49 protein-coding genes and 1 tRNA gene (2 of these 50 cut by a window edge) are annotated in these 56,511 nt (G+C 67.3%); 28 read left to right on the forward strand and 22 right to left on the reverse strand.

The window, feature by feature from the left end; genetic code table 11:
* From GWI72_RS17275 to dnaK, 6 genes are all read right to left on the reverse strand, one after another.
* Nucleotides 1-12 carry the 5' portion of a hypothetical protein gene (locus tag GWI72_RS17275; protein ID WP_161709476.1) on the reverse strand. 1,080 nt of this gene lie to the left of the window's left edge, so 12 of the gene's 1,092 nt are visible here — the first part of the coding sequence; its start codon is at nucleotides 10-12; the stop codon falls past the left edge of the window.
* Nucleotides 13-39: 27 nt separating this feature from the next.
* Complete coding sequence (gene hslV, locus GWI72_RS17280) at nucleotides 40-600, reverse strand: ATP-dependent protease subunit HslV (RefSeq protein WP_280116373.1); 561 nt, start codon at nucleotides 598-600, stop codon at nucleotides 40-42.
* A 144-nt stretch (nucleotides 601-744) separates the two neighbouring features.
* Complete coding sequence (locus tag GWI72_RS17285) at nucleotides 745-1,326, reverse strand: NADPH-dependent FMN reductase (protein ID WP_161709477.1); 582 nt, start codon at nucleotides 1,324-1,326, stop codon at nucleotides 745-747.
* A gap of 213 nt (nucleotides 1,327-1,539) precedes the next feature.
* A complete protein-coding gene (locus tag GWI72_RS17290) occupies nucleotides 1,540-2,154 on the reverse strand; it encodes a class I SAM-dependent methyltransferase (RefSeq protein WP_161709478.1) in 615 nt (204 codons plus the stop codon).
* A 91-nt stretch (nucleotides 2,155-2,245) separates the two neighbouring features.
* Nucleotides 2,246-3,382, reverse strand: coding sequence for a molecular chaperone DnaJ (gene dnaJ, locus GWI72_RS17295; protein WP_161677715.1), 1,137 nt, complete (start codon nucleotides 3,380-3,382; stop codon nucleotides 2,246-2,248).
* Nucleotides 3,383-3,564: 182 nt separating this feature from the next.
* Nucleotides 3,565-5,469, reverse strand: coding sequence for a molecular chaperone DnaK (gene dnaK, locus GWI72_RS17300; protein WP_161677714.1), 1,905 nt, complete (start codon nucleotides 5,467-5,469; stop codon nucleotides 3,565-3,567).
* Nucleotides 5,470-5,840: 371 nt separating this feature from the next.
* Here dnaK and GWI72_RS17305 point away from each other — a divergent pair, with 371 nt between their 5' ends.
* Nucleotides 5,841-6,593 carry an alpha-ketoglutarate-dependent dioxygenase AlkB family protein gene (locus GWI72_RS17305; RefSeq protein ID WP_161709479.1) on the forward strand — a complete coding sequence of 251 codons (753 nt, stop codon included), beginning with the start codon at nucleotides 5,841-5,843 and terminating at the stop codon, nucleotides 6,591-6,593.
* 3 nt (nucleotides 6,594-6,596) lie between these two features.
* Here the strand turns inward: GWI72_RS17305 and ubiB are convergent, their stop codons facing one another.
* Both ubiB and ubiE read right to left on the reverse strand, forming a co-directional pair.
* A complete protein-coding gene (gene ubiB / locus GWI72_RS17310; RefSeq protein ID WP_161677712.1) occupies nucleotides 6,597-8,180 on the reverse strand; it encodes a 2-polyprenylphenol 6-hydroxylase in 1,584 nt (527 codons plus the stop codon).
* A 4-nt stretch (nucleotides 8,181-8,184) separates the two neighbouring features.
* Complete coding sequence (ubiE, locus tag GWI72_RS17315) at nucleotides 8,185-8,934, reverse strand: bifunctional demethylmenaquinone methyltransferase/2-methoxy-6-polyprenyl-1,4-benzoquinol methylase UbiE (protein ID WP_179956235.1); 750 nt, start codon at nucleotides 8,932-8,934, stop codon at nucleotides 8,185-8,187.
* A 269-nt stretch (nucleotides 8,935-9,203) separates the two neighbouring features.
* Between ubiE and mutM the strand changes: the two genes are divergently transcribed.
* The 10 genes from mutM (at nucleotide 9,204) to GWI72_RS17365 (ending at nucleotide 21,311) form a co-directional block, all read left to right on the forward strand.
* Nucleotides 9,204-10,109 (forward strand): bifunctional DNA-formamidopyrimidine glycosylase/DNA-(apurinic or apyrimidinic site) lyase, encoded by a 906-nt coding sequence (gene mutM, locus GWI72_RS17320; protein WP_161709480.1) that lies wholly within the window; start codon nucleotides 9,204-9,206, stop codon nucleotides 10,107-10,109.
* A 290-nt stretch (nucleotides 10,110-10,399) separates the two neighbouring features.
* Entirely contained in the window at nucleotides 10,400-11,173 is a 774-nt protein-coding gene (locus GWI72_RS17325; RefSeq protein ID WP_161677709.1) for an enoyl-CoA hydratase, read from the forward strand.
* Nucleotides 11,174-11,352: 179 nt separating this feature from the next.
* Entirely contained in the window at nucleotides 11,353-11,619 is a 267-nt protein-coding gene (gene rpsT / locus GWI72_RS17330) for a 30S ribosomal protein S20 (protein ID WP_161677708.1), read from the forward strand.
* A gap of 695 nt (nucleotides 11,620-12,314) precedes the next feature.
* Nucleotides 12,315-12,698: a rhodanese-like domain-containing protein gene (locus GWI72_RS17335; RefSeq protein WP_348272712.1), complete on the forward strand. Its 384-nt coding sequence runs from the start codon at nucleotides 12,315-12,317 to the stop codon at nucleotides 12,696-12,698.
* A gap of 197 nt (nucleotides 12,699-12,895) precedes the next feature.
* Entirely contained in the window at nucleotides 12,896-14,377 is a 1,482-nt protein-coding gene (gene dnaA, locus GWI72_RS17340; protein ID WP_161677706.1) for a chromosomal replication initiator protein DnaA, read from the forward strand.
* A 164-nt stretch (nucleotides 14,378-14,541) separates the two neighbouring features.
* Nucleotides 14,542-15,660, forward strand: coding sequence for a DNA polymerase III subunit beta (dnaN, locus tag GWI72_RS17345; RefSeq protein ID WP_161677705.1), 1,119 nt, complete (start codon nucleotides 14,542-14,544; stop codon nucleotides 15,658-15,660).
* Nucleotides 15,661-15,707: 47 nt separating this feature from the next.
* The gene (gene recF / locus GWI72_RS17350) at nucleotides 15,708-16,823 is read left to right on the forward strand and encodes a DNA replication/repair protein RecF (protein ID WP_161677704.1); all 1,116 of its coding nucleotides are present in this window, start codon (nucleotides 15,708-15,710) and stop codon (nucleotides 16,821-16,823) included.
* A gap of 152 nt (nucleotides 16,824-16,975) precedes the next feature.
* Nucleotides 16,976-19,408, forward strand: coding sequence for a DNA topoisomerase (ATP-hydrolyzing) subunit B (gene gyrB / locus GWI72_RS17355; RefSeq protein ID WP_161677703.1), 2,433 nt, complete (start codon nucleotides 16,976-16,978; stop codon nucleotides 19,406-19,408).
* Between the two features lie 167 nt (nucleotides 19,409-19,575).
* Nucleotides 19,576-20,052 carry a PadR family transcriptional regulator gene (locus GWI72_RS17360; RefSeq protein ID WP_244314401.1) on the forward strand — a complete coding sequence of 159 codons (477 nt, stop codon included), beginning with the start codon at nucleotides 19,576-19,578 and terminating at the stop codon, nucleotides 20,050-20,052.
* A complete protein-coding gene (locus GWI72_RS17365; protein WP_161709481.1) occupies nucleotides 20,049-21,311 on the forward strand; it encodes an MFS transporter in 1,263 nt (420 codons plus the stop codon). Before GWI72_RS17360 ends, GWI72_RS17365 begins: the two co-directional genes overlap by 4 nt.
* A gap of 4 nt (nucleotides 21,312-21,315) precedes the next feature.
* Here the strand turns inward: GWI72_RS17365 and GWI72_RS17370 are convergent, their stop codons facing one another.
* Nucleotides 21,316-23,364 (reverse strand): putative bifunctional diguanylate cyclase/phosphodiesterase, encoded by a 2,049-nt coding sequence (locus tag GWI72_RS17370; protein WP_161709482.1) that lies wholly within the window; start codon nucleotides 23,362-23,364, stop codon nucleotides 21,316-21,318.
* Between the two features lie 480 nt (nucleotides 23,365-23,844).
* Here GWI72_RS17370 and GWI72_RS17375 point away from each other — a divergent pair, with 480 nt between their 5' ends.
* The gene (locus tag GWI72_RS17375; protein ID WP_161677700.1) at nucleotides 23,845-24,240 is read left to right on the forward strand and encodes a septal ring lytic transglycosylase RlpA family protein; all 396 of its coding nucleotides are present in this window, start codon (nucleotides 23,845-23,847) and stop codon (nucleotides 24,238-24,240) included.
* A 200-nt stretch (nucleotides 24,241-24,440) separates the two neighbouring features.
* Here the strand turns inward: GWI72_RS17375 and GWI72_RS17380 are convergent, their stop codons facing one another.
* Entirely contained in the window at nucleotides 24,441-26,072 is a 1,632-nt protein-coding gene (locus GWI72_RS17380) for a cryptochrome/photolyase family protein (RefSeq protein WP_161709483.1), read from the reverse strand.
* Nucleotides 26,073-26,398: 326 nt separating this feature from the next.
* Here GWI72_RS17380 and GWI72_RS17385 point away from each other — a divergent pair.
* The 5 genes from GWI72_RS17385 to GWI72_RS17405 all read left to right on the forward strand — a co-directional run bounded on the left by GWI72_RS17385 (nucleotide 26,399) and on the right by GWI72_RS17405 (nucleotide 30,582).
* Nucleotides 26,399-26,475: transfer RNA gene (locus GWI72_RS17385), tRNA-Arg, on the forward strand.
* Between the two features lie 242 nt (nucleotides 26,476-26,717).
* The gene (locus tag GWI72_RS17390) at nucleotides 26,718-27,734 is read left to right on the forward strand and encodes a sulfate ABC transporter substrate-binding protein (RefSeq protein ID WP_161709484.1); all 1,017 of its coding nucleotides are present in this window, start codon (nucleotides 26,718-26,720) and stop codon (nucleotides 27,732-27,734) included.
* A 103-nt stretch (nucleotides 27,735-27,837) separates the two neighbouring features.
* On the forward strand, nucleotides 27,838-28,662 hold the full coding sequence (cysT, locus tag GWI72_RS17395) for a sulfate ABC transporter permease subunit CysT (protein WP_161709485.1): 825 nt from the start codon (nucleotides 27,838-27,840) through the stop codon (nucleotides 28,660-28,662).
* Nucleotides 28,663-28,666: 4 nt separating this feature from the next.
* Nucleotides 28,667-29,560 (forward strand): sulfate ABC transporter permease subunit CysW, encoded by an 894-nt coding sequence (gene cysW / locus GWI72_RS17400; protein ID WP_161677696.1) that lies wholly within the window; start codon nucleotides 28,667-28,669, stop codon nucleotides 29,558-29,560.
* On the forward strand, nucleotides 29,557-30,582 hold the full coding sequence (locus GWI72_RS17405) for a sulfate/molybdate ABC transporter ATP-binding protein (protein ID WP_161677695.1): 1,026 nt from the start codon (nucleotides 29,557-29,559) through the stop codon (nucleotides 30,580-30,582). The genes cysW and GWI72_RS17405 overlap by 4 nt, the downstream gene beginning before the upstream one ends.
* 36 nt (nucleotides 30,583-30,618) lie before the next feature.
* On the opposite strand, the gene GWI72_RS17410 is transcribed toward GWI72_RS17405, so the two are convergent.
* The 5 genes from GWI72_RS17410 to GWI72_RS17430 form a co-directional block, all read right to left on the reverse strand.
* Nucleotides 30,619-31,131 (reverse strand): TIGR00645 family protein, encoded by a 513-nt coding sequence (locus tag GWI72_RS17410; protein ID WP_161677694.1) that lies wholly within the window; start codon nucleotides 31,129-31,131, stop codon nucleotides 30,619-30,621.
* Nucleotides 31,132-31,399: 268 nt separating this feature from the next.
* Entirely contained in the window at nucleotides 31,400-32,068 is a 669-nt protein-coding gene (locus GWI72_RS17415; RefSeq protein ID WP_161677693.1) for a helix-turn-helix domain-containing protein, read from the reverse strand.
* Between the two features lie 84 nt (nucleotides 32,069-32,152).
* Nucleotides 32,153-32,500: a hypothetical protein gene (locus tag GWI72_RS17420; RefSeq protein ID WP_161677692.1), complete on the reverse strand. Its 348-nt coding sequence runs from the start codon at nucleotides 32,498-32,500 to the stop codon at nucleotides 32,153-32,155.
* A gap of 136 nt (nucleotides 32,501-32,636) precedes the next feature.
* Nucleotides 32,637-33,881 (reverse strand): AGE family epimerase/isomerase, encoded by a 1,245-nt coding sequence (locus tag GWI72_RS17425; RefSeq protein ID WP_161709486.1) that lies wholly within the window; start codon nucleotides 33,879-33,881, stop codon nucleotides 32,637-32,639.
* A 60-nt stretch (nucleotides 33,882-33,941) separates the two neighbouring features.
* The gene (locus tag GWI72_RS17430) at nucleotides 33,942-34,979 is read right to left on the reverse strand and encodes a LacI family transcriptional regulator (RefSeq protein ID WP_161709487.1); all 1,038 of its coding nucleotides are present in this window, start codon (nucleotides 34,977-34,979) and stop codon (nucleotides 33,942-33,944) included.
* Between the two features lie 232 nt (nucleotides 34,980-35,211).
* Between GWI72_RS17430 and GWI72_RS17435 the strand changes: the two genes are divergently transcribed.
* The 7 genes from GWI72_RS17435 (at nucleotide 35,212) to GWI72_RS17465 (ending at nucleotide 41,443) form a co-directional block, all read left to right on the forward strand.
* Nucleotides 35,212-36,456: an ABC transporter substrate-binding protein gene (locus GWI72_RS17435; protein WP_390806971.1), complete on the forward strand. Its 1,245-nt coding sequence runs from the start codon at nucleotides 35,212-35,214 to the stop codon at nucleotides 36,454-36,456.
* 107 nt (nucleotides 36,457-36,563) lie between these two features.
* Nucleotides 36,564-37,487 (forward strand): carbohydrate ABC transporter permease, encoded by a 924-nt coding sequence (locus tag GWI72_RS17440; protein ID WP_179956227.1) that lies wholly within the window; start codon nucleotides 36,564-36,566, stop codon nucleotides 37,485-37,487.
* Entirely contained in the window at nucleotides 37,484-38,365 is an 882-nt protein-coding gene (locus GWI72_RS17445) for a carbohydrate ABC transporter permease (RefSeq protein ID WP_179956228.1), read from the forward strand. The genes GWI72_RS17440 and GWI72_RS17445 overlap by 4 nt, the downstream gene beginning before the upstream one ends.
* Before the next feature lie 3 nt (nucleotides 38,366-38,368).
* Complete coding sequence (locus tag GWI72_RS17450; RefSeq protein WP_161709488.1) at nucleotides 38,369-39,457, forward strand: ABC transporter ATP-binding protein; 1,089 nt, start codon at nucleotides 38,369-38,371, stop codon at nucleotides 39,455-39,457.
* Between the two features lie 371 nt (nucleotides 39,458-39,828).
* Nucleotides 39,829-40,584: a PRC-barrel domain-containing protein gene (locus tag GWI72_RS17455; RefSeq protein ID WP_161709489.1), complete on the forward strand. Its 756-nt coding sequence runs from the start codon at nucleotides 39,829-39,831 to the stop codon at nucleotides 40,582-40,584.
* 116 nt (nucleotides 40,585-40,700) lie between these two features.
* The gene (locus tag GWI72_RS17460; protein WP_161709490.1) at nucleotides 40,701-41,000 is read left to right on the forward strand and encodes a DUF883 domain-containing protein; all 300 of its coding nucleotides are present in this window, start codon (nucleotides 40,701-40,703) and stop codon (nucleotides 40,998-41,000) included.
* Nucleotides 41,001-41,002: 2 nt separating this feature from the next.
* Nucleotides 41,003-41,443, forward strand: a complete 441-nt coding sequence (locus GWI72_RS17465; protein ID WP_161709491.1) for a hypothetical protein — start codon at nucleotides 41,003-41,005, stop codon at nucleotides 41,441-41,443.
* 190 nt (nucleotides 41,444-41,633) lie between these two features.
* Here GWI72_RS17465 and GWI72_RS17470 read toward each other — a convergent pair whose 3' ends face one another.
* A complete protein-coding gene (locus GWI72_RS17470; protein WP_161709492.1) occupies nucleotides 41,634-42,575 on the reverse strand; it encodes a diacylglycerol/lipid kinase family protein in 942 nt (313 codons plus the stop codon).
* Nucleotides 42,576-43,238: 663 nt separating this feature from the next.
* Between GWI72_RS17470 and GWI72_RS17475 the strand changes: the two genes are divergently transcribed.
* Nucleotides 43,239-43,550, forward strand: coding sequence for a DUF1330 domain-containing protein (locus tag GWI72_RS17475; protein WP_161677683.1), 312 nt, complete (start codon nucleotides 43,239-43,241; stop codon nucleotides 43,548-43,550).
* Nucleotides 43,551-43,961: 411 nt separating this feature from the next.
* On the opposite strand, the gene GWI72_RS17480 is transcribed toward GWI72_RS17475, so the two are convergent.
* The 3 genes from GWI72_RS17480 to GWI72_RS17490 all read right to left on the reverse strand — a co-directional run bounded on the left by GWI72_RS17480 (nucleotide 43,962) and on the right by GWI72_RS17490 (nucleotide 49,755).
* The gene (locus GWI72_RS17480; RefSeq protein ID WP_244314402.1) at nucleotides 43,962-44,837 is read right to left on the reverse strand and encodes a GNAT family N-acetyltransferase; all 876 of its coding nucleotides are present in this window, start codon (nucleotides 44,835-44,837) and stop codon (nucleotides 43,962-43,964) included.
* A 380-nt stretch (nucleotides 44,838-45,217) separates the two neighbouring features.
* Nucleotides 45,218-47,536 carry an ATP-binding protein gene (locus GWI72_RS17485; protein WP_209000169.1) on the reverse strand — a complete coding sequence of 773 codons (2,319 nt, stop codon included), beginning with the start codon at nucleotides 47,534-47,536 and terminating at the stop codon, nucleotides 45,218-45,220.
* A gap of 692 nt (nucleotides 47,537-48,228) precedes the next feature.
* Nucleotides 48,229-49,755, reverse strand: coding sequence for a YifB family Mg chelatase-like AAA ATPase (locus tag GWI72_RS17490; protein ID WP_161709495.1), 1,527 nt, complete (start codon nucleotides 49,753-49,755; stop codon nucleotides 48,229-48,231).
* Nucleotides 49,756-50,052: 297 nt separating this feature from the next.
* Between GWI72_RS17490 and GWI72_RS17495 the strand changes: the two genes are divergently transcribed.
* Nucleotides 50,053-50,874: a cyclase family protein gene (locus GWI72_RS17495; RefSeq protein WP_161709496.1), complete on the forward strand. Its 822-nt coding sequence runs from the start codon at nucleotides 50,053-50,055 to the stop codon at nucleotides 50,872-50,874.
* 69 nt (nucleotides 50,875-50,943) lie between these two features.
* Here the strand turns inward: GWI72_RS17495 and gshB are convergent, their stop codons facing one another.
* The 3 genes from gshB to rsmI all read right to left on the reverse strand — a co-directional run bounded on the left by gshB (nucleotide 50,944) and on the right by rsmI (nucleotide 54,242).
* A complete protein-coding gene (gene gshB, locus GWI72_RS17500) occupies nucleotides 50,944-51,888 on the reverse strand; it encodes a glutathione synthase (RefSeq protein ID WP_161709497.1) in 945 nt (314 codons plus the stop codon).
* 984 nt (nucleotides 51,889-52,872) lie between these two features.
* Nucleotides 52,873-53,295 (reverse strand): YraN family protein, encoded by a 423-nt coding sequence (locus GWI72_RS17505; protein WP_348272713.1) that lies wholly within the window; start codon nucleotides 53,293-53,295, stop codon nucleotides 52,873-52,875.
* Entirely contained in the window at nucleotides 53,292-54,242 is a 951-nt protein-coding gene (gene rsmI, locus GWI72_RS17510; protein ID WP_161677677.1) for a 16S rRNA (cytidine(1402)-2'-O)-methyltransferase, read from the reverse strand. The genes GWI72_RS17505 and rsmI overlap by 4 nt, the downstream gene beginning before the upstream one ends.
* Nucleotides 54,243-54,418: 176 nt before the next feature.
* Between rsmI and GWI72_RS17515 the strand changes: the two genes are divergently transcribed.
* Nucleotides 54,419-55,699, forward strand: a complete 1,281-nt coding sequence (locus tag GWI72_RS17515; protein WP_348272714.1) for a penicillin-binding protein activator — start codon at nucleotides 54,419-54,421, stop codon at nucleotides 55,697-55,699.
* Between the two features lie 14 nt (nucleotides 55,700-55,713).
* Nucleotides 55,714-56,511, forward strand: partial view of a bifunctional phosphopantothenoylcysteine decarboxylase/phosphopantothenate--cysteine ligase CoaBC gene (gene coaBC / locus GWI72_RS17520; protein WP_161709498.1) — the 5' portion only. It continues 408 nt past the right edge of the window; the window shows 798 of its 1,206 coding nt (coding positions 1-798); the start codon lies at nucleotides 55,714-55,716; its stop codon lies off the right edge, out of view.

Genomic DNA, 56,511 nt, shown 5'->3' on the forward strand with positions numbered 1-56,511 from the left:
CTCGTTCGTCATCCATGCGCACCCGGTGAAGGGCCAGGATCAGCGGCTGCTGTCCAGGCTTTCGATGGTCAGGTTGCCGTTCGTGTAGACGCATATGTCGGCGGCGATGCCCATCGCCTTGCGCGCGATGGCCTCGGCATCCAGATCGGTGTCGACAAGGGCACGGGCCGCCGCGAGGGCAAAGTTGCCGCCCGAACCGATGCCCATCACCCCGCCTTCCGGCTCCAGCACGTCGCCGGTGCCGGTGAGGACCAGCGAGACATCCCTGTCAGCGACCAGCATCATCGCCTCGAGACGCCGCAGGTACCGGTCGGTGCGCCAGTCCTTGGCCAGCTCGACGCAGGCCCGCATCAGTTGGCCGGGATACTGTTCCAGCTTGGCTTCCAGCCGCTCGAACAGGGTGAAGGCATCCGCCGTTGCGCCCGCGAAGCCGCCGATCACGGCCCCCTTGGCCAGCGGGCGAACCTTGCGGGCGGTGTTCTTGATCACCGTCGGCCCGAGCGAGACCTGCCCGTCGCCGGCAATGACGACGCGTCCCCCCTTGCGCACCATCAGGATTGTGGTGCCGTGCCAGGTGCCCATTCCGTGGTCTGAATTCATCTTGAACTGTCCGTTTCTGCTGCCCCGGCAATCCTGCCAAAGGCAAGCGGCGGCCACCCGGGCCGCCGCGTCGTTGCTCACAATCTAGGGATCCATCCCGCCCGCGCCAAGACACCGTTTGAGGACGCAGGGCCGCGGGGCTGCTTACCCCCGGCCGCGGGTCTCGGCCAGCAGGCGCTTGACCATGGCTTCAAGCGCGCCGGCGCTGCGCTCGTTCTTCAGGTCGCCCTTGGCGTCGAAGGCATCGCCTGCGCCCGGCACGGAGACCATTTCCGGCAGCACCAGGGCCCCGAGACCGACTTCCAGGATCGTGCGCATGCCGATGAGACCGCGGATGCCCCCCAGCGCCCCCGTGGAGGCCGCACCGATGGCGAAGACGCGGTTCTTGAAGGCCGCCGCCGGCGGTTCGCCCGGATCGTTGAGCCGGCTCAGCCAGTCCAGCGTGTTCTTCAGCAGGGGCGTGATCGCGGTGTTGTATTCGGGACAGGCGATGAAGACGCCCTGATGTTCCTGCATCAGGCGCTTCAGCTTGTGCGCGTGTTCCGGAACACCCTTCTCCTGCTCCAGATCGCCGTCATAGATCGGCATCGGATAGTCGGCGAGCGAGATCCGGGTCACATCCGCGTCGCCGAGGGCCAGATGCTTGGCGACCAGCGCGGCCAGCTGGGTGTTGAAGGAACCGCTCCGGCTGGAGCCGGAAAAGACGAGAATTCTGGGATGGCGCATGGGAACTCCCCGAGGTGGGACCGCAGACCGGGCGGCACAGGAGCCAAACTGGGGCGATATCGATGAAAGTTCAATGACCCGGCCCGCGCCGGCAGCGGGCGCCCAGGCGCGGCATCCCCGCCGCGCGGGGCGTGTGCCGGCGCGGGCAAGACCGCAAGGTCAGGGCAGACCGCCGTTGCGCAGGGCCGTGGCAGACCGTTCTCGCCCTGCGCGTCAGGCCGGGCGACGGTACACCCAGACGCGGGCCGGCGGCAGGTTGGCCCAGATCCAGTCGGTGCGGGCCAGGTCGAACAGGCCGGCTTCCGGCTTCACCGGCGGCACGAGGGCGTAGGAGAACTGGATGAACGGCGCGCCGGGCTCCAGCAGGTCCAGCGCCTCGAGGATCAGCGCACGCCGCTGCGCCACCGGCTTGGTGAAGAGCGGCAGGCCGGAGACGATGGCGGCCAGGCTGCCGGTGCGGATCTCGCTGTCGGGACCAAGGGTCTCGCGCAGCGAATAGGCATCGCCCTGGACGGTGGTCATGCCGGGGTAACGCTGGCGCAGGAGATGGCAGAAGTCCGGGCTGTACTCGATGGCGGTCAGGTCCCGCTGCGCGACACCACGCTCGAAGATGGCCTTGGTGACCACACCGGTGCCCGGTCCAAGCTCCAGATAGCGCCCGCCGGCGCGGACGGGAACGAAGGAGGCGATGCGTCGGGCCAGCTCCGGGCCGGACGGACTGACCGCGCCCATGGTGAGCGGACTGTCGATCCAGCTGCGGAAGAACCGGAATTCGTCCTTCACCTTGTCCAGCAGGCTCTTGTGATCGAGTACCTTGTGAGCAGCCATCGGTTCCGTCCTTTTTACGATGGTTTCCATCTAGGAAACCAAGCGTGGCCATTTCAAGACCAGACTTGCATCACGCTTGCGTCACCGCGCGCTAACTGCCGAGATTGTCGAGGAAATCCCTTACCCGGGCAAAGAACCCCGTCGATTCGGGATTGTTCTCGCCGGAGCTTTCCTTCTCGAACTCTGCCAGAAGCTCGCGCTGGCGCTTGGTGAGATTCGTCGGCGTTTCGACCGTCACCTGGATGTACATGTCGCCGTGCTGGCTGGAGCGCATGACCGGCATGCCCTTGCCCTTCAGGCGGAACTGCTTTCCGGTCTGGGTGCTCTCGGGAACCTTCACCCGCGTGGTGCCGCCGTCGACCGTCGGCACGTCGAACTGGCCCCCGAGTGCCGCCGTGGTCATCGAGATCGGCACGCGACAATAGAGATCGGCGCCGTCGCGCTGGAAGAACTCGTGCGGCTTGATCGACAGGAAGATGTAGAGATCGCCACTCGGCCCGCCGCGCAGGCCCGCCTCGCCTTCGCCGGCGACGCGGACACGGGTGCCGTCCTCGATGCCGGCGGGAATGTTGACGGAGAGCGTGCGCTCCTGCGTGACGCGCCCGACGCCACCGCAGTTGGTGCAGGGATCGGTGACGACCTGGCCACGGCCCTGGCAGCTCGGGCAGGTCCGCTCCAGCGTGAAGAAGCCCTGGGCCGCGCGCACCCTGCCCGAGCCGCCGCAGGTGCGGCAGGTGGTCGGGCTGGAGCCGGGCTTGGCTCCGGAGCCTCCGCAGGGCTGGCAGGTGATCGAGGTCGGCACCTCGATCTCGACCGTCTTGCCGGCGAAGGCCTCTTCCAGGGTGATCTCGAGATTGTAGCGCAGGTCGGCGCCGCGTTCACGGCCGCCGGAACGGCGGCCGCCGCCACCCCCCATGCCGAAGAATTCCTCGAAGATGTCGGACATGGTGGAGGCGAAGTCGTGCGAATGCGCGCCGAAACCGCCACCGCCGCCGCCACCGTTCTCGAAGGCGGCATGGCCGAAGCGGTCGTAGGCCGCACGCTTCTGTCCGTCCTTCAGGACGTCATAGGCTTCGTTGACTTCCTTGAACAGGTCCTCGGCCGAGGCGTCGCCCGGATTGCGGTCCGGGTGGTATTGCATCGCGAGCTTGCGATAGGCGCTCTTCAGCGTCTTTTCATCCGCGCTGCGCGCAACGCCCAGGACTTCGTAGTAATCGCGCTTTGCCATATCAGGGTACTCGCTGGATGCTCACGGGCACCCGGGGCGGCCACCTGTCAGCCACCATGCCCGCAGGGCCTCGCCTTGCGCCCAAGCGGCGCGACTGCCCGTCCGCTCTTTGCTGCAAATCCGTTCACATGCAATCGAAAACCGTCCGGCGCGGCCCGCATCGGACCGCGCCGGAGCGTGTCTTACTTCTTGTCGTCGTCCTTGACTTCCTCGAAGTCCGCATCGACGACATCGTCCTTGGCCGCGCCGGCCGACCCGGCAGAGCCGCCTTCGGCCTCGGCCTGCGATGCCTTGTACATGGCCTCGCCCAGCTTCATCGACGCCTCGGCCAGAGCCTGCGTCTTGGACTGGATGTCCGCCACGTCCTCGCTGGCGAGCGCGGTCTTCAGCGCGGCCAGCGCGCTTTCGATCGCGCCCTTGTCGGCGGCAGAGACCTTGTCGCCGTAGTCCTTGAGGGACTTCTCGGTGGAATGCAGCAGGGACTCACCCTGGTTGCGGGCTTCCACCAGCTCGCGGCGCTTCTTGTCCTCGTCGGCGTGGGCTTCCGCGTCCTTGACCATCTTCTCGATGTCGGCGTCGGAGAGACCGCCGGAGGCCTGGATGCGGATCTGCTGCTCCTTGCCGGTGCCCTTGTCCTTCGCCGACACGTTGACGATGCCGTTGGCGTCGATGTCGAAGGTCACCTCGATCTGCGGCACGCCACGCGGGGCGGGCGGCAGGCCCATGAGGTCGAACTGGCCGAGCATCTTGTTGTCCGCGGCCATCTCGCGCTCACCCTGGAACACCCGGATCGTCACGGCGCTCTGGTTGTCCTCGGCGGTCGAGAAGGTCTGGCTCTTCTTGGTCGGGATCGTGGTGTTGCGGTCGATCAGACGGGTGAACACGCCACCCAGCGTCTCGATGCCGAGCGACAGCGGGGTCACGTCGAGCAGCAGCACGTCCTTGACGTCACCCTGCAGCACGCCGGCCTGGATGGCAGCACCCATGGCCACCACCTCGTCCGGGTTCACGCCCTTGTGCGGCTCCTTGCCGAAGAAGGTCTTCACGACTTCCTGGATCTTCGGCATGCGGGTCATGCCGCCGACGAGAACCACTTCGTCGATCTGCCCGGCCACGAGACCGGCGTCCTTCAGCGCAGCCTTGCAGGGCTCGATCGTGCGCTGGACGAGGTCCTCCACGAGGCTCTCGAACTTGGCGCGCGTCAGCTTCATGGTCAGGTGCTTCGGACCGGAGGCATCGGCGGTGATGAAGGGCAGGTTGATCTCGGTCTGCGACGAGGACGACAGCTCGATCTTGGCCTTTTCCGCAGCTTCCTTGAGGCGCTGCAGGGCGAGCTTGTCGTTCTTCAGGTCGATGCCCTGATCCTTCTTGAACTCGGACGCCAGGTAGTCGACCAGACGCATGTCGAAGTCTTCACCGCCGAGGAACGTGTCGCCGTTGGTGGACTTCACCTCGAACACGCCGTCGCCGATCTCCAGCACGGAGACGTCGAAGGTACCGCCGCCAAGGTCATAGACCGCGATGGTCTTGCCGTCGTTCTTGTCGAGACCATAGGCCAGCGCGGCAGCCGTCGGCTCGTTGATGATGCGCAGGACCTCGAGACCGGCGATCTTGCCCGCGTCCTTGGTGGCCTGACGCTGGGCGTCGTTGAAATAGGCCGGGACGGTGATGACCGCCTGGGTCACGGTCTCGCCGAGATAGCTCTCGGCGGTTTCCTTCATCTTCTGCAGGATGAAGGCCGAAATCTGCGACGGGGAATACTTGTTGCCGTTGGCCGAGACCCAGGCGTCGCCATTGTCCGCCTTGACGATGTCATAGGGGACGAGGCCCTTGTCCTTGGCCACGGTCGGGTCGTCGTAGCGGCGGCCGATGAGGCGCTTCACGGCGAACAGCGTGTTGGTGGGGTTGGTGACAGCCTGACGCTTGGCCGGCTGACCGACAAGACGCTCACCGTCGTCGGTGAAGGCGACCATCGAAGGCGTGGTGCGTGCGCCTTCCGAATTCTCGATCACCTTCGCATCCTTGCCGTCCATGACGGCGACGCACGAGTTGGTCGTGCCGAGGTCGATACCAATGACCTTTGCCATTTCATCCTCTCTTTCCAGCAAACCGGAAGGACCCGAGACGGCGTCGATCCGGCCCCTATTCACGATGAGCCGCCAGCCTCCGGGCTGACATCGCGCTGCCTGCGCCGTTGCTGTCCGGGAGCTGCACCAGCTTTGGAGCATCTCCGGCACCGAAGGCCTGAAAGCGCGGGGCTTGACCGCTATATAGGTTGACGCGCGTTGGCCCGCAAGGCACTCGCCAATGGAGTTTCGCCGCTCCAGCAGTGGCGGGGAAACCTTCGCAAAGGGTTACCGAGGCGGCGGAAACAGCCGTTGCCCCCCGGCGGCGTGCCGGCCAGGTCAGGTCCGGGCAAGCCTCGCGCGGGGGCCACCAGTCAGAATGGGGAGACAGCATGGCCGCAGAGAACCGGGGAGACGGCGGGGCCGACGCCAATGCCAGAAACGGGGACGGTAACGGGGACGGTAACGGGGACCTTCACGGGCACCACGCCGGTCCGGCGCAGGGTCCGGCCACGCCGGGCGGCCGTCGACGCGCCAGCCTTCCGTCCGGGTTCCGCCATCTGCCCGGGCACTTCGACCGCCCGGCACAGGAAGCGCTGGTGGCCGAGCTGCGGCAGGTCATTACCGAGGCGCCGCTGTTCACACCGGTGATGCCGCGCACCGGCAAGCCCTTTTCGGTGCGCATGAGCAACTGCGGCCCGCTGGGCTGGGTGTCGGACCTGCGCGGCTACCGGTACCAGCCACTGCATCCGGTGACAGGTCGCCCCTGGCCGGCCATGCCGGCCGTGCTGACCGCGCTCTGGACCGAGCTGGCGCCGGACGCTCCGCCACCGGAAGCCTGCCTGATCAACTTCTATACGGGGGATGCGCGCATGGGGCTGCATCAGGACCGGGACGAGGACACGTTCGACGCACCGGTGGTCTCCGTCTCGCTGGGCGACAGCGCCCTGTTCCGCATCGGCGGACAGAAGCGCAACGATCCGACCCTGTCGGTGCGGCTGGCCTCCGGAGACGTGGCCCTGCTGGGCGGCGCGGCACGTCTGGCCTTTCATGGCATCGACCGGCTCTATCCGGGCACCTCGACCCTGCTGCGGGACGGCGGACGGATCAACCTGACACTGAGACGGGTGACACGCGCCGCCTGAGCGTCAGACCCAGGCCCGGAGAGCCAGCGCCGCCAGCGCGATCGCGATCACCCACAGCGCCAGACGGCCCGAGCGGCTGTGGCGCGCCTCCGCCCGGCCGATGGCGTCGGCCGTGTCCGGATCGAAGCGCAGGCCCTTCTCGACCATCCGCTCCATCTCCTGCGACAGCCGGCCGATGCGGTCGGCGAAGATCGGCAGGTCCGAGGCGATCCGGCCCAGCGCCGTCAGCCCGGAGCCGATGTCGCGCAGCCGTCCGACCGGGCCGAGGTTGCCGGCAATCCAGCCGGAGACGACGGGCTCGGCCGTGCGCCACATGTCGAGGCGCGGATTGAGCGTTCGCGCCACGCCCTCGACCACCACCATGGTCTTCTGCAGCATGATCAGCTGCGGCTGCGTGCTCATCTGGAACAGTTCGGTGACCTCGAACAGCTGCGTCAGCAGGCGGGCCATGGAGATCTCGGAGGCGTCGTGGCCGTGGATCGGCTCGCCAATGGCACGGATGGCCTGGGCAAAGACATCGACATCCTGGTCGGCGGGGACGTAGCCTGCCTCGAAATGGACCTCCGCGACCCGGCGATAGTCGCGGGTGATGAAGCCGTAGAGGATCTCCGCGAGGAAGCGCCGCTCGGCCTTGCCGAGGCGACCGGTGATGCCGAAGTCGACCGCCACCAGTGTCCCGTCCGGCTCGACGAACAGATTGCCCTGATGCATGTCGGCGTGAAAGAAGCCGTCGCGCAGCGTGTGGCGCAGGAAACTCTGGATCACGCTGGCGCCCAGCGCCTCCAGATCCATGCCGTCGGCGGTGATCCCGGCCACGTCCGAGAGCTTGCGGCCCTCGATCCACTCCATCGTCAGCACCCCCTTGGCGCTGCGGGTCCAGTCGACGGCGGGCACGCGGAAGCCGGGGTCTCCGGCGGTGTTCTCGGCCATTTCCGACAGGGCGGCGGCTTCCAGACGGAAATCCATCTCCAGCGCCACGGAACGGGCGAGCGTGTCGACCACGGCGACCGGGCGCAGACGCCGGGCAGCCGGCACGAAGCGCTCCGCCAGTCGGGCGACGAGATAGAAGCTCTCGAGATCGTTCTGGAACCTGCGGGCCACGCCGGGACGCAGCACCTTGACCGCCATCTTGCGCAGCGATCCGTCCGGCTGGCGCACCAGCGCCGGATGCACCTGCGCGATCGAGGCCGCCGCGACCGGATCGCCGAACTCGACGAACAGCTCGTCGACCGGCCGCATCAACTGCTCGGCCACCTGGGCACGGGCCTCGGCCGCCGGAAACGCGGGCAGACGATCCTGCAGATGCGACAGCTCCGCTGCGGCTTCCTTGCCGACCACATCGGCGCGGGTGGCGAGGAACTGGCCAAGCTTCACGTAGGACGGGCCGAGACGGTTCATCGCGTCCGACAGGCGCAACCGCGCGCTCTTGTCCCGCACCGAGCGGCGCTCGACCAGTCGGGCGAGACGCAGGGCGAGGCGCGGGCCGGCCGGAAGGTCAGGCAGGTTGGCGAGCCCGAACACGCCTTCACGCGCCAGGACGTAGCCGGCCTGCACCAGCCGCAGGAAGGGACGGATCATCAGCGCCATGGGCTCAGAGCTTCCATCCCGAATGCAGCGCGGCGATGCCACCGGTGTAGTTGCGGAAGGTGACCTTCTCGAACCCGGCCTCCCGGATCATTTCGGCAAAGCGGTCCTGGTTCGGGAACTTGCGAATGGATTCAACGAGGTACTTGTAGGGATCGCCGTCCCCGGTCACCGCCTTGCCGATGGCCGGAATGGCGTGGAAGGAGAAGGCGTCATAGACCTTGTCGAGGACCGGCATCTCGACCTCGGAGAATTCGAGGCAGAGGAAGCGGCCGCCGCGCCTGAGCACGCGATGGGCCTCGCGCAAGGCCTTGGGAATGTCGGGCACGTTGCGGATGCCGAAGGCGATCGTGTAGGCGTCGAAGGTCCGGTCCGGGAAGGGCAGCACTTCGGCATTGCCCTGGGTGAAGGTGATCGAGCCGGCAAGGCCGGCCTTGTCGGCCCGGTCCTGTCCCACCGCCAGCATGGACCCGTTGATGTCGAGCACGACCGCCTCGACCTGGCGATCGGAGCGCTCGACGATGCGGGTGGCGATGTCGCCGGTTCCGCCCGCCACATCGAGCACGCGCCAGCCGCGGCCCGGCTGGCGCGGAGGCGCCAGGACGGAGACCATCGCATCCTTCCAGAGCCGGTGCATGCCGCCCGACATCAGGTCGTTCATGATGTCGTAGCGGGTCGCCACCTTGTGAAAGACATCGTTGACCAGGCCCTGCTTCTCGCCCTCGCGCACGGTCCGGAAGCCGAAGCTCGTCGGCATCTCGCGCGGATCACGGGTGCCGGGATAGGCGGCGCCGGCCGCAGCGGTCTCGTCAGTCATGCGGGTCTCTCCTCGGCTGCCGGGGATGGCGGCAGCCCGGGTTCGGTCGGGCCAACGGCGGATCCAGCCCCTGTTTCAGTCTATGATCCAGTCCATGATCCACCTGCGCACCGGCGCCATTGTTGCTCCGGCGCGCCAACTCGTGTCATGCGTGTCATATAGGCGGCCCCCCTTGCCCGCCTAGTGATTTTTGAGGGAACCCTCCGTCCATGCCCGAGTTGCCGGAAGTCGAGACCGTTCGCCGTGGCCTTGCGCCCAGTTTCGAGGGGGCCCGCATCCTGCGGCTGGAGTGCCACCGGCCTGATCTGCGCTTCCCCTTCCCGGACCGCTTTGCCGAGCGCGTCGAGGGACGACGTGTCGCAGCCCTGTCGCGGCGGGCGAAGTATCTGCTCGCGGATCTCGACGACGGCGAGGTGGTGGTCATGCATCTGGGCATGTCCGGCTCGTTCCGGGTCGAGGCGGCGGGCGAGAGCCACCTCCCTGGTGAGTTCACCCATGCCCGGTCGCGTGACGAGAAGCATGACCATGTCGTGTTTCACCTCTCGGCGCCCGGAGCGGACGGCGACACGGCCGTGACCCGGATCGTCTACAACGACCCGCGCCGCTTCGGGTTCATGCAGATGGTCCGGCGGGCGGACCTTGCGGGCCATCCCCTCTTTGCCCGGATGGGTCTGGAGCCGCTCGGCAACCGGCTCGACGGGGAGGTGCTCGACGGTCTGTTCCGGGACAAGCGCACCCCGCTGAAGGCGGCACTGCTCGACCAGCGGCTGATTGCCGGGCTTGGCAACATCTATGTCTGCGAGGCACTGTGGCGCTCCGGCCTGTCGCCCGAACGGGCAGCCGGCGAGATCTGCGGCCCGCAGCGCAGCCGCAGGGCCCTGCGCGAGACTTTGGCCCGATCCATCCGGGAGGTGCTCGAGGAGGCGATCCTCGCCGGCGGATCCACGCTGCGCGACCATGCCCAGACCGACGGCACGCTCGGTTACTTCCAGCACAGTTTCGCCGTCTATGGCCGCGAGGGCGAACCCTGCCGCACGCCCGGCTGCCGGGGCACCGTCGCGCGGCTCGTCCAGGCCGGCCGCTCGACGTTTCACTGCCCGTCCTGCCAGCGCTGAGACTGCCCCGCGCGGCACACGGTCGGCGCCGACCGGCCCTTTGGCTCCCTTGCCAGCCGTCAGGGGCTCCGTTACCCCTTGTGCCACGCGGCGGCAGGCCGATATCCAGCCTGCGCCCAGACGGCATCGCGCAGCCCTGACGGGACCGCCCCGCGCGCAGCCGGGACCCGCCGGACCCAGCCCGGGCGGCGGGACGGGGCACCGGGATGGCCGCCCGCCGGCCGGCACCGGTGGCGGGCAGACGTCAGGCAGCGGACCAGCGCGGATCGCGCATCAAGCGGAGGACATCCATGGCATACGAGAACATCCTGACCGAAAAGCGCGGCAAGGTCGGCATCATCACGCTGAACCGGCCGAAGGCCCTGAACGCGCTGAGCGCGGCCCTGATGGCGGAAGTTGCCGCCGCCCTGGATGCCTACGAGGCTGACGAGCGCGTCGGCTGCGTCATCATTACGGGCTCGCAGAAGGCCTTCGCCGCCGGCGCCGACATCAAGGAGATGCAGCCCTTCGACTTCGCCAAGGCCTACATGGGCGATCTCATCACGCCCTGGGACCGGGTGGCGCGGAACCGCAAGCCGGTCATCGCCGCGGTCGCCGGCTATGCGCTCGGCGGCGGCTGCGAGCTGGCGATGATGTGCGACTTCATCATCTGTGCCGACAATGCCAAGTTCGGCCAGCCCGAGATCACCCTCGGCGTCCTGCCGGGTGCCGGCGGCACCCAGCGCCTGACCCGGTTCGTCGGCAAGTCCAAGGCGATGGAAATGTGCCTGACCGGGCGCATGATGGATGCGGCCGAGGCCGAACGCTCCGGTCTCGTCTCCCGTGTCGTGCCGCTCGATGACCTGATGGAGGAGGTCCTCAAGGTGGCGGAAAAGATCGCCGACTTCTCGCTCCCGGTGGTGATGATGACGAAGGAGAGCGTCAATCGCGCCTATGAGACCTCGCTGGCGGAAGGCATCCGCTTCGAGCGGCGGATGTTCCATGCCGCCTTCGCGACGGATGACCAGAGCGAGGGCATGGCCGCCTTCATCGAGAAGCGCGCGCCGCAGTTCCGCAACAAATAACGCGCCGTCGGGCGGGTTTGGCATTGACGACTTTCGCCCGCCCGACTATAAGCCACGCCCAATCGGTGGCGTCCAGCGCGCCGCCGAATTCGTTTGACGCGGAGCATGATCGACCGTAAGGGTTTGCGCTCCGATGTTGATCGGGTTTTTAGTTTCACACTCGGACCAGGATTGAGCCAATGGCCAACACTCCCTCGGCCAAGAAGGCGGCCCGCAAGATTGCCCGCCGGACGGCCGTTAACAAGGCACGTCGCAGCCGCGTGCGCACCTTCCTGCGCAAGGTCGAGGAGGCGATCGCTTCCGGCGATCACGCCGCGGCCACTGCAGCTCTTCAGGCCGCACAGCCGGAGCTGATGCGCGCTGCATCGAAGGGCGTCGTTCACGCCAACACCGCCTCGCGCAAGGTGTCGCGTCTGAACGCTCGCGTGAAGGCTCTCAAGGCCTGAGACAAGCCTATCGGCATGTCGAAAACCCGGCTCCAAAGGCCGGGTTTTTTTGTTAGCCGGATCGCCTGAGATAATTGCCAACCGACTAACTTCCTACCCTGTTTCCGGCTTTTTCCATGATCTGGGTCTGCCATATTTTTTCCATATATATCATGCACTTAGCGATATGTTGGAAAAGACCGATGGCCCTCTGCCGGATTCGGTTTGAGTCAAGCGGGACGCGGCAAAATTTTTTGGTCTCCCGGCCACAAACCGGGGCGCCGGACGAGCACTGCGAAAAGACGTTGAGTCAAAACGGATTTGCTGGAACGAGGCCATTTTGGCGGCAGGATCTGACGCTGCGGGAGACCTGATGTGTCGGATTTTGTTAACGAGTGGCTGTTGCCCGACCCAAGGTGCCTGTGTATGGTCACTTCATCGGGCCAAGCTCGAAACTTAAATAAAAAACTACACAGTGCATGGACCAGACAACGATCATGGCTACTCCATCAGGTCTCCCTCCGAAAAATTCTGGGTGTTGTTTGAGTATGCCGTCGCTCGTTCTCTGTTCTGCAAGTAAGAGCGCCTGAACTTACTCAAAATCTCCTCAGCATCAGGATCGACACAGCGCAACACTGACATGTTGCGAAGGGGGCCTTTTGTCGAAATCTATGCCTTACGCCGGAGACGTTGACGTCGAGACGGCTTACCAGCAAGTGACCTCAGACCGGGACGCGGTCCTGGTCGACGTCCGCACGCGGGCCGAGTGGAATTTCGTCGGAATTCCCGATCTGCGCGCGGCAGGCAAGGATACGCTCTTTGTCGAATGGCAGGGCTATCCCGCCGGGACACCGGTCCCGGACTTTGTCGAGACACTCGGCAACGAGCTGGTCCGCAGGGGCATAGCCAAGACGGCGCCCATCTATTTCCTCTGCAGGTCGGGGGCGCGCAGCCTGAATGCCGCGCTCGCCATGACCGCGGCAGGCTACGGGCCCTGCTACAACATCGCCGACGGGTTCGAGGGGCCAGTGGGGCCTGACGGACACCGTGGCGCTGTCGGGGGCTGGAAGGCACGCGGCCTTCCCTGGGTCCAGAGCTAAGGACCGATCCAGTTTCCAGAGCCGAAGATTGGCGGGGTGGCCAGGGCCGCGTCCCGCACAGGATCTGTCGGCTCGACTTCTTACCACTCCCGGATCGGGGGTGTTCACGACAACAGCCGCAAAGCGGCATCAATCTAGGCAAGTGGGCCCGGACTGTGGCGGACCGGGACCAGGCATGACGACGGAGGCGAGGCGACATGCATATTCAGGACGATATGGGCTCCGAGCAATGGAACCGCGTGAAGACGCGCTTGCGTGCCGAACTGGGCGATGATGTCTTCACGAGCTGGTTCGCCCGTGTGGATCTGGAAGAGAACACCGACGGCACCGTTCGCCTGTCGGTTCCCACCCGCTTTCTCAAGCAGTGGATCCAGTCGCATTACCGCGACCGGCTGATGGGACTGTGGCAGCGCGAATGCGAGAACGTCCATCGCATCGAGCTGACCGTCCGCGGCGCGACCCGTCCGCGCCAGCCCGAGATGCCGATGGCCAGCAGCATGCCGGCGCCCGCCCGCCCGGTCGTCGCCACTGCCGCGCCGGAGCAGCGCCCGATCACCCTCAGCGAGCCCAATGCCGTCGCCGCGGCGCAGGCCGCCACGGCTGCCCTTGCCCGGGCCGAGGCGGACTCCAGCGCCCGTGACATCCTCCAGGGTGCCGCGCTCGACCCGAAATACACCTTCGAGACCTTTGTCGAGGGCGAGTCCAATGGCCTCGCCCTGGCCGCCGCCAAGCAGGTCGCCGCCGGTGGCGCCGTCACGTTCAACCCGCTTTACCTCCATGCGTCGGTTGGACTGGGCAAGACCCATCTCATGCAGGCCGTTGCCGCCAAGGCCCGCGCGGCCGGGCGCAAGGTGCTCTATCTGACCGCCGAACACTTCATGTACCGCTTTGTCGCGGCGCTGAAGGCCCAGTCGGCGCTGTCCTTCAAGGAAACCCTGCGCACCATCGACCTCCTGCTCATCGACGACATGCAGTTCCTGCACGGCAAGCAGGTGCAGCAGGAGTTCTGCCACACCCTCAACGCCCTGATCGATGGCGCCCGCCAGGTGATCGTGGCGGCGGACCGTGCCCCGTCCGAACTCGACACGCTGGATGACCGCGTCCGGTCGCGCCTGTCGGGCGGTCTCGTGGTCGGCATTGCCGAGCCGGACTTCAGCCTGCGCCGCAACATCCTGTCGGCGCGCGTGGCCGGCATGCGCAAGTCCTACCCGAACTTCACCGTGCCCGACAGCGTGCTCGACTATGTGGCCCGGCATGTGGTCTCGTCGGGGCGTGACCTCGAAGGCGCGCTCAACCGCCTTGTTGCGCACAACCAGCTGACCAACCAGCCGATCACCCAGGAAATGGCGGAGATGACCCTCCGCGACCTGATCCGCTCGAGCGAACCGCGCCGGGTGAAGATCGAGGACATCCAGCGGATCGTCTCCAAGCACTACAACGTCACCAAGGCCGACCTCCTGTCGGCGCGCCGGACCCGCACCATCGTGCGCCCGCGCCAGATCGCCATGTATCTGGCGAAGGTGATGACCCCGCGGTCCCTGCCGGAGATCGGCCGCCGCTTCGGCAACCGCGACCACACCACGGTGCTGCACGCCGTGCGCAAGATCGAGGAAATGGCCCGCGCCGACGTGGCGCTGGCGCAGGAGCTGGAACTCCTGAAGCGCATGCTCGACGCGTGAGCGGGTTGCGGGAATAACGGGAACATCGGGGGCGTCCGCAGGGGCGCCCCTCTTGCTTTTGCGCTGCATTAAGGGCACGTTCGGTGCCCCATGCCGCGCAAGCGGCAGCAACTGTATCCAGAGCCGGAAACAATCACGGCCCACGAGTACATGGACAACGCGTCATGAAAGCGACCCTCGAGCGGACCGACCTCCTCAAGTCCCTGACCCACGTCCACCGGGTTGTCGAGCGCCGCAACACCATTCCGATCCTGTCGAACGTGCTCCTGCGGGCCGAACAGGGCGCCCTCAAGCTGAAGGCGACCGACCTGGATCTGGAAGTGGTGGAGACCGTTCCGGCCATGATCGAGGTGCCCGGGGCCACGACGGTGCCGGCGCACATGATCTATGACATCGTGCGCAAGCTCCCCGAGGGCTCGCAGGTGGTGCTGGAGACGAACAGCGACGGCTCGACCCTGGAGCTGCGGGCCGGCCGGTCGCGCTTTGCGCTGCAGATGCTGCCCGAGGCGGACTTCCCCGACCTGACCGCCGGCACCTTCCCGCACCAGTTCGTGCTGACGGCCGGTGCGATCCGAAAGCTGATCGACACGACCCAGTTTGCCATCTCCACCGAGGAGACGCGCTACTATCTGAACGGCATCTACCTGCATACGGTGACCGGGCAGAACGGGCAGATGGTGCGTGCGGTCGCCACCGATGGCCACCGCCTTGCCCAGGCCGAGGTGCCCGCGCCGCAGGGCGCGATCGGCATGCCGGGCGTGATCGTGCCGCGCAAGACGGTCGGCGAGATCCAGAAGCTGCTCGAGGACCGCGAGGCGGAAGTCTCGGTCGAGCTGTCGGAAACCAAGATCCGCGTGACGAACGGGCCGGTCGTGCTGACGTCGAAACTGATCGACGGCACCTTCCCCGACTACGGCCGCGTCATCCCGCAGCACAATGACAAGGAGCTGCGTGTCGACCGTGACGAGTTCAAGGAGGCGGTTGATCGCGTGTCGACGATCTCCTCCGAACGGGGCCGCGCGGTGAAGCTGTCGCTCTCCGAAGGCCGGCTCGTGCTGGCCGTGAACAACCCGGACTCGGGCAGCGCAACCGAAGAGCTTGCCGTCGAGTATGATGCGGATCCGATGGAAATCGGCTTCAACTCGCGCTACCTGCTCGACATCGCCGGCCAGCTCTCCGGCGATACGGCGCTGTTCCGCCTTGCGGATTCCGGTTCACCGACCCTGGTTCAGGATCACGCCACCGACGACTGCCTGTTCGTGCTGATGCCGATGCGTGTCTGACGCGCCGGCGCTTGGCCGGGCACGACCTTGAGGCCAGGTGAGAACCGATGACATCGCCGGCTCCGGTGGCCATTGACCGGCTGCTTCTGACCGATTTCCGGAACTACAGCCGGCTGGCGCTGACGCCGGCCGGGCGTCTTGTTGCGCTCGTTGGCAACAACGGCATCGGCAAGACCAATGTGCTGGAGGCCATCTCCTTCCTGTCTGCCGGCCGCGGGCTGCGCCGCGCTGCCCTGCCCGAGATTGCCCGGCGCGACGGCGACGGCACGTGGGCGGTGGCGGCAACGCTCAACGGTCCTCTTGGCGATGTCCAGATCGGCACCGGCTATGCGGGCGGAGACAGCGGTCGCCGGGTGCGGATCGACGGTGCCGAGGCGAGATCGTCCGAAGCCCTCCTGGAGCATGTGCGTGTCCTGTGGCTGGTTCCGGCCATGGACGGGCTGTTCACGGGGCCGGCCGGCGACCGGCGGCGGTTTCTCGACCGTCTCACCCTGTCCATCGACCCTGCGCATGGCCGGCGGGTGAACGATCTGGAGAAGGCGCTCAGCCACCGCAACCGGCTCCTGGACACCGGCGGATCGGCCGCCTGGCTCGATGCGGTCGAGCAGCAGCTCGCCGGTCTCGGCCTGGCCGTGGCAGCGGCGCGCCGGGAAACGCTGAGCCTGTTGCGCGACCGGATCGCGGCGCAGGCGCAGCTCGGCCTGCCGTTCCCGGTTGCCGATCTGTCGCTGGAGGGCGAGTTCGAGACCGCAGCCGCCGGTCTGGCCGCCAGCGACCAGGAAGACCTGTTGCGGCGGCAGCTGCGCGACGGCCGCGCCCGTGACCGCGCAGCCGGACGGACGCTCTCTGGACCGCACCGGACCGATCTCTCCGTAATCCATCAGGCCAAGCAGATGCCGGCGGGCCTTGCGTCGACCGGCGAGCAGAAGGCGCTTCTGATCGGCCTCATCCTGGCCCATGCGGACCTGACGGCGGCAGTGTCCGGGCTGACGCCGATCCTGCTGCTTGACGAGGTGGCCGCGCATCTCGATCCGGGCCGGCGCAAGGCGCTGTTCTCGCGTCTTGTCGGGCTTGACTGCCAGGTGTTCATGACCGGGACCGACGCCCAGCTTTTCGCCGACCTGCCAGAGGGCGGCGAGATCGTCCCGCTGGGCGCAACCTGAAGCCGGGAGGCCGCGAAACCGCCCGATTTCCGTGGCCTTATCCACCTCTACCCGGCCCCTGCCGGCCCCTCTGGACCAGTCCGAGTTGAACCTGGAAGCCAGTGCCGTATAAGGGGATCCTGATCTTCCTGAGCGATTGGCGACCGATTCGTATGACCGAGACCCCGAACTCCGAAACCGCCCAGTCCGAGTATGGCGCCGACAGCATCAAGGTGCTGAAGGGTCTGGATGCGGTGCGCAAGCGACCGGGCATGTACATCGGTGACACGGATGACGGGTCCGGCCTGCATCACATGGTCTACGAGGTCGTCGACAATGCGATCGACGAGGCGCTGGCCGGCCATGCCGACCACGTGACCGTCACGCTCAACGCCGATGGCTCCGTGACCGTGACCGACAACGGCCGCGGCATCCCGACCGACCTGCATCCGCAGGAAGGCGTGTCGGCGGCCGAGGTGATCATGACCCAGCTGCATGCCGGCGGGAAGTTCGACCAGAACTCCTACAAGGTGTCGGGCGGCCTGCACGGCGTGGGCGTGTCGGTGGTGAATGCCCTGTCGACCAAGCTGGAGCTGCGCATCTGGCGCGGCGGCAACGAGCATTTCATGCGCTTCCGGCACGGCGATGCGGAGGCTCCGCTGGCCGTGGTCGGCCCGTCGAACGGCCGCAAGGGCACGGAAGTCACCTTCCTGCCCTCGCCGGAGACCTTCACCCGCACCGAGTTCGATTTCGCGACGCTGGAGCACCGCCTGCGCGAGCTTGCCTTCCTGAACTCCGGCGTCCGCATCCTGCTCACCGACCGGCGCGGCGTGGAGGAGAAGAAGGTCGAGCTGTTCTACGAGGGCGGGCTGGAAGCTTTCGTGCGGTATCTCGACCGCACCAAGCATCCGCTGCTCGAAGCGCCGATCACCATGATGACCGAGCGCGACGGCATCACCGTCGAGGCCGCGATGTGGTGGAACGACAGCTACCACGAGCAGGTTCTGTGCTTCACCAACAACATCCCCCAGCGCGACGGCGGCACCCATCTGGCCGGCTTCCGCGCTGCGCTGACGCGCCAGGTGACCGGCTACGCCGAAAGCTCCGGGCTGATGAAGAAGGAAAAGGTCCAGCTGACCGGCGACGACTGCCGCGAAGGCCTGACCTGCGTCCTGTCGGTCAAGGTGCCGGATCCGAAGTTCTCGTCGCAGACCAAGGACAAGCTGGTCTCGTCGGAAGTCCGTCCGGTGGTCGAGAACGCGATCAACCAGGCGCTGGCCGACTGGCTGGAGGAAAACCCGGCCAAGGCCAAGTCCGTCGTCGGCAAGGTGGTGGAAGCAGCCTCGGCCCGCGAGGCGGCGCGCAAGGCGCGCGAGCTGACGCGGCGCAAGGGCGCGCTGGACATCGCCTCGCTGCCGGGCAAGCTGGCGGACTGCCAGGAACGCGATCCCTCCAAGGCCGAACTGTTCCTTGTCGAGGGCGACTCGGCCGGTGGTTCCGCCAAGCAGGGACGTCACCGCGAGCGCCAGGCCGTGCTGCCGCTGCGCGGCAAGATCCTGAACGTGGAACGCGCGCGCTTCGACAAGATGCTCTCTTCCAACGAGATCGGAACGCTGATCACGGCGCTTGGCACCGGTATCGGCAAGGAAGAGTTCAACATCGACAAGCTGCGCTATCACAAGATCATCATCATGACGGACGCCGACGTCGACGGCGCCCACATCCGCACGCTGCTGCTGACCTTCTTCTTCCGCCAGATGCCGGACCTGATCGAGCGCGGGCACATCTACATTGCCCAGCCGCCGCTCTACAAGGTGAAGCGCGGGCAGTCGGAACAGTATCTCAAGGACCAGACGGCGCTGGAGAACTATCTCATCAGCACCGGTCTGGAAGACACCTCCCTGACCCTGGCCACCGGTGAGGTGCGCATGGGCGCCGATCTGCGCCAGGTGGTCGAGACCGCGCGCGCCATCAGCGGCATTCTCGACGGCCTTCATGCCCGCTATGACCGCTCCGTCGTCGAGCAGGCCGCGATTGCCGGCGCGCTCAACATCGAGACCCTGCACGACGTCGAGAAGGCACAGGAGGCTGCCGCCTATATCGCGCGCCGGCTGGACATTCTGGCCGACGAGTTCGAGCGGGGCTGGACGTCGGAGGTGCGCGATGACGGCAGCCTGGTCTTCAGCCGGACTGTCCGGGGCGTGGAGGAGGTTGCAACCATCGATGCGGCCCTGCTCGGGTCGGCCGATGCCCGTCGTCTTGATGCCCATGGCGCGCATCTGCGCGAGATCTATGGCAAGGCGGCAACGCTGCGGCGCAAGGACCAGGAGCATCCGATCCGCGGTCCGCAGGCCCTCCTCTCGACCGTCTTCGCCATTGGGCGCAAGGGCATCAGCCTGCAGCGCTACAAGGGCCTTGGCGAAATGAACCCGGAGCAGCTGTGGGAGACCACGCTCGATCCCAACGTCCGCTCGCTGCTGCAGGTCAAGGTGCGCGAGGCCGATGACGCCGACGACATCTTCACCAAGCTGATGGGCGACGAGGTCGAGCCGCGCCGCGAGTTCATCCAGGACAATGCGCTCAGCGTGTCCAACCTCGACGTCTGAGCCGCCCGTCCGCATCACCGCCGGACCGTTCAACCCCGCCGGAATGCCCCGGCGGGGTTTTTCTTTGGCCTGCGCCCGGACCCCGGCCCTGGCGCACACCGACTTGACGCCTAGAGGGGCAAGGCATAAGCTCGCCCATACCTTGCCCCTCAATGCCTGGTCGCTCGATGCCCTCAGCTACGCCCACCTCTGCCCCCCTTGCGACGGCCTCGCCGGATCTGACCGACCGCGCCTACTGGAACGGCACGATCAAGATGAGCCTGTCGAAACTCTTCATCCTGCGCTCGCTGATCGAGGCACCGGCCCACGGCTACGAGATCGCCCGGCGGGTGGCGGAGATGACCCGGGGCTGCTGTTCACCGACCGAAGGCACCGTCTATCCGGTGATGCGGGAGTTCGAGGCCGGAGGCTACGTCACCCGGACAGACGAGACCGTCGGTGGGCGGCCGCGCAAGATCTACACGCTGACGCAGCGGGGCCGCACGGCCCTGGAGATCGCGCTCGGCGCCTGGGCGGAGGCAACGGCCGCCCTGACGCTCGCCTCCCGCGATATCCTGGCTGCCCCCGAGCGCCCGGCCCATTCCGCCGGTGCCGGCTGCTGCACCGCAACGCCGACGCCCCGGCCGGACACGGGTGCTGCATGATCCGCTCCGCCGCCACGAGCCTGCGCCAGTCTGCCAGCGGACGCCATTTCATCACCGGACTGGGGATCGGCCAGATCACCAGCTGGGGGACCCTCTACTACTCCTTTCCGCTGATCGGCGAGGCCATGGGCCGCGACCTCGGCTGGAGCAAGGCAGAGGTCTTCCTCGCCGCCACCATCGGGCTGCTTCTGGCAGCGCCCGCAGCCTACCCAATCGGCGTCTGGATCGACCGGGGGCACGGGCGAACGATCATGGCGGGGGCGTCTGTGCTTGCGGCCGCGGCGCTGCTGGGCTGGTCACAGGTGTCCGAGCTCTGGCTGTTCTACGCCCTGGTCGGCGTCCTCGGCGTTCTGCAGGCTGCAGTTCTCTACGAGCCGGCCTTCGCCGTCGTGGCACGCAGGGTCGGCGCCACCCAGGCCCGCAACGGCATCACGACGCTGACGTTCTGGGGGGGATTTGCCAGCACCGTGTTCATCCCGGTGGTGCAGATCCTGCTGGATCATCTGGGATGGCGCGGCACGCTGATGGCCCTGGCCGCGATCAACCTCGGCATTGCGGCGCTCTATGCCCTGGTGATCGACCGGGAGCGCGATGCCGCCGAACAGGACAGCGCCCGCGAGGCTGTTGCCCGCCGGCCGTCGCCGGAGGCAGGGGCACTGCCTGCGCGACCGCTGCGCGACGCCATGCGACGGCCGGTGTTCTGGCTGCTGGGTCTCGCCTTCACGGCCTATGCCGCCACCTTCTCGGCCTTCACCTTCCACCTGTATCCGCTGCTGCTGGAAAAGGGCCTCACGGCAGCCGAGGTGGTCACGGCGATGATGATGATCGGACCGGCCCAGGTGGCGGGGCGCCTGTTCATCTGGCGGCTGGCGGCCGGGGCCTCGGTGGCCCGGATCGGCTGCCTCGTCATTCCGGCGTTTCCCCTCACCCTGGCGGGCTTCGAACTGCTGCCGGTCACGCTTGCGGTCGCGCTGGCACTGGTCGCCCTGTATGGCCTGGCCAATGGCATCATGACGATCGTGCGCGGCATGGCGGTGCCCGAGATGCTGTCGCGGGAGGGATACGGCGCCCTGAACGGAGCCCTGGCCCTGCCGGGCACGCTGGCAAAGGCCATGGCGCCCGGCGCCGCGGCGCTGCTCTGGCAGGCAAGCGGCTCCTACGATGCGGTGCTTGGCGCCGCGATCCTCGGGGCGGCGATCCTCGTGGTCTCGTTCTGGCTTGCCGCAGCCGTCTGCCAGCGCGAGGGCCAGCCGGGCTGAGCCATCAGGCCGGCACCGGCTCCCACGGCGCGGGCTCAGCGTAATGGAAGCCCTGGGCCAGCCGGACACCCAGCTCGGTCAATGCCTTGGCCGTGTCGAGATCCTCGACATATTCGGCAATCACGTCGATCTTCAGCTCGCGGGCGACGCACAGGATGCCGCGCAGCACGGCGTGCTGCACCGGGTCGCTGACGATTGCCCGGATGATCGCGCCGTCGATCTTCAGCCAGTCCAAATCCAGCCGCCTGAGATGCGCCGTTGAAGGCCAGCCGCCGCCGAAGTCATCCAGCGCAACCTTGCAGCCGTGGCGCTTCAGCATCGAGACCATGCGCGAGGCGGCCGGCATGTTGCGGGCCACGGAGACCTCCGCGATCTCGAAGCACAGACATCCCGCAAGCGCCGGGGTTTCGGCGAGCCTTGCATCGACATGCGCCAGAAACTCCACGTCGCCGAGGCTTTGCGCCGAGACATTCAGGGAAATCAGCGCCGGCTCACCCAGGTCTCGGAGCCGGGCCAGCGCGGTATCGAACACCCAGCGGTCGACACTGCTCATCAGGCCATGCCGCTCGGCCGAGGCGATCATGGCGCCGGGTCGCATCAGCCGGTTCTCGTCCCCCTGCACCCGCAAGAGCAGCTCGGTCATCACGGTCTTGCCGGTCAGGATGTCCACGACAGGCAAGGCAAACAGGCGCAGCTCGTCCTCGGCCAGCGCCCGCTCGACGCGTGCCACGTTGCCAAGTTCCTCCTGCCGGTGCGCCGCGAGGCCTTCCCCCATCCGGAACTGGCGGACCTGTCCGCCGCCCGTGGCCTTGCCGGTCAGGCAGGCCTCGTCGGCCCAGTGCAGCACATCGGCCGCCGTCGCGTTCATCGTGCGGATGAACTGCCTGTCGAGCACCGCCACACCGACGCTGCAGCCGATGCGGAAGTGGGCTCCGTTCCAGTCGAAGTGCAGCGTCTCCACCGCCCCGACGATCTCGCGCGCCAGCCGGCCCGCCTCATCCTCGTCCGCACCGAAGCGGACAACGGCAAACTCGTCGCCGCCCAGCCGGGCGACAACGCCCTTGTCGGCCACCAGGTCGCGGAGCTGGTCGGAGATCTGGCACAGCATGGCATCGCCGGCCGCATGACCGGCCCTGTCATTGACGGCCTTGAAGTCATCCAGGTCCAGCGCCAGCAGGGAAATCCCGCCGGAAATGCCGGCCCGGGCCTTGATCAGCTCGTCTTCCAGCACCTTCTGGAACGCCCTGCGGTTGGCGAGGCCCGTAAGCGGATCCTCCATGGCGAGCCGCTCCAGCTCGCGCGCCCGCGCAGGCAGTTCGTCCTCCTGGCGCAGCACGAGGAGAGCGCCTTCGATCGTTCCATACTCCCCGCGAAACGGCCGCATGACGCCGTGCAGGTCCTGCTGCGGCACCGCCGGCACGAAGGGTCCCTCCGGCGGCTCGTCGCGCAGGAGGCGGAGAAGGGCCTGCTGCGGCAGGCTGACGCGTTCGCTGCGGCCGGCCAGAACGCGCTTGAGCGGCTGTTCCAGCTGGCAAACGTAAGTCATCTCGCCGAACACCTCGGACAGGTGACGGCCAAGCATGCGCTCGAGGATGCCGCGCGCCTCGAACCGCTCGGTTTCCGACGGCAGTCCATCCCGAATGCGGCCATCCGGCCCGATCAGAAGGACGTGGTCGGCCAGCGTCGTGACAGCCTGTTCGGCCAGCCGCAGACGGGTGCGGATCGGACCATCCTCCGCGAGGTCACGGATCTCGAGCAGAAGCCCTGCCGGCTGCCCGTCGGCGGCTGGCACCGACCGGCACTGGACCTGGGCATAGAGCGTGCGTCCGGAACAGGCGGTGAACATCCCCTCGGTCGTCGCGGATGTCCCGGCAAGGGCCGCATCCATCGCCGGTCGCAGCTTGCGCAAGGCCCGCAGCGAGAACAGGCTGGCGAGGTCCCGCCCGGCCAGAGCGTCCAGCGGACTGTCGAAGAGGTCGGCAAAGGCAGCGTTGGCGGCAACGACACGCGCCGCCCGCGACAGCACCGCGTAGGGAAACGGCAGTCCGCGCAAGATTTCTTCGACAAAAACAGCGACGTCCGCTGCCATCTCGATCTGCGCGGAATTGTCAGAGCTTAAGTAAAACGAAGCCTTATCTGTCAATTTCGCGCCCTCGCGACAAATCGATCACGCGTACTCGCGCGTTAGACTTACCATCTCAATAGCATGTGCCCTGACGATTATCACAAAATGGGCCGTCGCAATTAGGATTGGTTAAGTTTCCAGAACTCGTTTTGGCGTTTAGGTAAACGAAAGTTAAACTTTTTCACTCGGATTCAAGTGATCGAGTCTTCGCGCTGGACCCGGCGAGTCTTGCAGGGCCTGTTCTTGCCGAAGTGCCTTGGTTTTGCCCGATTCCCCTTGCGTCACAATATGGCCCCATTGCCCGGGCACCTGCGCTCCATCGCCTGGCGCTGAACCAGCGCTGGTATGCTTTTCAGGGGTTAGCCCCTAGAACTGGAGGATGGACTCATACCCTGTGTGACCCCGCGCATGGCGCGCACTCTTGGCAAGGCGGGCGGCGTTGCTGCAGTCGGCCTTGGCCTTCTGGCTCCCATTACTTCGGCACATGCGACCCCTGCCCAGTGCGGCAAGGCATCCTGGTACGCCATGACAAGCCGGACAGCGAATGGTGAGCGCGCCAATCCGAACACACTCACGGCGGCCCACCGCAGTTTGCCCTTCGGCACCGTGGTCACTGTCGTTAACCTGGACAACGGCAAGAGCGTGAAGGTCCGGATCAATGATCGCGGTCCTTTCGTGAAGTCGCGCGTGATTGATGTGACGCGGCAGGCGGCGAAGGAACTCGGTTTCGTCAATCGCGGCGTGGCGCGGGTCAAGGTAATCGGGCCATCCGGCGAAGTTGCCGGCAAGTCCGGCCGGTGTTGACCAATATTTCCTGATTATAAAGTGCAGTGTTATTTTCGGTCTTCAGATCCTTTGATCGTGAAAGGAACATGAAAATCGATGATGACAATGCCTCCGGCAGGGGTTAAGGTTCGCCACCGTGGTCGATGGGGCCATGTGCACAAAACTTTGGCCGCGCAGCGCTCAGGCGTTGGCGCGGCCTTTTTTGTGCCCGTTCCCGGTCATGTCGGGTCCGCCTGCGGCGTCCAGGGCCGCAATCCGGCGAGGAAAGCGGCGGCCTGCTGGCGCGTCAGGGTTTGCTCGGTTTCGCCCATGCGCGCCCAGGTGGCATAGACCTGGGCCATGCGCGGGTTTCCCTTCAGCCGGTCCGCGTTGCGGGCGAGGAAGTCCCAGTACAGGGCATTGAAGGGGCAGGCGTCGCGCCCACGCCTCTGCTTCACGTCATAGCGGCAGCCGGAGCAGTAATCCGACATCTTGTTGATGTAGTTGCCACCGCCTGCATAGGGCTTCGACCCGAGCAGGCCGCCATCGGCAAACTGGCTCATGCCCAGCGTGTTGGGGGCCTCCACCCATTCAAAGGCATCGGCGTAGACTGCCAGGTACCATTCGTGCACCTGGGCCGGGTCGATGCCGGCCAGCATGGCAAAGTTGCCGGTCACCATCAGGCGCTGGATGTGGTGGGCATAGGCCTCGTCCCGGGTCTGGCCGATGGCCTCGCGCAGGCAGGTCATGTCGGTCTGGCCGGTCCAGTAGAAATCCGGCAGCGGACGGGTTGCCTCGAGCGCGTTGACGGTGGTGTACTCCGGCATCTTCAGCCAGTAGATGCCGCGTACATATTCCCGCCAGCCGATGATCTGCCGGATGAAGCCTTCCGCAGCATTGAGCGGCACACGGCCGGCCCGATACTCCGCCTCGACCCGGCGGCAGACCGACAGCGGGTCGAGCAGGCCGACGTTCAGATAGGGCGAGATCACCGAATGATAGAGCCATGGCTCGCCCCGGAGCATGGCGTCCTGATAGTCGCCGAACGAGGGCAGAGCCACCTGCAGGAACCGCGCGAAGACCGCCTCTGCCTCCTCGACCGTCACCGCGAACCGGAACGGCGTCAGGCGTCCGAAGTGCGTCGGGAACCGGCGCTCGACCAGATCGAGCACCTCCTGCGTGATCGCGTCCGGCTCGGGCTGGTGCGGGCGGGGCATGAACAGATCCGCCCTGGCCGGCTTGCGGTTCTCCGCGTCGAAGTTCCATTGCCCGCCTTCGGGCTCGTCGCCGGCCATCAGCAGCCCGGTCTTGCGTCGCATCTCGCGGTAGAAATACTCCATCCGCAGCTGCTTGCGGCCACGCGCCCAGGCCCCGAACTCGGCGACGGAGCAGAGGAAGCGGTCGTCGGTCAGCAGGTCCAGCGTGATGCCCAGCGTCCCGGGCCAGGCGCGGGCCGCCTCCAGCACGCGCCATTCGCCCGGTTCCGTCAGCAGCACGCGACGGCAGCCGTGCCGGTCCAGTGCCCGGGCCAGCTCGCCGGTGAAACTGGCGCTGTTGTCGGGGTCATCAAGCCGCACGTAGTCGACCGTCCAGCCCTCGTGCCGCAGCGCCTCGGCGAAATGGCGCATGGCGGAGAGGATGAAGGCAATCTTCTTCTTGTGGTGGGGGACGTAGGTCGTCTCCTCGGCCACCTCCACCATGAGCACGACATCGCGCGACGGGTCAGCGCGGCGCAGGGAGGCCAGCCCCCTGGAGAGCTGGTCGCCCAGGATGAAGACCAGCGCGGGTCCGTCGCCCTGACCGGAGCCGGGGCCGGAAACTGCGGCAGGGTCGCGGCTGGTCGCCGGACGGGGAGCGGGGGCGTTGGTCATCTGGGCCGCTGAACTGAAGGGAACAAGGCATCGCTTCGGCATCTTGCCGACGTGGTGCTGCCTCTACGCAGGGTCGCAGGCTCCGTATCACCTCGCCCGCAACATTTCCCTGCCGCTGCCCCGGCCGCAGCTGCCGGAGGCAGGCCGTCAGGCAGGCCTTTGGGCAGGACAGACAACAGGACTGGCAACAGGACAGGCAACAGGACTGGGGACAGCCCGGGCCCGGACGCCACACGCCGGCGCGCGGTGGCAGAAAACCCGTTGCCGATCCCGGATCATTCCTGTATCAGACCTACGTCCGGCAGGCCTTTGCGTCCTCGCCGCGTGCACCCGTAGCTCAGCTGGATAGAGCGCTGCCCTCCGAAGGCAGAGGCCAGGGGTTCGAATCCCTTCGGGTGCGCCATTCTCCCGACAATCTGTCACGCAGGATCCCGACGTCGCCGTGTCCGGGGCTGCCTTGTGCCTGCTGCTGCGGGCGACGCTCGCCCGCGCCCTGCTGCCGGGTCGCCGAAATTGCAGCCTACAAAAGCCCGATCTCCGGGCAATCGGTTTTCTGGCCTGTATCAATTTGGCAGTGCTGTTCCTCGCGAAGGCCGTGGGGATCGCTATCCTTTGGGGCAATGAATGCTCACTGAGGAAACAATCATGTCGCGTACCACATCTCTGAAGTCGCTTCTGGCCGCCGGTGTTGCCGCGGCATTCCTGGCCGCCCCGCTTCCGGCGCTGGCAGCCGACAAGATCCTCAATTCCTCCTATGACATCTCGCGCGAGCTGTTCGTCGAGGTGAACGCTGCCTTCATCGCCAAGCACAAGGCGGCCACCGGACAGGACGTCAGCGTCGACCAGTCGCATGGCGGGTCGTCGAAGCAGGCGCGCGCCATCCTGGAAGGGCTGGAGGCGGATGTCGTGACCTTCAACCAGACCACCGACGTCAATGCGCTCGTCAAGGGCGGGGCCGTTTCGGAGGACTGGGCGAGCGAGTTCCCGAACAATGCCTCGCCCTACTATTCCCTGCCGTCCTTCCTGGTGCGCGAGGGCAACCCGAAGAACATCAAGGACTGGAACGACCTCGTCCGCGATGACGTGAAGGTGATCTTCCCGAACCCGAAGACGTCGGGCAATGCCCGCTACACCTATCTCGCGGCCGTTGCCTTTGCCCGCGAAGCCTTCGCTGGCGACGAGACGAAGGTCGATGCCTTCATCACCAAGCTGTTCGACAACGTGCCGGTGTTCGACACCGGTGGCCGGGGCGCCACCACCACCTTCGTGGAGCGCAACATCGGCGACGTGCTGATCACCTTCGAGGCCGAGACCAAGGGCATCGCCAAGGAGTTCGGCGAGGACAAGTTCGACACCGTGACGCCGTCCGTCAGCATCCTGGCCGAGTTCCCGGTGGCGATCGTTGACCGCGTCGTCGACAAGCGCGGGTCGCGCGACCTGTCGAAGGCCTATCTCGACTTCCTCTACTCGACCGAAGGTCAGCGCATTCTCGCCTCCCGCGGCAACCGCGTGCATGACGACGCCATCGAGGCGGAGTTCAAGGACCAGTTCCCGGCGGTTCGTCTGGTGACCGTGGACGATGTCTTCGGCGGCTGGAACAAGGTGCAGGCGGAGCATTTCGCGTCCGGCGCCAAGCTCGACACGCTGTTCGGCAACCGCTGACAGGCTCTCCGACATCTTCTACAGTGCAGCCGGCGGGTTCCAGCACCCGCCGGCACCTGTATTTGGTCGACCGCCCTGCCCGTCCCCTGATCTGGAGTAACGGATGCGAACCCGCCGCGTCCTTCCCGGCCTGCCCCTGTCGCTGGGGATCACGGTCTTCTACCTCAGCCTGATTGTCGTGCTGCCGCTCGGCGCGCTGGTCTACAAGGCCGCGAGCCTCGGGCCGGCCGAGTACTGGCAGATCGTGTCCTCGGAACGGGCAGTGGCCAGCTATCTGGTGACCGCCGGGTCCGCGCTCGGCGCCACGCTGTTCAACCTGGTCTTCGGCCTCATCCTTGCCTGGGTGCTGGTGCGCTACCAGTTCCCGGGCAAGCGCCTGCTGGATGCCGTGGTCGATCTGCCCTTTGCCCTGCCGACGGCCGTGGCCGGCATCGCCCTGACCACCCTCTTCGTGCCGGATGGCTGGCTCGGACAGCTTGCCGCTCCCTTCGGCCTCCAGATCGCCTACACGCCGCTCGGCATCATGATCGCCATGGCCTTCACCAGCCTGCCCTTCATCGTGCGCACGGTGCAGCCAGTGCTGGAGGACCTCGATCCGGCGCTGGAAGAGGCGGCCCAGTCGCTCGGCGGCTCGGACAGCTCGATCTTCCTTCGGGTGATCCTGCCGCTGCTGGCCCCGGCGCTGATGGCGGGGACGTCCCTGTCCTTTGCCCGCAGCCTGGGCGAGTTCGGCGCCATCATCTTCATCGCCGGCAACCAGCCCTTCGAGACCGAGATCACCGCTCTCCTCGCCTTCATCCGGCTCGAGGAATACGAGTATCAGGCGGCGGCGGCGATTGCCTCGGTGATGCTGATCATCGCCTTCGTGATGCTGGCGATCACCAACCTGCTGCAGGCGCGGGCCCTGCGCTACACCGCGAAGGGATAAGGCCATGGCACACGCACACAGCCATCGCAAACCTCCGCGCGTGGGCGACGGCGCGCTTGTCCGGCGGACGTTGATCGGCATCGTGCTGGTGATCGGCGCCGTGCTGATCCTGGCGCCGCTGGTCGTCATCTTTGCCGAGGCGTTCCGGCGCGGCATCGCCTATTTCGGCGAGAGCATCGCCCATCCCGACACGCTGCACGCCATCCGGCTGACGGTGCTGACGGCGCTGATTGCCGTGCCGCTCAACACCGCCTTCGGTGTCGCCGCTGCCTGGGCCGTGACCAAGTTCGACTTTCCCGGCAAGCGGCTGCTGATCGTCATCATCGAGATCCCCTTTTCGATCTCGCCGGTCGTTGCAGGCGTCGCCTACATGTTCGTCTACGGCCTGCAGGGCCTGTTCGGCCCGGCGCTGCAGTCGGCCGACATGAAGATCCTGTTTGCCCTTCCCGGCATCGTGCTGGCGTCGATGTTCGTGACCGCGCCCTTCGTCGCCCGCGAGCTGATCCCGCTGATGCAGGCCCAGGGCCGGGATCTCGAGGAGGCGGCGACGTCGCTTGGCGCCTCCGGCTGGCGCACGTTCTTTTCCGTGACGCTGCCGAACATCCGCTGGGCGCTGCTCTATGGCGTCGTGCTGTGCAACGCCCGCGTGATGGGGGAATTCGGCGCGGTCTCCGTCGTGTCGGGCAACATCCGCGGCCAGACCAACACGCTGCCGCTGCATGTCGAGCTGCTCTACCACGACTACAACGCGGTCGGCGCCTTTGCCGCCGCCTCCATCCTCACCGTTCTCGCGCTGGTGACCATCGTCGCCAAGGTGCTGCTCGAACGTCTGGGAGCCGGCCGCGCCAGCCGCCGCCCCTCGCTCGCAGCCAATCCGTCCGGAGAGACCAAGGCATGAAGATCGTTCTCGACACCGTTGTGAAGACCTTCCACACGTTCCGTGCGGTGCATGGGGTCTCGCTCGACATCAACTCCGGCGAGCTGGTCGCCCTGCTGGGTCCCTCCGGATCGGGCAAGACCACGATCCTGCGCATGGTGGCAGGTCTCGAATACGCCGACAGCGGCCGCATCCTGTTCGGCAGCGAGGACGCCACCAACATCCCGGTGCGTGATCGCGGCGTCGGCTTCGTGTTCCAGCACTACGCCCTGTTTCCGCACATGACCGTGGCTGAAAACATCGCCTTCGGCATGAAGGTGTCGAAGGTGAAGCGCAGCAAGGCCGACATCGCCGCCCGGGTGCAGGAGCTGTTGCAGCTGGTGAAGCTGGGCGGGCTCGGCGACCGGTTCCCCTCGCAGATTTCCGGTGGCCAGCGTCAGCGCGTGGCGCTGGCACGCGCCCTGGCCGTCGATCCGAAAGTGCTGCTGCTGGATGAGCCCTTCGGCGCGCTGGATGCCAACGTCCGGCGCGACCTGCGGCGCTGGCTGCGCGAGATCCATGACGAGCTGGGCATCACCACCCTGTTCGTGACCCATGACCAGGAAGAGGCGCTCGACCTGGCCGACCGCGTCGTGATCCTGAACGAGGGGCGCATCGTGCAGCAGGGCACCCCGCGTGAGGTGTGCCGGACGCCGAACTCCGCCTTCGTCACCCGCTTTCTGGGGGACGCCAACCACCTGTCGGGCGAAGTGCGTGACGGCCGGCTGCTCCTCAACGGCGAAGCAGTGGCGCCGGCCACGCAGCCGGATGGCGCCGTGGATGTCTATGTCCGCCCGAATGATCTGGCCTGGGCGCCCGCGGGGGCCGGCTTTGCCGCGACCATCCAGCGGGTGATCGATCACCCGGCCGGACGCAGGCTCGTGGTCAGGGCCGGCGACAGCCAGCCGATCGAACTGGAGGTCCCGGCCTCCACGGAGGCGGAGGCCGGACAGACCGGCCGCGTGATCGTGTTGCGCGCCGACATCTTCCCGAAGGCGGCCTGATCGGGTCGCCGCAGGACCTGGGGACGGCGGCCGGGCTCAGCTGCCGCCCGTCACCTTCTTCTGCTTCATCATGACTTCGAGATAGCCGAGCATCACGGCCGACGCCACGAAGGCGAGATGGATGATCGTCAGCCACATCAGCTTGCTGTCGGTGTACTGGTTCGCGTTCAGGAACACCTGCAGCAGGTGGATCGAGGAGATGGCAACGATGGAGGAGGCGACCTTGATCTTCAGGCTGCCGGCATCCAGCTTGCCGAGAAAGGACACCTCGTCGTTGGCATCGTCGAACCGGCTGACGAAATTCTCGTAGCCCGAAATCATCACCATGACGATGAGACTGGCGACCAGGGCCGCGTCGATCAGGCTGAGCATGGCGAGGATCATCTGGAAGTCTTCATAGACGAAGACATTCTGGGCGACCTTCAGGAACTTGTAGCCGAAGGCCACGGCATAGACCGCCAGCGCGGCGACCAGCCCGAGGTAAAAGGCAACGAGGATCCAGCGGCTGGACAGGATGATCCTCTCGATCAGGGCTTCCAGGGATCTCATCGGCGCTCTCGCTCTCATGGCTGTCCCTCGCACATACCCCAGGCCCGCCCGGCGCGGCAAGGGCATTGCACGGGTGGCAGCGCGATGCGCCTGACCCCGCGGATGCCTCGGCGAGGACAGGCGGGTGCAGGGCGCGTTTGCAGCCGCACTGTCCTCGCTCCGGCACAAGGGCTCCGAGGCAACCCTTGAAACCATCGGGCGGGTCGCGCCGACGCCGGACGTCACCGCTTGCCCCGGACACGGAAAGCGACCCCGGGGCCGGCTTCGCTCATTGCGCGTCGACGAGGTCTCTTCCCCCTGCAATCAGCTCCAGCCCGGCGCGATCGCGCAGGCAGATGTGGCTCGGCCCCTCGAAACTGACGAGGCCCTCGCGGCGGAAGCGGTTCAGGTACCGGCTGACCGTCTCGAGCGTCAGGCCGAGCCAGTCCGCCAGGTCGGTCCGGGTCAGGTGCAACTGGAACCGGCTGCTGGCCTCCCCGGCGAACTGTCCGGCCAGGTCGATCAGGGCCGACGCAATCCGCTCGCCGGCGGTCTTGCGGCCGAGGAGTGTCGCGTGGGCCTGCGCCCGGCGCAGCATCAGCCGCACTGCCTGGTTGATCTCGGCATCAAGCGACCGGCGAACGGCTGTCACCAGCTCAACCTCGGTCTCGCAGAGCGCCTCGGCCCCGCACTGATGCAGATCGGAAATGCCGCGGCCGAACAGGCGGTCCGGCCCGAGAATGTCGACGATCTGCCGCCGGCCGTCGGGCAGCAGCTGGAACAGCGCGATGCACCCGGTGCGGATGCGGAAGGTCTCGCTCCGGTCGATGCCCGGAAGAAACAGGCGGGTGCGGGGCGGGATCGTCGCGATCCGGCTTTCGGTCTGGTTGCACGTGCGGAGCAGGCCGTCGATCGGTACGACGGCGGTCCCACTGAAGGGTTTCGAGGCTGCAAGCATGGGGATCATCCGGCTGGGTCAGCACGGCAGCAGGCTGCGCGCGCAGACGCTGGACCACGGAAACCGGTCGGAACCGGTCACGGCTCAGGCGGAATGAGGATGGGGCGGAGCGCGTGGGGGCGCGTCGTCGGCCAGGCGTTCGGCAACCGCGGGGCGGCCGATGGCCGGCCACAGGGGCGCTGGCGCAAGATCGAGGCGCCGGCCTTCCAGATCGAGCGGGTCCGGCACGACGGCGGCGTCGCCGATGCGGCAGGCCGCACATTCGGACACCGCGACGTGTTTGGTCTTGGTCGTGCCGTCTTCGGTGACCGTCAGGCACAGGACGGGCAGGGTTCCGTCCGGCAGGATGTACTGCGCCAGCTCGGACTGGGGGATGCCCCGCGCGACGCTCGCTGGCGGATGATGCACGAAGCTGAGGGCAAAGACCGCCATTGCGCACAGAATGCGCAAGCATGCAGCCATGGCTGTCAGCGGTCGCGTCATCACGAAAAAGCCCCTTCCGATTCACAATAACCGAGCCTGAAGGGGATTTCCATGCGACGCTTTGGCGTTGCGAACCGGTCCCGCGTCAGTCCGTCAGCGCGGCCAGGCCCTTCGACATGCGCGACAGACCAGGCACCAGCGGGAACAGTGCTGCCTGCACCGAATGATAGATGTCCGGCTTGCCCTTGAACTGGGTCATCGCCAGGCTGTCGTCGGCCGCCAGCTCGGGGAACCAGCCGCCGCGCGCGTGGTCGATCAGATGTGTCTCGGCAAAGCGCCACAGCCGGGCGTACCAGACGTGATCGGACGGCTGCGGATCGAGCTTCATCAGCGTGGCAATGGCCCCGATCGCCTCGGTCACCGGCCACCAGTAGCGGTTCGGATTGTCGACCGAGCCGTCGAACTTCAGCGTATAGGCAAAGCCGCCGCGCGCCTCGTTCCAGGCGTCCGCCAGCGCCTGCTCGATCAGGCGCCTTGCGCTGGCAGCCATGCCGCCGGCCGGACGACCCGCCAGATCCCAGTACTGCAGCAGCAGCCGTCCGAGCTCGAAGGAGTGGCCCGGTGTCGTGCCGGCCGGGCGGAACATCGGATTGCCGGCATAGGCCGCATCAACGCTCCAGTCGGCCTTGTAATGTTCCGGCAGCCGCCAGCCATGGGCCGGCGCGATGCGACCGACGAAGAAGTCGAGGATCCGGCCGGCGCGGGTCAGGAACAGCTGGTCCCCCGTCGCCTCGAAGGCCGTCAGCATCGCCTCGATGCCATGCATGTTGGCGTTCATGCCGCGATAGGTCGAAAACGGCGTCCAGTCGCGGTTGTATTCATCGCAGAGAAGACCGTTGTCCTCTTCCCAGAAATGACGGTCGATGATCGCCATGACGTCATCGATCAGCCGCCGCGCGTCGGGATGGCCCGCATCGAGGGCGCTGGCCCCTGCAAGCAGCACGAAGACGTGGCCATAGGCGAGTTTGCGCCCGTCGGCCACGCCCGTGTCGTCCAGCGCCCAGACATAGCCGCCATGGTCCGCGTCGCGATGATGCGACCAGAGATAGCTCATGCCCTGGTCAATGACGTCATCTGAGATGACCAGCCCGGCCTGCTTGCCGAGGGCATAGGAGTGGACCAGCCGTGTCGTGGTGTGGAGTTCCTGCGGCTCGTCGCGCAGCGGCCGGCCTTCGTAGTCCAGCGTCCAGAACCCGCCCCCGGCCCGGAGGCTGGCGTTGAAGAAGGCGAACTGCCGGGCAGCCTCCCGGCGCAGGAAGGCGCGGTGGACCGGATCGGTCAGCCAGTCGGTCTCGCGGGCGGGGCTGGCGAGGGGAATGCGGTCGGTCATGCTGTCATCACTCCGGGCCGGGCGTGCGGCCATCTCAAGGCAGGGATTGCAGGGGGGGGGCTATGCGGTCCGGACGGCCGGGGCGGGCACGTCGACCGGGTCGGGCGGAACCTGAAGGAACTGCAGGGCCTCCGCCGGTTCGCCGGCAATGCGGCGCAGGATGAAATGGCCCATGTGCTCGCCCGCCTCCGTCAGATCCTCGTAGATGCTGGCAACGCGGGGGCGGACGTGGCTGAAGAGGGTCGAGGTCTGCTTGACCACGATGTGGAAGTCCCGGCCGGGCTCCAGTCCCCGGTCGACCGCCGCCGCGATCGCGGCCAGTGCCGAGACCTCGCCGGCACAGACCAGGCCGTCGGGTGCGCCGGGCAGCCCGAGCCGCGCCCGCAGCCGGGCCTCGATCAGCTCCCCCGGCGTGTCCAGCGTGATGTCGGTCAGGATCTCGTGCGTGACGCCATGCTCCCGCACGGCCGACATGAACCCGTGCAGCTGATGGTTCGCGAAGGTGAAGCGGCGGGGCGGCAACAGGATCGCCGGCCGCTCGCTGCCGGCGGCGATCAGGCGCTGCGTCGCCTGGCGGGCAAAGGTGTAGTTGTCATAATCGACGAAGGGATGCGGCGTCGCCAGTTCCGAGCGGCCATGGCTGACGAAGGGAAAGCCGCGCTCGAGCAGGAAGCGGATCCGCGCATCGTCAGGTTCCGTGCGTGAAAAGATGACACCGTCCGCGAGATGGTTGCGCACGATGCGGCTGACCTGTTCCAGCGGCTCGCTGTCGGCGAAATCCGGCATCACGACGAGATGATAGGGCGTTCCGCGCAGGGCCACCGTGATGCCGCGGATGATCGAGGTTCCGAAGCCGAGGATCTCGTCATGCGGGTTGAGGATGAGGCTGATGACGTTGGTCTTGCCCGTGCGCAGGCGCTGCGCCGCGCGGTCCGGCGCATAGCCGACCTCGTCCGCGAGCTTGCGCACCCTGTCCCGGGTTTCCTGCGCGATGTGAGGGTCGTCCGCCAGCGCGCGCGAGACCGTCGTGACCGCCAGACCGGACATCTGGGCAATGGTTCTGAGCGTCGGTCGCTGGCTGGCCTGCCGCTTGTTCATCTGGGGTCCACTTCCTGCCTTCCCGGCATCCGCGCAGCATGCAATGAAACGTTTCAATTTCCAAGACGGCGGAGCATTATTTTTAGGAATCTCATTTTCCTGAAATAAATCAATATCATGTTGTTTTTAATCATGAAAATGGAAGCGCGACATGCCTCTTGACAGACCCCCGATTTGTAACGTTACAAATATGCCCACCGGATACGCCGGACTTTGGGAGGAAATAGACATGTTGAAGAAACTGGCCGCTGGCGTCGCGCTCATGGCGCTTGTCGCCGGATCCGCGCACGCTGCCGAGGAAGTCGAGGTCCTGCACTGGTGGACCGCCGGCGGCGAAGCTGCGGCCCTGAACGTTCTCAAGGACAACCTGGCTGGCCAGGGCGTGGGCTGGAAGGACATGCCGGTTGCCGGCGGGTCCGGCGTCCAGGCCATGACCGCGCTGCGCGCCCGCGTCACCGCCGGCGATGCGCCGACCGCCGTGCAGATGCTCGGCTTCGACATCAAGGACTGGTCCGCCATGGGGGTCCTCGGCGACCTCAACGAGCTGGCCCAGAAGGAAAACTGGGACATGGTCGTCCCGGCGGCCCTGCAGGAATTCTCCAAGCATGACGGCAAGTGGATCGCCGCGCCGGTGAACGTCCACTCGACCAACTGGCTCTGGATCAACAAGGCCGCCTTCGACAAGGCCGGTGGCAAGGCCCCCGAGACCTTCGACGACCTGCTGAAGATGCTGGACGCCTTCAAGGCGCAGGGCATCGTGCCGCTGGCGCATGGTGGTCAGCCCTGGCAGGACGGCACGCTGTGGGAGGCGGTCGTGCTCTCGCTCGGCGGCATGGAGTTCTACCAGAAGGCCGTCATCGAAGCCGACCCGGCAGCGCTCGGCGGCGACAAGATGAAGGAAGTCTTCGAGGCGATGAGCAAGCTGCGCGCCTACTTCGACCCGAACTTCTCCGGCCGTGACTGGAACCTGTCGTCGGCCATGGTCATCGAAGGCAAGGCCGGCGCCCAGCAGATGGGCGACTGGGCCAAGGGCGAGTTCCTGCGCGCCGGCCAGAAGCCGGGCACCGACTTCGTCTGCATCCGCTTCCCCGGCACCCAGGGGTCGGTGCTGTTCAACTCCGACCAGTTCGTGATGTTCGACATCGGCGAGGGCGAGGAACGCAGCGCACAGCTCAAGATGGCGGCCGCCGTCATGGATCCGGCCTTCCAGTCGTCCTTCAACGTGGTGAAGGGCTCCGTGCCGGCCCGCGTTGACGTGGCCGACACCGCCTTCGACGACTGCGGCAAGAAGGGCATGCAGGATCTGGCCGATGCCAGCAAGACCGGCAACCTGGCAGGGTCGCTGGCCCATGGCCATGCCCAGCCGTCCGCGGTGAAGAGCGCGATCTTCGACGTGGTCACCCAGCACCTCAACGGCCAGATCACCACGGATGAAGCCGTGAAGCGTCTGCCGGAAGCCGTGGCTGCGGCCCAGTAAGCGAGACGATGGCACGGCAGCGGATCACCGCTGCCGATCGGGAGGCGTGACCGGCAGCTTGCGCGTGCCGGCACGCCTTTCGCCACATTCAGGCAGGAACAGAACTCATGAACGGCACATCAAGCGCAATGGCGGCCCGGCCGCCCGTGCACCGTGGTCTGGCCGACCGGCTCCGTGACGGGCTGCCGCGCCTCGTCCTCGCTCCCTCCTTCGCGCTCATCCTGGTCTTCGTCTACGGGTTCATCATCTGGACGCTGACCCTGTCCTTCACCACGTCAAGGATCCTGCCGGTCTATAGCTTTGCCGGCTTTGACGCCTACATCCGCCTCTGGTCGCAGCCGAACTGGCACATGGCCCTGGGCAACCTGGCGATCTTCGGCATCCTCTACATGTCGGCCTGCATCGCGATCGGCCTGCTGCTGGCGATCCTGCTCGACCAGCGGATCCGCGGCGAAGGCGTGCTCCGGCCGATCTTCCTCTATCCCATGGCCCTGTCCTTCGTGGTGACCGGCACGGCCTGGAAATGGTTCCTGAACCCGGGCCTCGGGCTTGAGAACACGATGCGCAATCTCGGCTGGGAAAGCTTCACCTTCGACTGGCTGGTGAACAAGGACATGGCGATCTACACGATCGTCATCGCCGGTGTCTGGCAGGCCTCCGGCTTCGTCATGGCCATGTTCCTCGCCGGACTGCGCGGCATCGACAGCGAGATCATCAAGGCCGCCCAGATCGACGGCGCCAGCACCGTGTCGATCTACCGTCGCATCATCCTGCCGCTGCTGCGGCCGGTGTTCCTGTCGGCGCTGATCGTGCTCGCCCACATGGCGATCAAGTCCTACGACCTGGTCATCGCCCTGACGGGTGGCGGGCCCGGCAATGCGACCGAGCTGCCCTCGACCTTCATGTATTCCTACACCTTCACCCGGAACCAGATGGCGGTCGGCTCTGCCAGCGCGGTGATGATGCTGATGGGCATCGCCGCGATCATCGTGCCCTATCTCTATTCCGAACTCAGGGAGAAAGACCGTTGAGCGCGCCCGCCGATTCCGTTTCCCCCGGATCCGCCCGCGCGGCCCGGTACTTCATCTACGGCGCGCTGCTGGTCTTCGCGCTCATTTACCTGACGCCGCTCTACGTGATGTTGACCACGTCGCTGAAGACGCTGGACGAGATCCGCACGGGCGACATGATGGCCCTGCCCGCCTCGCCCAGTCTCGATGCCTGGGTCCGCGCCTGGGGCGAGGCCTGCATCGGCGTGACCTGCACCGGCATCAAGGGCTACTTCTGGAACTCGCTGAAGATGGTCGTTCCGGCCGTGGTGATTTCCACGCTGCTCGGGGCGCTGAACGGCTATGTCCTGACGAAGTGGCGCTTTCCGGGGCACAAGATCGTCTTCGGGATGATGCTGTTCGCCTGCTTCATTCCCTTCCAGGCGGTGCTGATCCCGATGGCGCGGGTGCTTGGTATCCTGGGCCTGTCGAATTCCACGGCAGGGCTGGTGATGGTTCACGTCATCTATGGCCTCGGCTTCACCACGCTGTTCTTCCGCAACTACTACGAGGCCTTCCCGGACGAGCTGATCAAGTCCGCGATGATCGACGGGGCCGGCTTCTTCCGCATCTTCTGGCGGATCCTGCTGCCGTCGTCCGGCCCGATCATCGTCGTCACGGTGATCTACCAGTTCACCAACATCTGGAACGACTTCCTGTTCGGCGTGTCCTTCGCCTCCGGAGAGTCCGCCCCGATGACGGTGGCGCTGAACAACCTCGTCTCGTCCTCGACGGGCGTCAAGGAATACAACGTCGACATGGCTGCCGCCGTCATCGCGGCCCTGCCGACGCTCTTCGTCTACATCGTCGCCGGCCGCTATTTCGTGCGCGGTCTCATGGCGGGCGCCGTGAAGGGATAAGACATGGCTTTTCTTGAAATCCGCAATCTGGTGCGCAAGGCCGGCGCCGTCGAAATCCTCAAGGGGATCAACATCGAGCTGGAAAAGGGCGGCTTTCTCGTGCTGGTCGGCCCGTCCGGCTGCGGCAAGTCGACCCTGCTCAACGCCATCGCCGGCCTGCAGCAGCCGACCTCGGGCGAGATCATCATCAACGGCCAGGTGGTCAACGACCTGCATCCGGCCAAGCGCGACATCGCGATGGTGTTCCAGTCCTACGCGCTCTATCCCAACATGACCGTCGAGGAGAACATCGGCTTCGCCCTCGAAATGCGCGGCATGCCCAAGGCCGAGCGGGCGGAGGCCATCCGCGGTGTCGCCAAGACGCTGCAGATCGAACATCTGCTCACCCGCCGGCCGGCGCAGCTGTCCGGCGGCCAGCGCCAGCGCGTGGCCATGGGCCGTGCTCTGGTGCGCAAGCCGCAGGTGTTCCTGTTCGACGAGCCGCTGTCCAACCTGGATGCCAAGCTGCGCGTCGAGGTGCGGGCGGAGATCAAGCGCCTGCACCAGACGACCCACGCCACGATCGTCTATGTCACCCACGACCAGATCGAGGCCATGACGCTGGCGACCAAGATCGTCGTCATGAAGGAAGGCATCATCCAGCAGGTCGGCTCGCCGTCCGACATCTACAACCGGCCGGCCAACACCTTTGTGGCCGATTTCATGGGCTCGCCGGCGATGAACATGCTGCCCGGCCGCATCGATGGCGGCATGGTGCATCTGACCGGTGGCACGCGCCTGCCGCTGCCGGGCACCGTGTCGGCCGCCCCGGCCCAGGGCACCGAAGTGCTGCTCGGCATCCGGCCGGAGGCGGTCACCGACCGCAGTCTTGCCGACCCGTCAGCCAAGCATCTGATTGATATCGAAGCACCTGTTGAGCTGACGGAACCGACCGGGTCCGACATGTTCCTGATCCTGCGCCACGGCGGCGAGGCCCTGACCGCACGCGTCAGGGCCGAGGTTGCGGTGGAGGCCGGGCAGACGATGTCCGTCGCCCTCAACCTCGACAAGGCGGTGCTGTTCGAGAAGGCAACAGGTCAGCGGATCGCCTGACCGGCTCAACCTGACTACGGAACACGGGGCGGTACCGGCGGGTGCCGCCCTTTTCATTTGGTCCAGAGTGTCCGACGACCGTCCGTTCGTCCTCCGGTATTTTTTGGGGAACCAATCCGAGATCCGGGCGTTTTCCAGATGTCAAAAAGATCAGACCTCGCGTTTCCCCGCGAACATTCGATCGACAACTGAATTCGACACTGACATGGAGAACGCTCATGCTTCGCGCAATGCTTGCGACGACGGCCGTGACGGCTGTACTCTTTACAAGCTCTGCTTACGCACAGACCGAAACGACATCGAACAGTGAGGCGCGTTCGGCCGGCTCGCCGATCTTTACCCTTACCTCCCCCGCTGCCGGCAATGCCAGCATGACGTCTGGCCAGGCAATCGCCGGACAGATCCTGGCGAGCAGCCTGATCGGCAAACAGGTGTTTGCAGACCCGAACAACAAGGCCGACACCATCGGCACTGTGAACGATCTGGTGATGAGCCGCGACGGCACCGCCGAGGCACTGATCATCGGCGTGGGCGGGGTTCTGGGCATGGGCGAGAAGGACGTGGCCGTGTCCTTCGACCAGGTTCGCTGGATGGAACAGGGGGGTACGAGCTGGCTGGTCGTTCCCCTGACCAGGGCCCAGCTGGAGGCGGCCCCGTCCTTTGACCGCTCTGTGCTGACAGGGCCGAGCGCGACGGAAAAGCTGATGCAGTCCATCGGCATGGGTGAGGCGACGCCGCAGCCGAAGACAGCGGTCGGCGTGACCACCAGCGGCGAGACGGGACCGGTTTCCGGCAGTGACAGGATGCTGGTGGATCGCACCACGATCGGCACCGGCGAGCTTGTCGGTTCGCAGGTGAACGGCGCCGCCCAGGCACCGCTCGGCAACGTCAGCGACGTGCTGATGTCCGCGGACGGCCTCGTCGAGGCCTATGTCGTTGATGTTGGCGGCGTTCTTGGCATCGGGGCAAAGCCGGTCGCCCTCGCCGCCGACACCCTGGCGATCTATCGCCTCGCCGACGGGACGCTGAAGATCGACACGCCCTTCACCGCCGACAGCCTCAAGGACCGGCCGACCTATACCGCCGAGGCCTACAAGGCCGATCCGGCCAGCGTTCTGGTCCGCTGATCGCCCTCTCACCCGCAACCGGGCCGGGCCAACGGTCCGGCCCCGGCATCGGCCCCCTGACCGGCAAAGGCACCGGCAAAGGCACCGGCACCACCACGATTCTCGAGGAGATTTCCATGCCATCTTCCGTCAAGACCGCTGCAGACGACAGCACCAGCCCCCGCAGTCCAGACATCGAGGACAAGATCGCCCGGATCCGCAGCGACATTGCCGACCTGGGCAAGGCCATCGCCGGTTATGGTGCGGACAAGGCCGATGACCTGAAAGGCGCGAGCGAAGACGCCCTGACCCAGCTCACCGGCGATCTCGCGTCCCTCGAACGTGAGCTTCGCGCGCAGGTGCGACGGCATCCGCTGCGGACTGTTGCGCTTGCCGCCGGGGCCGGTGCGCTGGTCGCCCTGCTCGCGCGGCGCTGATCATGGGGACGGCCGCCTCGATTGCCCTTGCATCGGTTGCCGAGGCGCGGGCATGGCTTGCGGAGGCGCGGCGGAGCGCGATCCTGATCGCGGCGGCCGCGCTGTTCGGCCTGAGCGCCTGGGTGATGGTCATGACCGCCGCCGTGCTGGGTCTGATCCGGGTGACGGGCGATCCGCTGGCGGCCCTCGGGGTTGCGGCGCTGGCCCTTGGGCTCTGTGCGGCTCTTGGCGTTGCGGCCGTCGCGCGCCAGCGCCGGAGGGCGCGAAAAGCCCGGCAGGCGCGTCAGGCACGCTGGGCCGTCGCCCTCACGGCCGCCTTGACGCTGGGGCCCTCTGGAGGGAGAGGGGCGCTCCTGACAGCCGCCCTGGTTGCCGTCGGGATCGGGCTGGCGCTCCGGCGCAGCACGCGGGGGCGCGCCGCCGGTCAGGAACCGAAGGACTGAGCATCCGGGCGGACTGCGTGTCCGGGACCCGGCCGGAACGGGTCGTGGTGCCTGGGGCGGGCCGGCAAGGGGCGAAGCGGAATACGTGATCCGGCCTGATGCAGGTCTGTCAGCGCCCCGGCCCGTTCCCGTCGCGCCCCGGGCCAACCGTCCATCCGGGGGGTGGGTGCGGCTTGTGCGGCCTCGGCGGTCACTGTGGCCGCAGGACCTTCAACGCGGCCGGCAGGATCCGGATCTGCGACTGGCTGCGCAGGCGAACCAGCTCGCCGTCGATCAGCCCCTTTCGCCGCCGGATGAACCGCGTGAGTTTGACGGTGACCTCCCGCGCCGGCTCGAACATCAGGTCCGGATTGCTCCGCCAGGCCCCCCGCGCGAGATCGGCAGCGAGCCGCGCCCCGGCGAGGGGCGAAAGCCGGCCGGCAGTATAGACCCCGAGCAGGCCGTCATCGAGCCGGCCGGCGTAGGGCATATGGCCGTCGCCATAGACATTGTTCGACACCACGACAAAGCTGTAGCGGCCGCGCCGTCGCTGACCATCGACCAGGAGAACCGCCCGAAAGGACTTCCGGCGAAAGATGGCCCGCAGATAGGCCCGGATGCTGGCGAGGATCTTGGCCAGACGCGAGGGATGGCGCATGCGGTCCCGGTCATGCACGACATCCGCCTGCAGGCCGATCGAGACCTGGTGCACGAAAGGCCGGTCGCCGATGAGCCCGAGGTCGCTGCGCGCGACCGGCGCATGGGCGAGCGCCACGACCGCCCCCTCCAGGACCAGCGGCACGCCGAGGGAGCGGGCAAAAAGGTTCATCGTGCCGGCCGGCAGGACACCGAGGATCTTGTCGGCGCGCCAGGCCATCTCGGCAGCCGCCGAGATCGTTCCGTCACCGCCGCCGGCGATGACGACCTCGACCGACGGATCGGCGGCAAGTGCGGCGAGGGCCTCGTTCATTTCGGCAGAGCGCAGGACACGGACGTTGATGTCATGGCCAGCAGCCCGGAACGTCGTCTCGATATGCTGCGACAGGCTCCCGAGATCGGTTGTCTTGAGCGTTCCGCCATCCCGGTTCAAAAGAGCTACACAGCGCATCGCAACGGTCTCCGGCGCGGCCGGAGCGAGGCGTCCGGTGCGCATGCAGGCGACACTTAGGCGCAGGATACGGGCAGAACAAGGGCCGAACGCCCCGCGGCGCGGCCCGGCGCGTTGCCTGCCGCGGCGTTTGCCGGGATGCGCGCCCCGGGGCATGACCATGTGCGTGACCATGTGCTTGCGGATGTCCCTGCCCTGGCACCTGCCCGGAGGGCCGCGCCGGCCCTGGCCCCGGCCGGCCGTCTTCCCCGGCACGCGGATCCTTGCCTGGCATCCAGGGCCGGCGCGTTGAAGCTGTCAGGCCTGCTTGCCGCATGGGCGCCCGCAGACCTGCCGGCAAGGACCGCAGGTAGCCCCATGACATGCAGGATGTAACGGGCCGCATGTGATGGGCCACCCACGACAGGCCGCCCATGACGAGCCCCCCATAACAAGCACCATGACAAGCGCCGCGCCAGTCGTCAGGGCAGACCTTCTTGCAGAGCTTCCGGCTTGTCTCCTTGACACGCACCTCGAAAGGCACGCCCCCGAAGGTCCGGGCATGGCCGGCTGGAGATGCCCTCTGGCCTGACGCGCGGGTCCGGACCTTGCGGGCTGCGGGACCTCGATGGCCTCTCAAGGCGCAGGAGGACAGGTGACGTCGGACACTTGCAAGACCCCGTTGCGCCAGTGCAGCCTGACAGGATCATCGGAACGGAGGCAGGACGCATGGCGAAGGGGTACTGGATCGGGCGTGTGGACGTCACGGACGCCGAGGCCTATCGGGCGTATGTTGCCGCGAATGCGGAGGCCTTCCGTCAGTTCGGCGGGCGTTTCCTTGTCCGGGGTGGCCCCTTCGAGACCGTCGAGGGCACCGCACGCAGCCGCAATGTCGTCATCGAGTTTCCAAGCCATGCCGCAGCGCTCGCCTGTTACCACTCCGAGGTCTACCAGGCGGCCAAGGCCCTGCGCGACAAGGCGGGCCATGCCGACATCATCGTGATCGAAGGCTATGACGGGCCGCAACCTGGCGATGACTGAGGCACACAATCAGCCGGACCGATCAGGCGAACCATCCGGCGGCAACAGACAGGGACACGGATGGGCGGCCCGGATCGGGGAGCCGGATCGGCCTGCTGGTCTGGCGCGAGGACCAGAGCACTGTCCGGCTGACGGGCAGGAGACTGCGGTCGCCTGCCCGGCCCGACCCGCAGCGCAGGCAGACGACGGGTTTTCCGACCCTTGCCCCTGTCCTTCAGATGCCGACCATCCGGCACGGTCGAGACCGCGTCTTGCCTCACCCGCCGAGGATGCGGGGCGTCGGAGTTCACCGCCAGGGGCAACGGGTCCGGCTGCGACGGACCTGCGGCCGCCGGCACCCCGCAGGGCGCAAAGGCCGCTTCCCGCCAGGGCGTTGCAGCCGTTGTGTCCGGTCAGATGGCTGTTGGCGTGTCAGCTGGCGTAGCGGCTGGCGTCGGCACCGTAATAGTTGACGTATCGCTCGTTGAGTGCCGAGACAGGCAGGACGATGAGAATGTCGGTCGTCCCGAACTGATGGTCGATCACCGCACCGTCGCCGATGTAGGCTCCGAGCCGGAGGTACCCCTTGACGAGCGGCGGCAGGTCGCGCAGCGCTGCCTTTTCATTCAGCGCATCCTTTGCCAGCCGGTTCATCTCGACATGGCGCTCGGGCAAGGCGCGCACGCGCCAGGCTTCCGGGGCCCGGGCATGGTGGTGCAGGAAGGACAGCTGGGTGGCGATGCGGTCAGGATCGGTGCCTTCGATCGAGGCGCAACCGATCATCACGTCGATCCGGTGCATCAGGACATAGGACCAGATGCCGTGCCAGAGCAGTTCGACGGTGCGCTTGTTCCGGTAAGGCTTCAGCACGCAGGAGCGACCCAGCTCCAGGAAGTTCAGCCCCGGATTGGCATCGATCAGCGGCTGGATGTCGTATTCCGCCGCCGTGTAGAAGCCACCGTGCCGATCGGCGACGGTCTGACGCAGCAGGCGGTAAGTGCCGACGATCTGCGGCTGCAGCCGGCCGATCTTGTTGCGCTTCAGCGAGGCATGGTCAATCACCAGCATGTGGTCGCAGATTGCATCGAAGGCATCGACATCGCGTTTGGACGCCAGCGTCTGCGCATCGGCAATCGCCGACATTTCCTCGTAGAAGACATGATAGCGCAGCTTCTGTGCGGCCTTGATCTCCTTGGCGGAGCGGGCAAGGCGCACCTCGAGCGACCCGATGCGACCAAGGGAGGCCGGCGCATCCGCGAGACCGGACCGCAGGGGACGCGTCAGACCGGGAAACCAGCGGGACGCCATACCGGGCTCCCGCACGAAAGGGGTGAACTTCTCGACCAGCTTCCTTGGAGAAAAAATGCCCGACCGCACCATATGTGTTCGGTCTCCCTGCGTTCCTCGGTCGTTCCCACCGGTTCCTGACCACATGGCCGGCATCAGACCAGCCTGTGTCAGGTGATTGTTTGTTGGCTCACGTGCCGGGAGCCGGGGCCTGTACCGCCCGCCTGACGGGCACATAAGGCCCGACCCGGAGAGCTTAACGCAACCTTAAGCGCGCTGTAGACCACAGTTTTCCAACAGTAGCATGACATTGCCGGAGACTGGAGGTCCGGTTTCGTCCCGGTCCCAGCCACATGTTCATGGTCCTTATGTCGCCTCGCGAAGCGTCCGGTGCAAGAGGATCAGAAACGCAAATTTATCCGGCTCAGGACTTGTTCGACCGCAGCTTGGCTCAGAGGCTTGGTGAGATAGTCGAGCACACCCAGCTCGAGTGCCCGGTCCCGGGCCGCCGGCATGACGTCGGCAGACACGACGATCACCGGCACGGGGGTACGGCCTGTACTGCGTTCCTCCGTCCGGATCGCCTCGATGGCGGCAAACCCGTCCAGACCCGGCATGTGCAGGTCCATCAGGATGGCATCATAGGTGCTGTGGCTGGCAGCCGCGACGGCCTCGTGCCCGTTGGTGACCAGCTCCGCTTCATGGCCGAGCTTGCGCAGCAGCGCCTCTCCGAGCAGCCGGTTGATGTCATTGTCTTCCGCAAGCAACAGCCGCAGGGGGCGCGCTGGCGCGAGACGATGGCTGGGCCGGTCGGTGTTCCCCTGCTCGAGACCTGCCTTGCCTGCCGAGGCCGGGTTCGAGCTCCCCTGCCTGGCCGCCGGCCTCAGGCTCCCGCCCGCCTCCCAGAGACCCTGGCCTACACCGGCGTCGGTGTCGGACGGGGCGCGCAGCAGGCCGGTGAGGGTGCGTTCCAGCGACTGGCTTCGGACGGGCCGGATGAGATAGGCGGCGAATCCGGCCGCGCGAAGCCGCTCGAGACGCTCGCGCTCGGCCGGCGTGATGAAGACAACCGCCGGTGCCCGGCACCCGGCCGCCCGGGCGCCCGCAAGCCACGCAGCGCCATCACTCACCGACCCATGATCAAGACAGACGAGGTCCGCATCGGCGAGCGCCTCGGTCAGACGCGTTGCGCCAGGCTGCAGCCGGTCGACTGCGGCGCCGTGCGCTTCCAGCTGGCGGACAAGCGCTGCCGCTTCCACCGCGCCCGATGACACGACCGCTATGCGACGATGGCGGAGTTCCGGCCACAGGCGGGGCACGGCCGGCACTTCGGGGACCGGCAACCGCACGGTGAAGCGGGCACCGGCGCCCGGAGCGCCATGCGCAGCGATGCTGCCCTGCATCAACGTGACCAGTCTCTGCACGATCGCAAGACCGAGGCCGGTGCCACCATAGCGACGGGCCGGACCGTGGTCGACCTGCTCGAACTCGCCGAAGAGGCGCTCGGCGTCATCGGGAGCAAAGCCGATGCCCGTATCGGCGACATCGAGGACGAGTGTTCCGCCGGAGTGCGCCGGCTCGATGCCGATCTCGACGGCAACCCCTCCCGTCTCGGTGAACTTGACGCCGTTTCCGGCGAGGTTGAACAGGATCTGCCGCAGGCGGCTGGCGTCGACCGTGACCTCGGCGGGCACCTCGGGCGCGAGGGTCAGGACGATGTCCAGGCCCTTGGCCTGGGCTCGCGGGGCCAGAAGCTCGACCACCTGCTCGCACAGCGGGGCCAGCTGCGACGGGGCAGGATTGAGCGTCAGTCGCCCCGCTTCTGCCCGCGAGAAGTCGAGGAGTTCGTCGATGAGCAGCAGGAGCGTCTCGCCGGAGGTCTGCAGGGCATCGGCATAGGCAGTCTGCTCCGGCGTCAACCGCGTGTCGCGCAACAGGGCCGCCATGCCCAGAATGCCGTTGAGCGGGGTCCGGATCTCGTGGCTGACGGTTGCGAGAAACCGGGACTTGGCCTCGCTGGCGCTCTCGGCGCTGTGCCGCGCCGCCAGAAGATCCTCTTCCATCAGGCGCCGGTCGGTCACGTCACGCAACAGGGTCTGGATCTGCGGCTGGTCGGCCTTGCCGTCCCGGACAATGACGTCAAGCCGCGAGAACCAGCGCGGTCCCTGCCGCGTGAGCAGGCGGATGTCTCCGAACACCACATCGCCGACCGGAAGCTCGGCTCCCTCGGGCGCGGCAAGCGGCAGCTCCAGCGGTAGGCCCGGCCTCGGAACGACCGCCGGCTCGAACAGCGCCGAGGCAGCCGGACTGACGTACAGAACCGAGCCCGCCATGTCACGGCGAATGACGACATCGCCGAGGGCCTGCAGGATGCTGGCCTGCCGTTCCACGGCCTCACGCAGTTCCCAGGCTTCATCTTCCAGCCGCTCGACCTGGCGACGCAGACGCTCATGCTCGTCACCGGCCCCGGCTGCTCCCTCGGCTGCTGCTCCGCCGGGCGCCACTGCAGGCCCGGTCTCTGCGGATCGGTCCCGTCGAACATCGTCCCGCCGCAGCACATGGACGGCCAGTGCGCCCCCCAGAAAGGCGAGCGCAACCGCTGCAACGCGGTCAGGTGCGGTGCCGCCGACGAGAAGCAGGGCCGAAACAGGCAGGAGCGGCACCGCCAGCGCAAGGCCAGCGTCCCAAAGGGCAGAACCGGCGCGCCGTGATCCGGGCACGGTCGGCTCCGGTGACGGGCCCTGACCGGTGTCACCGGCTTTCGGGCAGGCGCGGCCGGTGCGTGGTCCCGGTTCGGCCGCTTGCCCATCCGCGACCGCGCCGCCGCCGGAGCTTCCAGCCCGAGACGGTCGGTCCGGACGGGATCCTGCGCCAGCGCCGGCATCTGCCTGATCCCGGGATTCGAGCGGCGATCCAGCGGAGGGCGAGGGCTCGTCGGGTTCATGCCGATCTGGGTTGCGCATGTCTGGCTGCCGGCTGTCGTTCAGCGGGCTGATCGCCGGGATCGCACCGGAATCGACCCGGCTCGCCTCAGACCCGGCGGCGGTCTTCCCGATGGCTCCGGACGACGCAGCAGCCCTGATGTCTGACCCGGATGTCCCCGCAGCCTGTGCGGCAGGCGGGCATTGCTCGAGCGCGTCGGCGTCCGGTTGCCGCTGCCAGTCCTGCTCGCCCCTGCCCGCCATCCCGCCTGCTCCTCGCCCCGGCCGCATGACCGGGTGTCCCGTTCGGTCCGGGTGCCGCACACCGGGTGCCATCCTGACCCGGACCACGTCTGATTCCCGAGGACACAAGAATGCTTGCCAAACCCTTTCCGAATTCCTTCGGCTCAGGATTGGTCGCCGCGGATCAGGATGCCGACCCCTTTCACCTGTCAAAGAACCGGGCGGATGGCCCGTTGGCGGACGGCCCGTCAGGCCGCCTGCCGCAACACGTCTTCGCCGCGCAGGCTGAGCGCCTCGGCCAGATGCAGGCGGGTGACGGATCCGAGGCCGTCAAGATCCGCCAGCGTGCGGCCGAGTTTCAGCACGCGGTGGTAGCCGCGGGCGCTCAGCGCGAGCGAGTTGGCCGCGTCGGTCAGAAAGCTTCGCCCTGCCGGATCCAGACGGCAGACCTCATCGACCAGGCCTGCCGGCAGCTGCGCATTCGTGCGGCTGCCAAGCCCCAGCGCCTCGTAGCGACGCCGCTGCACTTCCCGCGCCACGGCAACACGGGCCCCGACACTGGCCGAGCCTTCGGATGTGCCCGGCGCGAGAAGATCGGCCGCCGTCACGGCCGGCACCTCGATGCGCAGGTCGATCCGGTCAAGGAACGGGCCGGATATGCGGGACTGATACTCGGCCGCGCAGCGTGGTCCGCGCCGGCAGACATGCCCCGGCTCGCCCGCATGGCCACAGCGGCAAGGGTTCATCGCCGCAACCAGCTGGATCCGGGCGGGATAAGTCACCCGGTGATTGGCCCGGGCAATGACCGTCTCGCCGGTCTCGAGCGGCTGCCGCAGACTGTCCAGCACCTGCGGATGGAACTCCGGCAGCTCGTCGAGGAACAGGACACCGTGATGGGCCAGGGAGGCTTCTCCCGGCCTGGCGCGAAGTCCGCCGCCGACGAGCGCCGCCATGGAGGCAGAGTGATGCGGCGCGCGGAAGGGGCGACGGTCGGTGAGGCGGCCATCCCCCAGCTCGCCTGCGAGCGAGGCGATCATCGACACCTCCAGCAACTCCCGCGGGGCGAGCGGCGGCAGCAGGGAGGGCAGACGACTGGCCAGCATCGACTTGCCGGCTCCGGGCGGGCCCACCATCAGCAGGTTGTGGCCGCCGGCGGCCGCGATCTCCAGCGCGCGCTTGGCGCTTTCCTGTCCCTTCACGTCGGCAAGATCGGGCAGGTCAGTGGCGAGCCCGCGCAGCTTCGGTGCCGGGCGGGACAGCACCTGCGTGCCCTTGAAGTGATTGGCCAGCTGGATCAGGGAACGCGGGGCAAGGATGGCCATGTCCGCGTCGGCCCAGGCTGCTTCCGGGCCACAGTCCGCCGGGCAGATAAGCCCCTTGTCGAGCGCGTTGGCTCCGATCGCGGCCGGCAGGACACCGGCCACCGGAGCCAGGCGGCCGTCGAGCCCGAGTTCTCCCAGCACGACGTAATCCTGCAGCATGTCGCCCGGGATCGCGCCGATCGCGGCCATGATGCCGAGCGCGATCGGCAGGTCGTAGTGGGAGCCTTCCTTCGGCAGGTCGGCCGGCGCGAGATTGACCGTCACGCGCTTGGCCGGCAGCGCCAGTCCGGAGGCCAGGAGCGCAGCCCGCACGCGTTCCCGGCTCTCCCCGACCGCCTTGTCAGGCAGGCCGACGATGGTGAAGGCAACCGCCCCCGCCCCGACCATGACCTGGACATCGACCGGCAGCGCCTCGACGCCCTGAAAAGCCACTGTCGTTACGCGACTGACCATGCCAACCTCCCGAAAAAGTCGAGACTGACGATACGACAACCTTTCGGAGAGTCAAGAACGTAAAGAGAACATAAATTCGCTCGGCCCTCTTGCGGTTCCCGCCGATCCGGCGCAGCATGATGGTCGCCGGCCGTTGCGGAAGACAGCGCCGGACCATCGAAACCCGTGTCCCTCCTCGCGCCTGGCCTGTGCTGCAGCGTCACGGCCCGAACCATCGTGGCGACACGGGGGTGAACCCGCGTTGCGCCGGGAGCCGGTCCCGGGCCGACACGACGCGGTCAAACGGGGGAGCCTGCCATGTGTGATGCCTGTGTGATGTCTGCCGTGAAGTCGCGAATGCTGTCGCGCCGCGACATGTTCCGGCTCGCTGCTGGCGCAAGTGTTGCCGCTGCCGTAACGGCGACAAGCGGCGCAATTCCGGCCATGGCGGCGATTCCGACCAAGGTCAGCGACCTGACCCACGAGCTGAGCGAGAGCTTCCCGACATTCTTCGGTCAGCAGCAGTTCTTTGCGACCAAGCTCTTCGACTATGCGAAGGATAAGTTCAACCTTTACGAGTTGCGGGTGAACGAACATACCGGCACTCATGTGGATGCACCGCTACATTTTTCCGCAGATGGCCAGTCCGTGGCCGAGATCCCGGTCGGCAATCTGGTTGCGCCGCTTGCGGTCGTCGACATCCGGGCGCGGGCGGTGGAGAACCCTGACACCCAGCTGACCCCGGACGACCTGAAGGCCTGGATCGCGGCCCACGGCCCGATCCCGGAGGGAGCCTGCGTGGCGATGCTGTCAGGGTGGGACAAGCATGTTGCCAGCCCGAAGTTCCGCAATCCCGACGACAAGGGCGGGATGCATTTCCCGGGGTTTCATGTGGAGGCGGCGGCGATGCTCATCGAGGAGGCCAAGGTCGTCGGCATTGCGGTCGACACCCTGTCCCTCGACTTCGGCGCCTCGCCGGACTTCGCCACACATTACAAGTGGCTGCCGAGCAACCGGTGGGGCATCGAGTGCATCGCCAATCTGGAGCAGCTGCCGCCGACCGGCGCGACGCTCGTCGTCGGCGCGCCGAAACACAAGGGCGGAACGGGAGGACCGGCCCGGGTGCTGGCCCTGGTGTGACCGACACCGGATGCCGGTGAGGCGGGTGGCCGGTTGTACCGCTTACCGTTGCCGGGATCGCGGCCCTGGCTAGCCGCGCCGGCGGGCTTCGATGACGTCCCAGACCCGGACGGCGATGTCGGGACCGCCGAGGCGCTTGACGGCGCGGATGCCGGTCGGAGCGGTGACGTTGATCTCGGTCAGGTTGCCATCGATGACGTCGATGCCGACAAGGAGCAGGCCCCTGGCTTTCAGGGCCGGGCCGATCCGGGCGCAGATCTCGCGCTCGCGGTCGCTGAGATCGGATTCGGCCGGCGAACCGCCGCGCACCATGTTGGAGCGAAGGTCGCCGGGGGCAGGGACACGGTTGACGGCGCCGGCAAACTCGCCGTCGACCAGCAGGATGCGCTTGTCGCCATGCTTGACGTTGGGCAGGAAGCGCTGGATCACCCAGGGCTCGCGGAAGGTGACCGCGAAGAAGTCATAAAGCGAGCCATAGTTCAGGTCGTCCTCGGTGATGCGGAACACCGCCGCGCCTCCATGGCCGAACAGCGGCTTCATGACGATGTCGCCATGCTCGGCCCGGAAGGCATCGATCTCGGCCCGGTCGCGGGTGATCAGCGTCGGGGGCATCAGGTCGGCGAACTCGGTGACGAAGAGCTTTTCCGGGGCGTTGCGCACCTCGGCCGGATTGTTGACGACCAGTGTCTGCGGATGGATCTTTTCCAGAAGATGGGTCGCCGCCACATAGGCCATGTCGAAAGGCGGATCCTGCCGCATCAGGATCACGTCGATCTGCGACAGGTCCCAGCGCTCGGGCGTACCGAGAGTGAAGTGGTTGCCCTTCTCGTCCCGGACGGTCACCGGCTCCAGCGCGGCAAAGACCTTGCCGTCGCGCAGCGCAAGCCGGTCCGGCGTGTAGTGATAAAGCGCATGGCCGCGCGCCTGAGCCTCCAGCATCAGCGCGAAGGCGCTGTCGCCCACGATGTTGATGGACGAGATGTGGTCCATCTGGACCGCGACCTTGAGCGACATGCCAACTCTCCGGAAGGGGCGCCGGAACTTGCCGGCGCGGATCGGGTAGGAGGACATGATATGGGATTTCTGGACCGGCTTGTCCAGAATGACGATGCCGCTGTCGCTGGCCGTCTGAAGACCGGTCCGGGGGCCCACAGGCGGGACGACGGCGGCCCGCCTGCCGCCAGGGTTGCGGGCCGGCTCAGGACCCGGGCCGCGGACGGATGGCAAGCCGGGCGACAAGCTTCAGAAGGGAGCAGGTGACGTGCCGGCCGAGGAACTGGTCGAGGGACTGGTCAAGGGAGGGGCCGAGGGAGGAGCCTTGGAGACCGGTCATCCGGGCCAGACTGCAGGAGCGGCCCGCGGCGTGAACCGGACGCCGGCGCGAGACCTGAACGGGGCTGGAACGAGAGGTGGAACACAGGCCGGCATGAGACAGGGCCGGTCAACCGGGCACTGAACGGAGCGCTCAACCGGGCAACGCCACGGGCAGGCCGGCGGACGAAGCGCGACCGGGCACGGAGGCGGCGGTTTGGGCAGGTAGCCGGCTGGAACAGGCAGCGGTCTGGAGCAGGCGGCGGGTTGAACAGGCGGCGGGTTGAGCAGGTGCTGGATTGGGCAGACTGCGGATCGCGCAGGGCGTGCCCGCGCAGGGCAGGCCGGCGCAGGGCAGGACGGGGAAGAGGGGGATCAACGACAGGCCTGACCGCGCCCGGCGGCGGTCAGGCGGGTGGTGCCGGTGGTGCGCCCGCTCAGCGCGCCGGTACGGCCGCCTGTCGCGGCCTGGACAACGCCAGAACGGGGAGCTCCCGGATCCGGCTCCTCGCGGGTCGCCACTGCACCTGCTTGCAGGGACAACCAGGGGCCGCACCTGAGCCTGCCTGGCACCGGCTGGCACCGCTCGACATCGCCCGGAACCGCCCGGAACCGGCCGGAAACGCCCTGCCGGCGAACACGGGCAAGGTGGGCGGGCGACCGCGCGGGCCTTGGTCCGGAGCCGGATCAGAGGTCGTGGGTGGCCTGGAAGGCGTCGACGACATGCTCCGGCCAGCGCCAGGGCAACACGAGGACAAGGTCGAAGCGCTGGACCGTGTCGGCCTGGTCCGGGTTCTGGACGAGAAAGATGCGGGCGGCGCGGATGATGCGGCCACGCGCGGTCGCGGTGACGGCCTCGAGCGCGGCGCTGCGCGTGCCGCGGGCCTTGACCTCGATGAAGGCAAGAACCTCGCCGCGCCGGGCGATCAGGTCCACCTCGCCGGCGCCGGAGCGGAAACGGCGGGCCAGGATGCGCCAGCCCTTGAGCCGCAGCAGCAGCGCCGCCAGGCTCTCGGCCCCGAGCCCCAGCCGGTAGGCGCGACGCCGGTCACGGCGCTGGTCGCGCCGCTGGCCACGGGTCGGGGGCAGGGCAGAGGGCGTGCTGGTCACGTGTCGGGCGCATCCATGCCGGGGACTGCGTCACTCTCGCCGGCCTCCGCCTTCAGCGCAAGGGCAAGGCGGTAGATTTCGGTCCGGTCCCGGCCGGTTCGGCGGGCAATCTCCTTGGCGGCAGCCGCCACGGGCTGACGGGCGAGCGCGTCGCGCAGGAGCGCCTCGACATCGTCGGCGTCCTCTGCCGGCGCCTGCGGGGCCGGCGGACCCACAAGCACGACGATTTCGCCCTTTGGCGGGTTGTCGGCATAGAAGGCGGCCAGCTCCGCCAGGGTCCCGCGCTGGAACGTCTCGAAGCGCTTGGTCAGCTCGCGGGCGACGACGGCCTCCCGCGGACCGAGGGCCTCGGCCATGGCGGCCAGTGACGCAGCCAGGCGATGGGGCGATTCAAAGAAGGCCAGCGTGGCCGGCATCGGCGCCAGCTCGGACAGCCGCCGCAGACGCGCGCCGGCCTTCTGCGGCAGGAAGCCGGCAAAGAGCAGCGTGTCCGTGGGCAGACCCGAGGCGACCAGTCCGGCCAGCGGGGCGGAGGCGCCCGGAATGGGCACCACGCGATGCCCGGCGGCCAGCACGTCCCGCACCAGCCGGTAGCCGGGATCGGACACGAGCGGGGTGCCGGCATCCGAGACCAGCGCCACGACCTGGCCTTCGGCGAGGGCTGCGAGCAGGCGCGGACGCTGCCGCTCGGCATTGTGCTCGTGATAGGGCAGGAGCGGCGCCTTGAGGCCGAAGCGCTGCATCAGGGTGGCGGTGACGCGGGTGTCCTCGCAGGCAACGACATCTGCAGCCGCCAGCGTTTCCAGCGCGCGCAGGGTAATGTCGCCGAGATTGCCGATGGGCGTGGAAACGATGTAGAGCGCGCTGTCCTGGGCCGGTGCGGCATAGGCATGCTGGCCGATGAAATAGCGGCGGCCGGCGCCGGTCTCAGCCCCGTGGTCCGTCATGGATCTGCTCTTTCCTTCGCATCTGCCGGCCGGAGAAGGCCGGACGGACTGGACTTCCTGGCCCGGGAGACGCATTGCGCAAATCGTGCCGCGGCAGGCGGCACGGTGTTCACGCGGCTGGACAGGAACGTTCTGAATTCGTAATGGTTTTTGAGCGCGGATGCGAGGAGGCCCGAGTGGAAAACGCAAAAGTTGCCGCCACTGCCCCATTTGCCGGCTTTGCCGCCGGCGTGACCGGCGCGCGCGCCGCCCGGTTTGCCGGGCTGCGCCGCAGGATGCTGCGGGTCGCGGGCATGCTGACCGCCGCCGGGCTGCTGGCCGGGTGCATGGGCTCGACCATGGGCACCGCCCCCGAAGGCCTGCAGAGCCTGCCGGCGACCCCCTCCACCCCGGCCGTCACCGGACAGACCATCGGCACCGGAACGGTGCGCATCGGGTTGCTGCTGCCGCTGACCGCGGGCGGATCGGCGACGGCGATCGCCAACACGTTCCGCAACTCCGCCGAACTGGCGCTCAAGGACTTCCAGGGCTCGGACATCCAGCTTCTGGTGAAGGACACGGCCGGCACCGCCGAGGGCGGGCGCGCGGCCGCGCAGGCAGCGATCGCCGAAGGCGCCGAGCTGATCCTCGGTCCGGTGTTCGCTCCGGCCGTGGCGGGAGCAGCCAGCGTGGCGCGGACCTCGGGCGTGCCCATCGTTGCCTTCTCCACCGACACTTCGGTCGCCGGACCGGGCGTCTACCTCCTGTCCTTCCTGCCGGCGGGCGATGTCAGACGCATCGTCGACTTTGCCAGCAAGCAGAACCGCAAGTCCTTCGTCGCCCTGTTGCCGGATGATGCCTATGGCTCGGTGGCGGAAGCCGCGTTCCGCCAGGAAGTGGGCCGTGTCGGCGGCCGCATCGTCGGCGTGCAGCGCTACAAGGTCTCAGGCTCGGACACGTCGGATCTTGCCGCCAAGACCCAGGCCATCGGCACGCTGCTGCCACAGGCCGACACGCTGTTCGTGCCGGCGGCCAGCGTCGCGCCCTTCGTCATGCAGACGCTGATCACCCAGGGCGTCAACCTCGGCAACGTCAAGGTTCTGGGCAGTGGCCAGTGGGACGCGGCGCAGGTGACGGGCAACCCGGTCATGGCCGGAGCCTGGTTCCCCGGGCCGGAGCGGGCCGGGTTCGATGCGCTCGCCGGCCGCTATCAGGCTGCCTACGGCAGCGCCCCGCCGCGCAACGCGACGCTCGCCTATGACGGCACGATCCTCGCCGCAGGCCTCGTGCGCTCCGCTGGACCGCAGCGCTTCTCGCCGCAGGTGCTCACCAACCGCGACGGCTTCCTCGGCATTGACGGCGTGTTCCGCTTCCTGCCCAACGGCGAGAACGAGCGCGGCCTTGCGGTCTATGAGATCACCCCGACCGGACCCAAGGTGATCTCGCCAGCCCCGCGCGATTTCCGCACGCCCTCCTGAAGGCTTCCCGACCCATGCTCACGGACAAGCGGATCCTGCTCATCATCGGCGGCGGGATCGCGGCCTACAAGTCGCTGGATCTGATCCGTCGCCTGCGCGAGCGCGGCGCGGCGGTGCGCGTGATCATGACGGCGGGCGCGCAGGAGTTCATCACGCCGCTCGCAGCGGGCGCGCTCAGCGCCGACCGTGTCTACACCGACCTGTTCGACCGGGAGGCCGAGCAGGATGTGGGACATATCCGGTTGGCGCGCGAGGCGGATCTGGTGCTGGTGGCCCCGGCGACGGCGGATCTGATGGCCAAGATGGCCGCCGGTCTGGCCGGAGATCTGGCCACGGCCGTGCTGCTGGCCACCCGCCTGCCGGTGCTGCTGGCCCCGGCGATGAACCCGGCGATGTGGAGCCATCCGGCCACGCAGCGCAATGTGGCGCGGCTGGCGGCAGATGGCATTGCCTTTGTCGGTCCGGAGCGCGGCGAGATGGCGGAAAGCGGTGAGGCTGGTGTTGGCCGCATGAGCGAGCCGCTGGCGATTGCCGAGCGTGTCGCGGCGATGCTGGTGCCGGCTCCCGGGCCTCTTGCCGGACGGCATGTCGTCATCACCTCCGGTCCCACGCATGAGCCGATCGACCCGGTGCGCTACATCGCCAACCGCTCCTCCGGCAAGCAGGGCCACGCCATCGCCGCTGCCCTGGCCGCGCTCGGCGCCCGGGTGACGCTGGTCAGCGGTCCGGTGACCGTGCCCGATCCGAAGGGCGTCACCACGGTGCATGTGGAGACGGCGCGGCAGATGCTGGCGGCCGTCGAGGCGGCGCTG

The organism is Pannonibacter sp. XCT-53 (assembly GCF_009915765.1).
GTDB lineage: Bacteria > Pseudomonadota > Alphaproteobacteria > Rhizobiales > Stappiaceae > Pannonibacter > Pannonibacter tanglangensis.

Excerpts from the sequence above, each read along its gene's own strand:
- rpsT (WP_161677708.1), top strand. The coding sequence starts at position 11,353 with ATGGCCAACACTCCCTCGGCCAAGAAGGCGGCCCGCAAGATTGCCCGC.
- GWI72_RS17405 (WP_161677695.1), top strand. The coding sequence starts at position 29,557 with ATGAAGATCGTTCTCGACACCGTTGTGAAGACCTTCCACACGTTCCGT.
- GWI72_RS17495 (WP_161709496.1), top strand. The coding sequence starts at position 50,053 with ATGTGTGATGCCTGTGTGATGTCTGCCGTGAAGTCGCGAATGCTGTCG.
- ubiB (WP_161677712.1), bottom strand. The coding sequence starts at position 8,180 with ATGGCGCTGATGATCCGTCCCTTCCTGCGGCTGGTGCAGGCCGGCTAC.
- GWI72_RS17360 (WP_244314401.1), top strand. The coding sequence starts at position 19,576 with ATGCCCTCAGCTACGCCCACCTCTGCCCCCCTTGCGACGGCCTCGCCG.
- GWI72_RS17460 (WP_161709490.1), top strand. The coding sequence starts at position 40,701 with ATGCCATCTTCCGTCAAGACCGCTGCAGACGACAGCACCAGCCCCCGC.
- GWI72_RS17465 (WP_161709491.1), top strand. The coding sequence starts at position 41,003 with ATGGGGACGGCCGCCTCGATTGCCCTTGCATCGGTTGCCGAGGCGCGG.
- GWI72_RS17415 (WP_161677693.1), bottom strand. The coding sequence starts at position 32,068 with ATGCTTGCAGCCTCGAAACCCTTCAGTGGGACCGCCGTCGTACCGATC.
- rsmI (WP_161677677.1), bottom strand. The coding sequence starts at position 54,242 with ATGACGGACCACGGGGCTGAGACCGGCGCCGGCCGCCGCTATTTCATC.
- gshB (WP_161709497.1), bottom strand. The coding sequence starts at position 51,888 with ATGTCGCTCAAGGTCGCGGTCCAGATGGACCACATCTCGTCCATCAAC.
- recF (WP_161677704.1), top strand. The coding sequence starts at position 15,708 with ATGACATCGCCGGCTCCGGTGGCCATTGACCGGCTGCTTCTGACCGAT.
- gyrB (WP_161677703.1), top strand. The coding sequence starts at position 16,976 with ATGACCGAGACCCCGAACTCCGAAACCGCCCAGTCCGAGTATGGCGCC.
- GWI72_RS17490 (WP_161709495.1), bottom strand. The coding sequence starts at position 49,755 with ATGGTCAGTCGCGTAACGACAGTGGCTTTTCAGGGCGTCGAGGCGCTG.
- GWI72_RS17380 (WP_161709483.1), bottom strand. The coding sequence starts at position 26,072 with ATGACCAACGCCCCCGCTCCCCGTCCGGCGACCAGCCGCGACCCTGCC.
- mutM (WP_161709480.1), top strand. The coding sequence starts at position 9,204 with ATGCCCGAGTTGCCGGAAGTCGAGACCGTTCGCCGTGGCCTTGCGCCC.
- GWI72_RS17420 (WP_161677692.1), bottom strand. The coding sequence starts at position 32,500 with ATGGCGGTCTTTGCCCTCAGCTTCGTGCATCATCCGCCAGCGAGCGTC.
- GWI72_RS17290 (WP_161709478.1), bottom strand. The coding sequence starts at position 2,154 with ATGGCTGCTCACAAGGTACTCGATCACAAGAGCCTGCTGGACAAGGTG.
- GWI72_RS17450 (WP_161709488.1), top strand. The coding sequence starts at position 38,369 with ATGGCTTTTCTTGAAATCCGCAATCTGGTGCGCAAGGCCGGCGCCGTC.
- GWI72_RS17325 (WP_161677709.1), top strand. The coding sequence starts at position 10,400 with ATGGCATACGAGAACATCCTGACCGAAAAGCGCGGCAAGGTCGGCATC.
- GWI72_RS17470 (WP_161709492.1), bottom strand. The coding sequence starts at position 42,575 with ATGCGCACCGGACGCCTCGCTCCGGCCGCGCCGGAGACCGTTGCGATG.
- GWI72_RS17285 (WP_161709477.1), bottom strand. The coding sequence starts at position 1,326 with ATGCGCCATCCCAGAATTCTCGTCTTTTCCGGCTCCAGCCGGAGCGGT.
- cysT (WP_161709485.1), top strand. The coding sequence starts at position 27,838 with ATGCGAACCCGCCGCGTCCTTCCCGGCCTGCCCCTGTCGCTGGGGATC.
- hslV (WP_280116373.1), bottom strand. The coding sequence starts at position 600 with ATGAATTCAGACCACGGAATGGGCACCTGGCACGGCACCACAATCCTG.
- GWI72_RS17305 (WP_161709479.1), top strand. The coding sequence starts at position 5,841 with ATGGCCGCAGAGAACCGGGGAGACGGCGGGGCCGACGCCAATGCCAGA.
- GWI72_RS17390 (WP_161709484.1), top strand. The coding sequence starts at position 26,718 with ATGTCGCGTACCACATCTCTGAAGTCGCTTCTGGCCGCCGGTGTTGCC.
- GWI72_RS17425 (WP_161709486.1), bottom strand. The coding sequence starts at position 33,881 with ATGACCGACCGCATTCCCCTCGCCAGCCCCGCCCGCGAGACCGACTGG.
- GWI72_RS17475 (WP_161677683.1), top strand. The coding sequence starts at position 43,239 with ATGGCGAAGGGGTACTGGATCGGGCGTGTGGACGTCACGGACGCCGAG.
- GWI72_RS17430 (WP_161709487.1), bottom strand. The coding sequence starts at position 34,979 with ATGAACAAGCGGCAGGCCAGCCAGCGACCGACGCTCAGAACCATTGCC.
- GWI72_RS17480 (WP_244314402.1), bottom strand. The coding sequence starts at position 44,837 with ATGGCGTCCCGCTGGTTTCCCGGTCTGACGCGTCCCCTGCGGTCCGGT.
- dnaA (WP_161677706.1), top strand. The coding sequence starts at position 12,896 with ATGCATATTCAGGACGATATGGGCTCCGAGCAATGGAACCGCGTGAAG.
- GWI72_RS17375 (WP_161677700.1), top strand. The coding sequence starts at position 23,845 with ATGGCGCGCACTCTTGGCAAGGCGGGCGGCGTTGCTGCAGTCGGCCTT.
- GWI72_RS17440 (WP_179956227.1), top strand. The coding sequence starts at position 36,564 with ATGAACGGCACATCAAGCGCAATGGCGGCCCGGCCGCCCGTGCACCGT.
- dnaK (WP_161677714.1), bottom strand. The coding sequence starts at position 5,469 with ATGGCAAAGGTCATTGGTATCGACCTCGGCACGACCAACTCGTGCGTC.
- GWI72_RS17455 (WP_161709489.1), top strand. The coding sequence starts at position 39,829 with ATGACGTCTGGCCAGGCAATCGCCGGACAGATCCTGGCGAGCAGCCTG.
- dnaN (WP_161677705.1), top strand. The coding sequence starts at position 14,542 with ATGAAAGCGACCCTCGAGCGGACCGACCTCCTCAAGTCCCTGACCCAC.
- GWI72_RS17410 (WP_161677694.1), bottom strand. The coding sequence starts at position 31,131 with ATGAGATCCCTGGAAGCCCTGATCGAGAGGATCATCCTGTCCAGCCGC.
- dnaJ (WP_161677715.1), bottom strand. The coding sequence starts at position 3,382 with ATGGCAAAGCGCGATTACTACGAAGTCCTGGGCGTTGCGCGCAGCGCG.
- ubiE (WP_179956235.1), bottom strand. The coding sequence starts at position 8,934 with ATGCCGACGAGCTTCGGCTTCCGGACCGTGCGCGAGGGCGAGAAGCAG.
- GWI72_RS17365 (WP_161709481.1), top strand. The coding sequence starts at position 20,049 with ATGATCCGCTCCGCCGCCACGAGCCTGCGCCAGTCTGCCAGCGGACGC.
- cysW (WP_161677696.1), top strand. The coding sequence starts at position 28,667 with ATGGCACACGCACACAGCCATCGCAAACCTCCGCGCGTGGGCGACGGC.